This window comes from Micromonospora sp. NPDC048986, assembly GCF_040649335.1.
GTDB lineage: Bacteria > Actinomycetota > Actinomycetes > Mycobacteriales > Micromonosporaceae > Micromonospora > Micromonospora alfalfae.
Genome location: NZ_JBEZFJ010000017.1, coordinates 110,877 through 161,057, shown reverse-complemented (window position 1 = coordinate 161,057; position 50,181 = coordinate 110,877). Strand labels below are relative to the sequence as shown.

Annotated in this window: 44 protein-coding genes and 1 pseudogene; 24 read left to right on the top strand and 21 right to left on the bottom strand. The window is 71.6% G+C overall.

Going from position 1 to position 50,181, the window contains the following annotated elements; translation table 11 throughout:
- Positions 1-507: 507 nt before the first annotated feature.
- The gene (locus AB0B94_RS29110) at positions 508-1,290 is read left to right on the top strand and encodes a 3-hydroxybutyrate dehydrogenase (protein WP_124817383.1); all 783 of its coding nucleotides are present in this window, start codon (positions 508-510) and stop codon (positions 1,288-1,290) included.
- 14 nt (positions 1,291-1,304) lie between these two features.
- Positions 1,305-3,224, top strand: a complete 1,920-nt coding sequence (locus AB0B94_RS29105) for a helix-turn-helix domain-containing protein (protein ID WP_357287578.1) — start codon at positions 1,305-1,307, stop codon at positions 3,222-3,224.
- Positions 3,225-3,234: 10 nt separating this feature from the next.
- Here AB0B94_RS29105 and AB0B94_RS29100 read toward each other — a convergent pair whose 3' ends face one another.
- From AB0B94_RS29100 to AB0B94_RS29090, 3 genes are all read right to left on the bottom strand, one after another.
- Complete coding sequence (locus AB0B94_RS29100; RefSeq protein WP_357287574.1) at positions 3,235-3,843, bottom strand: TetR/AcrR family transcriptional regulator; 609 nt, start codon at positions 3,841-3,843, stop codon at positions 3,235-3,237.
- A gap of 11 nt (positions 3,844-3,854) precedes the next feature.
- Positions 3,855-5,423, bottom strand: a complete 1,569-nt coding sequence (locus AB0B94_RS29095; RefSeq protein WP_357287608.1) for an MFS transporter — start codon at positions 5,421-5,423, stop codon at positions 3,855-3,857.
- Positions 5,424-5,507: 84 nt separating this feature from the next.
- Entirely contained in the window at positions 5,508-6,179 is a 672-nt protein-coding gene (locus tag AB0B94_RS29090) for a transcriptional regulator (protein ID WP_357287571.1), read from the bottom strand.
- 339 nt (positions 6,180-6,518) lie between these two features.
- On the opposite strand from AB0B94_RS29090, the gene AB0B94_RS29085 reads away from it, so the two are divergent.
- A complete protein-coding gene (locus AB0B94_RS29085; RefSeq protein ID WP_357287568.1) occupies positions 6,519-7,376 on the top strand; it encodes an SPFH domain-containing protein in 858 nt (285 codons plus the stop codon).
- 143 nt (positions 7,377-7,519) lie between these two features.
- Here the strand turns inward: AB0B94_RS29085 and AB0B94_RS29080 are convergent, their stop codons facing one another.
- Both AB0B94_RS29080 and AB0B94_RS29075 read right to left on the bottom strand, forming a co-directional pair.
- Positions 7,520-8,896: a permease prefix domain 1-containing protein gene (locus AB0B94_RS29080; RefSeq protein ID WP_357287564.1), complete on the bottom strand. Its 1,377-nt coding sequence runs from the start codon at positions 8,894-8,896 to the stop codon at positions 7,520-7,522.
- Positions 8,893-9,258 (bottom strand): PadR family transcriptional regulator, encoded by a 366-nt coding sequence (locus tag AB0B94_RS29075; RefSeq protein ID WP_357287561.1) that lies wholly within the window; start codon positions 9,256-9,258, stop codon positions 8,893-8,895. The genes AB0B94_RS29080 and AB0B94_RS29075 overlap by 4 nt, the downstream gene beginning before the upstream one ends.
- 176 nt (positions 9,259-9,434) lie before the next feature.
- On the opposite strand from AB0B94_RS29075, the gene AB0B94_RS29070 reads away from it, so the two are divergent.
- A complete protein-coding gene (locus AB0B94_RS29070; RefSeq protein ID WP_091402229.1) occupies positions 9,435-9,698 on the top strand; it encodes a hypothetical protein in 264 nt (87 codons plus the stop codon).
- An 81-nt stretch (positions 9,699-9,779) separates the two neighbouring features.
- On the opposite strand, the gene AB0B94_RS29065 is transcribed toward AB0B94_RS29070, so the two are convergent.
- The 3 genes from AB0B94_RS29065 to AB0B94_RS29055 all read right to left on the bottom strand — a co-directional run bounded on the left by AB0B94_RS29065 (position 9,780) and on the right by AB0B94_RS29055 (position 13,168).
- Positions 9,780-10,973: an alcohol dehydrogenase catalytic domain-containing protein gene (locus AB0B94_RS29065; protein ID WP_357287557.1), complete on the bottom strand. Its 1,194-nt coding sequence runs from the start codon at positions 10,971-10,973 to the stop codon at positions 9,780-9,782.
- A complete protein-coding gene (locus AB0B94_RS29060) occupies positions 10,970-12,424 on the bottom strand; it encodes an aldehyde dehydrogenase family protein (protein WP_357287552.1) in 1,455 nt (484 codons plus the stop codon). Before AB0B94_RS29060 ends, AB0B94_RS29065 begins: the two co-directional genes overlap by 4 nt.
- Positions 12,425-12,511: 87 nt before the next feature.
- Entirely contained in the window at positions 12,512-13,168 is a 657-nt protein-coding gene (locus tag AB0B94_RS29055) for a TetR/AcrR family transcriptional regulator C-terminal domain-containing protein (protein WP_238670769.1), read from the bottom strand.
- 196 nt (positions 13,169-13,364) lie between these two features.
- On the opposite strand from AB0B94_RS29055, the gene AB0B94_RS29050 reads away from it, so the two are divergent.
- Both AB0B94_RS29050 and AB0B94_RS29045 read left to right on the top strand, forming a co-directional pair.
- Positions 13,365-14,537 carry an acyl-CoA dehydrogenase family protein gene (locus AB0B94_RS29050; RefSeq protein ID WP_145791617.1) on the top strand — a complete coding sequence of 391 codons (1,173 nt, stop codon included), beginning with the start codon at positions 13,365-13,367 and terminating at the stop codon, positions 14,535-14,537.
- Positions 14,538-14,623: 86 nt separating this feature from the next.
- Positions 14,624-15,142, top strand: a complete 519-nt coding sequence (locus AB0B94_RS29045; protein WP_357287546.1) for a peptidoglycan-binding domain-containing protein — start codon at positions 14,624-14,626, stop codon at positions 15,140-15,142.
- Positions 15,143-15,189: 47 nt separating this feature from the next.
- On the opposite strand, the gene AB0B94_RS29040 is transcribed toward AB0B94_RS29045, so the two are convergent.
- The 7 genes and pseudogenes from AB0B94_RS29040 to AB0B94_RS29010 all read right to left on the bottom strand — a co-directional run.
- Positions 15,190-16,227 carry an aminotransferase class V-fold PLP-dependent enzyme gene (locus AB0B94_RS29040; RefSeq protein WP_357287543.1) on the bottom strand — a complete coding sequence of 346 codons (1,038 nt, stop codon included), beginning with the start codon at positions 16,225-16,227 and terminating at the stop codon, positions 15,190-15,192.
- A gap of 61 nt (positions 16,228-16,288) precedes the next feature.
- Positions 16,289-16,825, bottom strand: coding sequence for a SigE family RNA polymerase sigma factor (locus AB0B94_RS29035; protein ID WP_357287540.1), 537 nt, complete (start codon positions 16,823-16,825; stop codon positions 16,289-16,291).
- Positions 16,825-17,436, bottom strand: a complete 612-nt coding sequence (locus AB0B94_RS29030) for a permease-like cell division protein FtsX (RefSeq protein WP_357287536.1) — start codon at positions 17,434-17,436, stop codon at positions 16,825-16,827. Before AB0B94_RS29030 ends, AB0B94_RS29035 begins: the two co-directional genes overlap by 1 nt.
- A gap of 87 nt (positions 17,437-17,523) precedes the next feature.
- Entirely contained in the window at positions 17,524-19,713 is a 2,190-nt protein-coding gene (locus tag AB0B94_RS29025) for an FUSC family protein (RefSeq protein ID WP_357287533.1), read from the bottom strand.
- An 87-nt stretch (positions 19,714-19,800) separates the two neighbouring features.
- A complete protein-coding gene (locus AB0B94_RS29020; protein ID WP_357287530.1) occupies positions 19,801-21,213 on the bottom strand; it encodes an FAD-dependent oxidoreductase in 1,413 nt (470 codons plus the stop codon).
- 72 nt (positions 21,214-21,285) lie between these two features.
- Positions 21,286-21,657: an RICIN domain-containing protein gene (locus tag AB0B94_RS29015; RefSeq protein ID WP_357287604.1), complete on the bottom strand. Its 372-nt coding sequence runs from the start codon at positions 21,655-21,657 to the stop codon at positions 21,286-21,288.
- A 171-nt stretch (positions 21,658-21,828) separates the two neighbouring features.
- Positions 21,829-23,436, bottom strand: a pseudogene (locus AB0B94_RS29010) (serine/threonine-protein kinase); the annotation flags it as partial.
- Between the two features lie 193 nt (positions 23,437-23,629).
- Between AB0B94_RS29010 and AB0B94_RS29005 the strand changes: the two are divergent.
- Genes AB0B94_RS29005 through AB0B94_RS28995 form a run of 3 tightly spaced genes read left to right on the top strand, consistent with a single transcriptional unit; the run spans position 23,630 to position 24,848 of the window.
- Entirely contained in the window at positions 23,630-24,226 is a 597-nt protein-coding gene (locus AB0B94_RS29005; RefSeq protein ID WP_357287610.1) for a hypothetical protein, read from the top strand.
- On the top strand, positions 24,118-24,366 hold the full coding sequence (locus tag AB0B94_RS29000) for a hypothetical protein (RefSeq protein ID WP_357287601.1): 249 nt from the start codon (positions 24,118-24,120) through the stop codon (positions 24,364-24,366). The genes AB0B94_RS29005 and AB0B94_RS29000 overlap by 109 nt, the downstream gene beginning before the upstream one ends.
- An 8-nt stretch (positions 24,367-24,374) precedes the next feature.
- On the top strand, positions 24,375-24,848 hold the full coding sequence (locus tag AB0B94_RS28995) for a hypothetical protein (RefSeq protein WP_357287598.1): 474 nt from the start codon (positions 24,375-24,377) through the stop codon (positions 24,846-24,848).
- Positions 24,849-24,873: 25 nt separating this feature from the next.
- Here the strand turns inward: AB0B94_RS28995 and AB0B94_RS28990 are convergent, their stop codons facing one another.
- The gene (locus AB0B94_RS28990) at positions 24,874-26,259 is read right to left on the bottom strand and encodes a cation:dicarboxylase symporter family transporter (protein ID WP_357287527.1); all 1,386 of its coding nucleotides are present in this window, start codon (positions 26,257-26,259) and stop codon (positions 24,874-24,876) included.
- Between the two features lie 97 nt (positions 26,260-26,356).
- Here AB0B94_RS28990 and AB0B94_RS28985 point away from each other — a divergent pair, with 97 nt between their 5' ends.
- From AB0B94_RS28985 to abc-f, 3 genes are all read left to right on the top strand, one after another.
- Entirely contained in the window at positions 26,357-27,943 is a 1,587-nt protein-coding gene (locus AB0B94_RS28985; protein ID WP_357287522.1) for a sensor histidine kinase, read from the top strand.
- Complete coding sequence (locus AB0B94_RS28980; protein WP_357287517.1) at positions 27,940-28,635, top strand: response regulator; 696 nt, start codon at positions 27,940-27,942, stop codon at positions 28,633-28,635. The genes AB0B94_RS28985 and AB0B94_RS28980 overlap by 4 nt, the downstream gene beginning before the upstream one ends.
- A gap of 331 nt (positions 28,636-28,966) precedes the next feature.
- Positions 28,967-30,604 carry a ribosomal protection-like ABC-F family protein gene (abc-f, locus tag AB0B94_RS28975; protein WP_357287514.1) on the top strand — a complete coding sequence of 546 codons (1,638 nt, stop codon included), beginning with the start codon at positions 28,967-28,969 and terminating at the stop codon, positions 30,602-30,604.
- A 44-nt stretch (positions 30,605-30,648) separates the two neighbouring features.
- On the opposite strand, the gene dnaE is transcribed toward abc-f, so the two are convergent.
- Positions 30,649-34,179, bottom strand: a complete 3,531-nt coding sequence (gene dnaE / locus AB0B94_RS28970) for a DNA polymerase III subunit alpha (RefSeq protein WP_357287509.1) — start codon at positions 34,177-34,179, stop codon at positions 30,649-30,651.
- A gap of 148 nt (positions 34,180-34,327) precedes the next feature.
- On the opposite strand from dnaE, the gene AB0B94_RS28965 reads away from it, so the two are divergent.
- The 3 genes from AB0B94_RS28965 to AB0B94_RS28955 all read left to right on the top strand — a co-directional run bounded on the left by AB0B94_RS28965 (position 34,328) and on the right by AB0B94_RS28955 (position 36,124).
- Positions 34,328-34,948: an L-threonylcarbamoyladenylate synthase gene (locus AB0B94_RS28965; protein ID WP_357287505.1), complete on the top strand. Its 621-nt coding sequence runs from the start codon at positions 34,328-34,330 to the stop codon at positions 34,946-34,948.
- A gap of 88 nt (positions 34,949-35,036) precedes the next feature.
- Positions 35,037-35,576 (top strand): RNA polymerase sigma factor, encoded by a 540-nt coding sequence (locus AB0B94_RS28960; RefSeq protein WP_357287498.1) that lies wholly within the window; start codon positions 35,037-35,039, stop codon positions 35,574-35,576.
- Entirely contained in the window at positions 35,573-36,124 is a 552-nt protein-coding gene (locus AB0B94_RS28955; RefSeq protein ID WP_357287494.1) for a hypothetical protein, read from the top strand. The genes AB0B94_RS28960 and AB0B94_RS28955 overlap by 4 nt, the downstream gene beginning before the upstream one ends.
- Here the strand turns inward: AB0B94_RS28955 and AB0B94_RS28950 are convergent, their stop codons facing one another.
- Both AB0B94_RS28950 and AB0B94_RS28945 read right to left on the bottom strand, forming a co-directional pair.
- The gene (locus AB0B94_RS28950) at positions 36,125-37,300 is read right to left on the bottom strand and encodes a low temperature requirement protein A (protein ID WP_357287491.1); all 1,176 of its coding nucleotides are present in this window, start codon (positions 37,298-37,300) and stop codon (positions 36,125-36,127) included.
- 151 nt (positions 37,301-37,451) lie between these two features.
- Entirely contained in the window at positions 37,452-38,816 is a 1,365-nt protein-coding gene (locus tag AB0B94_RS28945) for a serine/threonine-protein kinase (protein ID WP_357287487.1), read from the bottom strand.
- A 133-nt stretch (positions 38,817-38,949) separates the two neighbouring features.
- On the opposite strand from AB0B94_RS28945, the gene AB0B94_RS28940 reads away from it, so the two are divergent.
- From AB0B94_RS28940 to AB0B94_RS28905, 8 genes are all read left to right on the top strand, one after another.
- Positions 38,950-39,555 carry a hypothetical protein gene (locus AB0B94_RS28940; RefSeq protein ID WP_357287484.1) on the top strand — a complete coding sequence of 202 codons (606 nt, stop codon included), beginning with the start codon at positions 38,950-38,952 and terminating at the stop codon, positions 39,553-39,555.
- Positions 39,556-39,685: 130 nt separating this feature from the next.
- Complete coding sequence (locus tag AB0B94_RS28935; RefSeq protein ID WP_091401756.1) at positions 39,686-40,027, top strand: PadR family transcriptional regulator; 342 nt, start codon at positions 39,686-39,688, stop codon at positions 40,025-40,027.
- Positions 40,024-40,971, top strand: coding sequence for a permease prefix domain 1-containing protein (locus tag AB0B94_RS28930; protein ID WP_357287481.1), 948 nt, complete (start codon positions 40,024-40,026; stop codon positions 40,969-40,971). Before AB0B94_RS28935 ends, AB0B94_RS28930 begins: the two co-directional genes overlap by 4 nt.
- A 128-nt stretch (positions 40,972-41,099) precedes the next feature.
- The gene (locus AB0B94_RS28925; RefSeq protein WP_357287478.1) at positions 41,100-42,437 is read left to right on the top strand and encodes a sensor histidine kinase; all 1,338 of its coding nucleotides are present in this window, start codon (positions 41,100-41,102) and stop codon (positions 42,435-42,437) included.
- A complete protein-coding gene (locus tag AB0B94_RS28920) occupies positions 42,434-43,150 on the top strand; it encodes a response regulator transcription factor (RefSeq protein WP_357287475.1) in 717 nt (238 codons plus the stop codon). The genes AB0B94_RS28925 and AB0B94_RS28920 overlap by 4 nt, the downstream gene beginning before the upstream one ends.
- A 79-nt stretch (positions 43,151-43,229) precedes the next feature.
- Positions 43,230-44,123, top strand: coding sequence for an ATP-binding cassette domain-containing protein (locus tag AB0B94_RS28915; RefSeq protein ID WP_357287472.1), 894 nt, complete (start codon positions 43,230-43,232; stop codon positions 44,121-44,123).
- Positions 44,120-45,181 carry an ABC transporter permease gene (locus tag AB0B94_RS28910; protein ID WP_357287469.1) on the top strand — a complete coding sequence of 354 codons (1,062 nt, stop codon included), beginning with the start codon at positions 44,120-44,122 and terminating at the stop codon, positions 45,179-45,181. Before AB0B94_RS28915 ends, AB0B94_RS28910 begins: the two co-directional genes overlap by 4 nt.
- A gap of 177 nt (positions 45,182-45,358) precedes the next feature.
- The gene (locus tag AB0B94_RS28905) at positions 45,359-47,152 is read left to right on the top strand and encodes a carbohydrate binding domain-containing protein (RefSeq protein WP_357287465.1); all 1,794 of its coding nucleotides are present in this window, start codon (positions 45,359-45,361) and stop codon (positions 47,150-47,152) included.
- Positions 47,153-47,223: 71 nt separating this feature from the next.
- Here the strand turns inward: AB0B94_RS28905 and AB0B94_RS28900 are convergent, their stop codons facing one another.
- A complete protein-coding gene (locus AB0B94_RS28900; protein WP_357287462.1) occupies positions 47,224-48,252 on the bottom strand; it encodes a peptidoglycan-binding protein in 1,029 nt (342 codons plus the stop codon).
- A 252-nt stretch (positions 48,253-48,504) separates the two neighbouring features.
- Here AB0B94_RS28900 and AB0B94_RS28895 point away from each other — a divergent pair, with 252 nt between their 5' ends.
- Positions 48,505-49,497, top strand: a complete 993-nt coding sequence (locus AB0B94_RS28895; RefSeq protein WP_357287459.1) for a helix-turn-helix domain-containing protein — start codon at positions 48,505-48,507, stop codon at positions 49,495-49,497.
- 12 nt (positions 49,498-49,509) lie between these two features.
- On the opposite strand, the gene AB0B94_RS28890 is transcribed toward AB0B94_RS28895, so the two are convergent.
- Entirely contained in the window at positions 49,510-50,127 is a 618-nt protein-coding gene (locus AB0B94_RS28890; RefSeq protein ID WP_357287455.1) for a DUF402 domain-containing protein, read from the bottom strand.
- Positions 50,128-50,181 lie beyond the last annotated feature (54 nt).

The following is a 50,181-nucleotide window of genomic DNA, read 5'->3' as shown; positions in this document are numbered from 1 at the left end:
CCGGGCACCCCCCACCCCCCCCCCCCCCCCCACGCCCACGCCCCACGCCCCACGCCCACGCCCCACGCCCCACGCCCCACGCCCCACGCCCCACGCCCCACGCCCCACGCCCCACGCCCCGCGCCCCACGCCCGCGCCCCACGCCCCACGCCAAGATCGCGCTCGAACCAGGATGTAGTGGCCACGAGACACCGGGAAGCCACTACAACCAGGATGTTGCGCGATCTTGCCGCGCAAGGCACGGCGCGGCGCGCGGCGGGTGCGGGCGGGCGGGCGGGTGCCGGCGGCAGCCCGGGAACGGGAGCGGACGGCAACCCGGGAACGGGAGCGGACGGCAACCCGGGAGCGGGAGCGGACGGCAGCCCGGGGGCGGCGGCGGGGCGCGCGGGAGGACCCCCGGTGGGGTGGGAGCGGGCGCAGGGGCGGGTGGGGCCACACAGCTTTGGTACGGAGTATGTGTCGCTGGCCCATGTGCCGGGGAGCACACAGCTCGTAACTTCTTGCGCCATGACGGCAGAACCCGTGGTGGTCCCCCACGTCGTACAGGTCGACCTTTCCGGTCGGACCGCCCTGGTGACCGGGGGCGGCGGCGGCATCGGGCGGGCGTGTGCCCTGCGGCTGGGCGCGGCCGGCGCCAAGGTGCTCGTGGTGGACCGCAACCTGGAGGCAGCCAAGGCGGTGGCCGCCGAGGCCGGTGGGCGGGCCGAGGGCGTGGATCTGTCCGACGCCGCGGCGGTGGATTCGCTCGACGTGGACGTGGACATCGTGGTGAACAACGCCGGGCTCCAGCACGTCGCACCGTTGCAGGACTTTCCCGTTGAGCGTTTCGAGTACATCCAGCGGGTGATGGTGGAGGCGCCGTTCCTGCTGATCCGCCGGGCGTTGCCGCACATGTACGCCCGGGGTTGGGGGCGGATCGTCAACATCTCTTCGGTGCACGGGTTGCGTGCCTCGCCGTACAAGGCGGCGTACGTCTCGGCCAAGCACGCCCTGGAGGGGCTGTCAAAGGTGGTCGCGTTGGAGGGCGCCGCGCACGGTGTCACCGCCAACTGCATCAACCCGGCGTACGTGCGTACCGCGCTGGTGGAGAGCCAGATCGCCGACCAGGCGGCCAGTCACGGTATCGACGAGGCCGAGGTGATCGAGAAGATCATGCTGGCCCGGGCCGCGATCAAACGGCTGATCGAGCCGGAGGAGGTGGCCGAGCTGCTGGCGTACCTCTGCTCGCCGCCGGCGGCGTTCATCACCGGGGCGTCGATAGCCCTCGACGGGGGCTGGACGGCCAACTAGTGGGGCTGAGCACAATGTCGACCATGTCTTCGCCGGTGGAGTTCCTTGAGTTGCTCGCCCGAGAGGCAGCGGCGGTCGAGTTCGAGGGACCGCTGGTGGCCGCTCGGGCTGCCGGGCTGTCGCCGGACCGGCTGGCCGAGCTGGAGCAGGCCAAGTCGGTGGCGTTGCGGGTCCGCGCGCTGCTGGAGCGTCGCCGCCGCCGGGAGAGCGAGCTGTCCGGCCTGTACGACACGGTCAGCGACCTGGCCGGGCTGCGCGATCTGGACGACGTGTTGCGGGCGATCGTGCACCGGGCCCGTCATCTGCTCGGCGCTGACGTGGCGTACATGACGCTCAACGACGACGAACGTGGCGACACCTACATGCGGGTGACCGACGGGTCGGTCTCGGCCCGTTTCCAGCGGCTGCGTCTGCCGATGGGCGCTGGTCTCGGTGGCCTGGTGGCCCAGTCCGGCGCCCCGTACGTGACCGCCAACTACGGCGAGGACGCGCGCTTCCACCACACCGGCGAGATCGACGCCGGGGTGGGCGAGGAGGGTCTGGTGGCGATCCTGGGGGTGCCGCTGCGGCTCGGTTCGACCTCGATCGGGGTGCTCTACGCGGCCAACCGTTCGGCGCGACCGTTCGTCCGGGAGGAGGTGGCGCTGCTGGTGTCGCTGGCCGCGCACGCCGCGGTGGCGATCGACACCGCCCGGCTGCTGACCGAGACCCGTTCGGCGTTGGCCGAGTTGTCGGCGGCGAACACCACCATCCGGGCGCACAGCAGCTCGGTGGAGCGGGCCGCGGCGGCACACGACCGGATGACCGCGCTGGTGCTGCGCGGCGGCGGCGTGGAGGACGTGGCGGCTGCGGTGACCGAGGTGCTGGGCGGCGCGCTGCTGGCGCTGGACGCCGAGGGCCGCCTGCTGGCCCGGGTGGGTGAGATCGAGGAGCCGGACCGCGCGGACATCGTCGAGGCGGTGGCCGCGTCGCGGACCGAGGGGCGCAGCGTACGTCGGGGTCCCCTCTGGTACGCGGCGGTGGTGGCGGGCGCGGAGAACCTGGGCGCCCTGGTGCTGCGCCCGGACGACGAGTTGGTCGACGCCGACCAGCGCATCCTGGAGCGGGCGGCGTTGGTGACCGCGCTGCTGCTGCTGTTCCGCCGGACTGTCGCGGAGGCGGAGGGGCGGGTGCGTGGCGAGTTGCTGGACGACCTGATCGCCCGCCCGCTGCGCGACACCGACGCGCTGCGCAGTCGGGCCCGTCGGCTCGGGGTGGACCTGGACGCGCCGCACGTGCTGGTGGCGGTGGGCGACGACGCGATCGCGGCTACCGGCTCGGCTCGGCAGCGGGTGCTCTCCTGGGCCACCACGTACGCCTCGGCGCGCGGCGGGCTGGCCGCGGCGCGTGACGGCCGGGTGGTGCTGATGCTGCCGGGGTTGGACGCGGGCGGCAGCGCCCGCGCGGTGGCCCGGGACCTGTCCCGGGTGACCGGTCGGCCGGTGACCGCCGGGGCGAGCGGCCCGTCGAACACGCCGGGGGCGCTGGCCGGGACGTTCCAGGAGGCGGACCGGTGCCTGACGGCGCTGGGTGCGTTGGGCCGCGCCGGGCAGGGCGCGAGCACAGTGGAGTTGGGCTTCGTCGGGTTGTTGCTGGGCACTGTCGGTGACCGGGGTGAGAAGGACGTGACCGAGTTCCTCGGCGCGACAGTCGGGCCGGTGCTCGACTACGACGCCCGGCGAGGCACGGCTCTGGTGAAGACGCTGGAGGCGTACTTCGGGGTGGGCGGCAGCCTGGCCAGGGCCGCCGAGCAACTGCACGTGCACGTCAACACGGTGACGCAGCGGTTGGAGCGGGTCGGGCAGTTGCTCGGCGTCGACTGGCAGCGGCCCGAGCGGGCGCTGGAGGTGCAGCTCGCGCTGCGCCTGCACCGACTGCGCGCGCCGGCCGGCTGACCGATACCGGTCAGCGGGCCCGGATGCCCTCCAGCACGGCGTCGACGACCCGTTCGGGCAGGGACTGCTCGTCCAGGTCCGGGTTCCACTGGAGCACCCGCTGGATCAGCATCGGCCCGGTGAGCAGCGCCATTGTCACCTCGACGTCGATGTCGGCGCGCAGCACCCCTTCGTCGATGCCGCGCCGCAGCACCTCGCGCATCAGCTGCCGCCGGGGCGAGATGATGTTCTGGTAGAGCTGGAACTGGTCGGCGCTGCGGTTCACGGCGGGTGCCAGGCAGGGCATGATCTTGGCCGCTCGCGGGTCGACGTTCTTGCCGATCGCGCCGACCAGGAGCACCAGGTCGTCGCGGACGGAGTGGCCCGCCGGCTGGGCCAGGACGCCCTTGAGGCGGCGCAACGCGTCCAGCAGCAACGCGTCCTTGCCCGCCCAGCGGCGGTAGATGGTGGCCTTGCCGACCCCGGCGCGGGTGGCGATCGCCTCGATCGAGAGCGCCTCGATGGTGCTGCCCTCGGCGAGCAGGTCGAGGGTGGCCTCGATGATCGCCTCGTCGGCGCGGATGCTCCGCGGTCGACCGGGCGACCGCGGAGCATCAGCAGTGGACGTCATGTCCGTCATTCTCCCCGAACCTATGCCGTACCGGCCAGCTCGGGCTCGGCGACCGGCGCCGCCGGGGCGAGGCTGGTGTCCTCCTTGCCCGGCATCCAGCGCAGCACCACGATGATCCCGAGTGCGGCGATCACCGCGGAGAGCCCGGCCGCCCAGTGCATGGCGGTGACGAAGGCGTCGTTGGCCGCCGAGATCAGCCCTGGCGCCGCCGGGCCGAGCTGGCCCGCCGCCGCGTACGCACCGGAGATCGACTCGTTGGCCGCGTCCTGGGCCTGGGTGGGCAGACCGGTCAGCGCGTCACCGATGTCGCTGCGGTAGACAGCGGAGAGCACCGAGCCGAGGACTGCCACGCCGAGCGCGCCGGCCACCTGGCGGATGGTGTTGCTGACCGCGGAGCCCACGCCGGCCTTCTCCCGGGGCAGCGCCGACATGATCGACTCGGTGGCCGGCGGCATGATGTTGGCCATCCCGGCGCCCTGGATGAGGAAGACGAGCAGCACGATCCAGATCGGGGTGGCGGCGCCGATGAAGACGAACGCGCCGAGTGACACCACCGTCAGCGCCAACCCGACGGTGGCGACGGCCTTACCGCCGTAGCGACGGACCATCGCGGCGCTGCGCGGCGCGAAGACCAGTTGGGCGCCGGCGAAGGGCAGGAAGAGCAGACCGGTCTGCAACGGGCTGTAGTCGCGCACGAGTTGCAGGTAGAACGAGCCGAAGAACATCGAGCCCATCGCGGCGAAGAAGACCAGGCCGACGATGGCGACCGGCGCGGCGAATCGGGGCACCTTGAACAGTCGGACGTCCAGCGACGGGTGGTCGCTGCGCCGCTCGTGCTGGACGAACCAGGCCAGCACCGCGATGCCGACCAGGATCGAGCCCCAGGCCATCGGGCGGTCGAAGCCGTGCTCGCCGCCGTCGATGATGCCGTACGAGAGGGCGACCAGGCCGACCACGGAGAGCAGCACGCCGAGCACGTCGATCCGGCCGGGCCGCGGGTCGCGCGACTCGGGGACCAGCAGCGCCACCAGGATCACCCCGGCGACGACCACCGGCACGTTGATCAGGAAGACCGAGCCCCACCAGAAGTGCTCCAGCAGCGCGCCGCCGAGGATCGGGCCGATCGCCACGGCGAGACCGACAGCGCCGGCCCAGACTCCGATGGCCCGGCCACGCTCGCGCGGGTCGAAGACGTTGGAGATGATCGACAAGGTAACCGGCATGATGGCCGCGCCGCCGACCCCCATCAGGGCGCGGGCCGCGATGAGCTGTCCGGGGCTCTGGGCGTACGCGGAGAGCAGCGACGCCAGGCCGAACAGCACCAGACCGATCATCAGGAAGCGCTTGCGGCCGGCGCGGTCACCGAGCACCCCGAAGGTGAACAGCAGCCCGGCGAAGACGAGCGTGTAGGAGTTGATGGACCACTCCAGTTCGCCCTGGCTGGCGCCGAGACCGTGCACCGGGTCGGCCAGGGTGCGCAGGGCGACGTTGAGGATCGTGTTGTCGAGGACGACCACGAGGAGGCTGATCACCAGCACCCCCAGGATCGCCCACCGCCTCGGGTGTCCGGTGTTGTTGTGCAGCTCCATGCCTGGCTTTCCCCCCACGCTGATCACCCGCGACGAAATACGATACGGGTCAGACTCGTAACGCGGGTCAGCCTACGACGCGTATTAACGATACGGCACCGATCCGTATCGTATGTGGTGGGCATCACGCCCGGACGTGATCGCCAGGCAGGCGTCGACGGCCTCGGTCAACGTGCCGAGACGGACCGCCGGACCGCCGAGCGGCTCGATCCAGCCCGGCCCCGCGCCGTACACCCGAAGGAGCGGAAAGTCCCGGGCGAAGCGCACCAGGCGGTACGCGCGGCCGGTGAGCGGCGTCTGCGACCAGAGCACGACGGTGCGCGGGCGGGCCCGGTGCACCGCGCTGGCGAGCGCGGACCAGGGCAGCGCGGGGCCGAGGTTCAGACAGCCACGGCCCTGCTCGCGCAGCGCGGCGGCGAGCGCCAGCAGACCCAGGCTGTGCGCCTCCTTCTCCGCGCCGGCCAGCAGCACCCCGCCGGTGGGCAGTGAACGGCCCGGCTCCCGGCGGTACGCGTCCAACCCGACCCGGACGCCCTCGAAGAGGGAATGCTCGATGACGATCTCGGCGGCGGTGCGCCCGGACAGCCGGGCCAGCAGCGGACGGCAGACCTGCTCCCAGAGCGCCGGCACGCCCCACGCCTCGACCAGGTCCAGCACCAGCGTCGCGACGCCGTTGGCGTCCAGGTCCTCGGCCGCCAGCGACACCTGCTTGTGCGCGATCTCCACGGCCTCCGCCGGCATCGGATCGGTCAGCACCAGACGTACCCCCGGGTAGACGTTCTCTACTGGGGGGTTCGCTCGGAGGGCGCGTGGCGGATGCGCCGTCGGGTGAATTTTCAGCGGCGGCGGGCCGCCAGCCGGTGGGCCGGCACGGGACGCCGCCCCGGAACAGCACCACGACGACGATGCCACCGGTCACCGGGCCGATCATCGCGTGGACGAGGGCCTACGGCGGGCCACCGGATTCGAACCATGTCGATGGGGCCTAGTTTCGACCCGCTGTTGACGTGCGTGAACTCCACTCCCCCGCGCCGTCGACTTGACCGGACCCCCTAGGTTGATGATCCACACAGCCCATCGGAAGGTCCCCACCCCATGCCCGTCGGCTTCACCATGGCGATCGTCTTCGCCGTCGCCCTGGCGGTCAGCGCCGTCGTCGCACTCGTCGCTCCCGCACGGCCGCTCAAGCGGATGGCCGCCCTCGCGGCGCTCGGCTTTCTCGCCCTCACGCTGGTCGTCGGCATCGCCTCCAGCGCCCACTCGGTGCCCATCCGCTCGGTCGGCATCGTCACCAGCTTCGGCAAGCCCACCGGCGAGGTGACCGGCTCGGGCCTGAAGTGGGTGGCGCCCTGGCAGAAGGTCGGCGAGTGGGACGCGGGCCGCCAGAAGTACGACCACATCGGCGGCGACAACTGCGTACGCGTGCGCACCGGCACCCTCGCCGACGCCTGCGTCGAGGTGCTGGTCGAATGGCAGGTCAAGCCGGAGAACGCGCCGAAGCAGTTCATGGACTACAAGGGCGACTTCGGCAGCTTCCGGGGTCAGCGGGTCGGTGTGCAGCTCGACAGCGCGGTCAACGACGCCTTCGCCGCGTACAACCCGCTGGAGAAGATCGACGCCAAGACCGGCGACCTCAACGTCGACCTGAAGCCGTTCGCCGCGAACATCAAGACCAGCGCGGAGACCCGCCTCACCACCGACGTGGACATCCTCTCGGTGACCATCACCCGGGTGAACCACGACGACAAGACCGAGGGCAACATCAAGGCGTTCCAGGACAAGCTGGCGCAGACCCGCAACCTGGAGCAGGACCGCAAGAACGCCGAGATCTCCAAGCAGATCACCGAGACCAACGCGACAGTCGACAAGGTGACCCGTTGCCTGGAGATCGCGGAGAAGAACGGCGCGAACCCGGGACTCTGCATCAACCCGGGCATCGTCACCGGCAAGTGACAACCAGCCGGCCCACCCGCCACGGGTGGGCCGGCTCGCACGTCACGGCCCGCCTGGCCGGTGTGCGCCGACATCGGTGCGGCCGGGGCGGCACCGCCGAGCGGCGCACCGCCCGCCACCGCGCGACGGGTCGATCGCGCCGCCTAGGCGAAGCTGAACAGCGGCGGGAACACGAGGACCACGATCCAGGCCCACGCGGCGTACACCGGCAGGTAGCCGGTCTGCCACCGCTCCAGCGCCGCGAACGGGGCGCGCCGACGGATGAAGGACAGCAACAGCCACGCCGACCAGGCGAGGTTGACCAGCAGGATCACGTTCTCACCGAGCGCCGCCGCCCGGTTCGGCGTACCGCCGTACTCGTCGGTGATGCGCCCGGTGATCTCCAGCAGCACCAGCACGTCGATGGCCAACGCACTGACCACGAGCGCGAGTTGGAGTTTGTCGAACGGGCCGGGCGGGGCCAGCGGGTCACGGGCCGAGAGTGAGTAGAGCAGCAGCCCCAGCACCACGACCAGCAGGAGGTCGAAGAGGAGCAGCGCCTCCCGCTCGACGTCGATGCCGTGGCTGGTCCAGACGACAGCGACCAGGAAGGCGAGCAGGGCGGCGGTGAAGAGCGGGGTGAACAGCCTGGTGAGGACCGGCGCGATGTTCTCGACGACACTCTGCTTGGCCTCGACCAGCCACCCGGCCACCACCACCGCCGCCGCGGCGCCACCGGGCAGCAGCCACTGCGAGATGAACGCCTCCGGGACGATCCCGATGGCAGCGAAGGTGTTGAACAGGAACGCGGCGAGCACACCGCCGCCGAGGGCCATCAGCACCAGGTAGATGAACCACTCGCCGGTGAACCGGATGAAGTCCATGCGTCGACGGGAGGAGCGCCAGTCGTCGGCGACATAGGCCAGGCCGACCACCAACCACAGGGCGATGGGCAGGTGGATGCTGGTGACGACCACTGACTGCGAGTCGTCCGCCAGGGGGTAGGCGTTGGCGGCCACGGCGCCGAGGACGAAGAGCGCCGCCAGTGCCGCGATCACCGTCCGTCGGGCTCCCCGACGCCAGGCCAGGTACGCCGCCAGCCAGGGCAACGCGAACAGTGTGAAGTTCCGCGCGTAGAACGGGCCGTCGTCGGCGAAGCTCAGCCCGAACAACGCCGGCGCCTTCACGGACACCACGGCACCCGTCGCACAGCCGAGCATGACCCACAGGTCCCGGACCGATCGCGTGCCGCCGACCGGACTGCCGGAGTCGCCGGTCAGCACCAGCTGCTTCCACAACCGTTCGGAATGTTCCCGGGCGAACTCGCGGGAGAGGTCGTCGAGGCTGCCCATCCGTTTCACCGCCACCAGGAACGCCTCGTCCGGGCTCAGGCCGGCGCCGACGAGCTCGTCGACGGAACCACGAAGGTGGTCCTCCAGCTCGTCGGCGTCCACAGGTTGCAGCTCCCGGCGACGCAGCACGTACTGACGCCACTGCTCGAACTGTGCTTCCAATCCCTGCGGCCCCTCGTGCGCCGTCATGCCGGGCCCTCCAACGGACGCACCGTCAGCGGCGCGCGGTCGTGCCAGATCTCCTTGAGCGCGCCGACCACTGTGTCCCACTGGCGGCGCTGCTCGGCCAGCTCGGCCAGACCCCGGTCGGTGATGCGGTAGTACTTGCGCTTCCGCTCGCCGGCGACCGCCTGCCAGCTCGACTCCAGGTGACCGAGGCGCTCGAGCCGGTGCAGCAACGGGTAGAGCAGCCCTTCGGTCCAGTCCAGCTCACCCCCGGACAGCTCGTTGATCCGCCGGAGGATGGCGTAGCCGTAGCTCTCGCCCTCGGCCAGGATGCCGAGCACCATCGGCGTCGCCGAGGCGGCGACCAGATCCTTGGCGACCTTCACGTAACCTCCCGCCCCTAAACCTAGAAGTAAGATGCATAGTACTGCTAGGTATAGCTGCCGGCGCAACGGCCGGGAGCAAGACGCCGGCCGAATCGCCGTCACGGGCAACTGTGGTGCCGCGATCGGGCAATTCCGGGTTAGCCTTGGCGCATATGGCTACCTTTCGCAGCGCCTCAGTGCTCCTATCCTCAGACGGCACCAGGACCCCCGGCACCGCCGCGCTCTTCGCCGAGCCGGCCCGTAGGGGCGGAATTCCGCCCTGGGCAGGCGACTTCCGGCCCGCCAACAGCGCCGGCAACGGCCCCAAGAACGCGGTCGGAAAGACCTTCACCCTGGAGCTGCCCGACGGCAGCACCGGCAAGGTAGTGGTGCAGGGTCTCAAGAGCGGCAAGGGCGGCGTCGTGCTGGCGCTGATGGGCGAGGACGCCCCACCCTTCTGACCAGTCGCCCGGGTGCCCAGGGTTGGCCCTTCCCGGGTCGACCCCGGGCACCCGGCGCTGCGAGCCCGGCGGTGACCAGCGTCAGTCCAGGGTGACCACCCAGCGGGCGCCCTCGCCCCGGGCCAACCGGTCGAACGCCGCCGGCGCCTCATCCAACGGAACCGTCCCGCTGACCAGCACACCCAGATCCAATGTGCCGTCGGCCAACTCGGCGGCCAGCACCGGCACCTCCCGGTCCGGGTCGGACGAGCCGTACACCGAGGAGCGCAGGGTGCGCGCGGAGTGGAAGATGTCCAGCGCGCCGAGGCTGACCATGTCGTCCTTCGCACCCATGCCGACCACCGTCACCGCTCCCCCGCGCCTGGTCAGCCGCCAGGCGGCGCGGATGGTGGCGGCCCGACCGACGCACTCGAAGGCGTGGTCGACGCCCCGGCTCTCGGTGCGCGCCCGTACCTCCTTGGAGAGCCGGTCGTCGGAGAGCAGGAAGTCGGTTGCCCCGGCGGCGAGCGCCAGGTCCCGCTTCGCCTCGGCGACGTCGATGGCCAGGATCGTCGTCGCACCGGCCCGGCGGGCCGCGCTGAGCACGGCGAGCCCGACCCCACCGAGCCCGACGACAGCGACCGACTCGCCAGGTGTCACCCGGGCGGTGTTCCGGACCGCGCCGACGCCGGTGAGCACCGCGCAGCCGAGCAGTGCGGCCTGCTCGGGCGGCAGCCCGGCGGGGATCGGGATGACGGCACGCTCGGGCACCACCACCGCCTCGGCGAGCGCACCGAGGCCGAGGGTCAGGTGCAGCGGGACCCCGTCGTCGGTCTCACCGCGCGGCACTGTCGGTGCCGTGGTGTCCGCGCAGAGCCACGGCTCGCCGCGCCGGCACCACCAGCAGGCCCGGCAGGCCGGCGCCCAGTTGAGCACCACCGGTGTGCCGACGGTCAGCTGACTGCCCGGCCCGACCTCGGCCACCACGCCGGTCGCCTCGTGCCCGAGCACCAGCGGGAACCTCGCGGCGAGGGTGCCGTTGACCATGGACAGGTCGGAGTGGCAGACACCGGCCGCCCTGATCGTCACCCGCACCTCGCCGGGGCCGGGCGCGGGCAGGCGTACCCGCTCGACCCGCAGCTCGGCGCCGGAGCCGCGCGCGACCAGCGCGCGAACAATGACCGGCTCGGTGCCGCCGCCCGGCGCGGCCGGGGACGGCTCGGCGTGGCCCGCCGGCGTCACCGGGGACAACTCGGGGTGGCCCGGCGCGGCCGGGGACAGCTCGGGGTCGGTCATCGCTGGATCGCCTTCAGCTCGCAGAACTCGGCCAGCCCGTGTACGCCCAACTCCCGACCCAGGCCGGACTGCTTGTAGCCGCCGAACGGGGCGAGCGGGTTGAACGGGGCGCCGTTGATGTCGACCGCGCCGGTACGCAGTCGCCGGGCCACCGCGAGCGCCGCGTCGGTGTCGGCGGACCAGACCGCGCCGGCCAGCCCGTACTTCGAGTTGTTGGCGATGGCGACCGCCTCGTCGGTGTCCGCGAACGGGATGACGGCGAGCACCGGACCGAAGACCTCCTGCTGGGCGAGCGCGCTGTCGGGGTGCACGTCGGCGAAGACGGTCGGTGCGACGAAGTGCCCCCGGGTCGGCACCGGGGCCTCCGGCCCGCCGGCGACCAGCCGGGCGCCGTCGGCGAGGGCCCTGGCGATGTGGCCACGCACCCGCTCGGCCTGCGCGGCGGAGACCAGCGGGCCGAGCCGGGTGCCTGAGTCGAACGGGTCGCCGAGGCGGTAGCCGGCCACCGCCTCGGCGATCAGGTGCAGGGCTTCGTCGTACCGATCGTTGTGCACCAGCATCCGGGTCCAGGCGGTACAGGTCTGCCCGGAGTTGAGCAGGGCGTTGCCGACGCCCACCTTGACGGCGGTGGCCAGGTCGGCGTCGGGGAGGATCACGTTGGCGGACTTGCCGCCCAGCTCCAGCGCGACCCGGGCGATCCGGTCGGCGGCGAGCCGCATGATTCGCGCGCCGGTGGCGGTGGAGCCGGTGAAGGAGACCAGGTCGACGTCCGGGTGCCCGGCGAGGGCCTCACCGACCACCGGCCCGGTGCCGGGGACCAGGTTGAGCACGCCCGGCGGCAGGGCGGCTTCGGTGACCGCGTCGAAGAGCAGGTACGCGGTCAACGGGGTCAGCTCGCTGGGTTTGAGCACCACGGTGCAGCCGGCGGCCAGGGCGGGTGCCAGCTTCGCCATCACCTGGTGCAGTGGGTAGTTCCACGGGGTGATCGCGCCGACCACGCCGATCGGCTCGCGGACGACGAGGGAGTTGCCGATGCTCTCCTCGACCGGCGCGCGGGCGGCGAGCGCGACGTGATCGCGCAGCACTGTCAGCGGCAGCCCGACCTGCACCCGGGTGGCGAGTTTGAGCGGCGCGCCCAGCTCCACGGCGATGGTGCGGGCGAGGTCGTCGGCGCGAGCGGTGAGCGCCGCGTGCAGCCGGTCGAGGTGGGCGGAGCGCTCGGCCGGGGTCGCGGCCGACCAGCCGGGAAACGCGGTCCGGGCCGCGGCCACAGCGCGATCCACGTCGGCCGGGGTGCCGGCCGGCACCTGCCCGATCAGCTCCCCGGTGCTCGGGTTCTCCACGTCGATGAGACCGGTGTCGGCGGGAGGCGTCCACTCCCCGCCGACGTGCAGGTGGCGCCGCAGGCGCAGGGGGTCGGGCAGCAGCGACGGCGGGGCGGCGAGGTCCATGTCGTCCCTTCGAGGGTGGGCGATGGGCGATGGTGATGGCGACGGGGGTCGCGACGGGCGATCAAACTAGCGCTGGGAGTTTGGACGCTACCCGTTGGACCCGGCGGACTCCACCGTCTCGACGGTGTGGGTGTACTCGGCGGCCAGACCGTGCAGCAGCGCGTCCAGGCCGAGGGCGAAAGCGCCCTCGTCCACGCTCTGCTGGTGTTCGGCGAGCCGGTGGGCCTGGCGCAGGTGTGGGTAGTGCGCCGCGTACAGCTCCGGGTCCTCGACGAAACCCCTGGCGAACGAGCCGAGCGCCGAGCCGGCCACGAAGTAGCGCAGCGCCGCGCCGATGTGGGTGGCGCGGGCCGGCGGCCAACCGGCCCGGACCAGACCGCCGTAGACCGCGTCGGCCATGGCCAGGGCGGCCGGTCGACGACCCGGCCCCTGCGCCAGGTACGGCACGATGTTCGGGTGCGCGGTGAGCGCCCGCCGGTACGACCAGGCCCAGTCCCGCAGCGCGGCGAGCCAGTCCCGGCTGGCGAAGCCGCTGGTGTCGACAGCACCGGTGACGGTGTCGGCGACCGCGTCGAGGATCTCGTCCTTGGTGGCGAAGTGGTTGTAGAGCGAGGGACCCTGCACGCCGAGCGCGGCGGCGAGTCGGCGGGTGGAGAGCGCGCCGAGCCCGTCGGCGTCGATCAGCGCGAGCGCCGTCTCGACGATCCGGTCGCGGGTGAGCAGAGGCCGTCGAGGTCGGGGCACGTCGGAACTCCTCGGTCTGCGGTGTCCCTCCCCGTGGGAACCACCTGTTCACGCACCCTATCCGGGACCGTCCGCGGGCAGGCGTCACCACGTCGGCCGGAGAAGGGGTCTGGACGAATGAAAACTTACACCGCTAGTTTATGGGGGACCGCTGCGGCCCGTGGCGGCGCACCACCACGCCGACCGAGGGGGAACCGTGGACTTCGCACTGTCCGACGAGGAACGCGCCGTCCGGGACACCGTGCGCGCGTTCATCACCCGCGAGGTGATGCCCCTGGAAGCCGAGGTGCTCCGCCGGGAACGGGCGCACCAGCCGGGCCTCGACCACTCCGAGGTGCGCGAACTGCAACTCAAGGCGCGCAAGTTCGGCTTCTGGGGCCTGGCCACCCCGGAGGAGTACGGCGGGATGAACCTGCCAGCCGTACTCCAGTCGTTGATCTGGACCGAGCTGGGCCGCACCTTCGTGCCGTTCCGCTTCGGTGGCGAGGCGGACAACATCCTGTTCCACGCCACCGAGGAGCAGAAGCGGGAGTTCCTCATCCCGACCATCGAGGGTGAGCGACGCTCCTGCTTCGCGATCACCGAGCCGGGAGCCGGATCCGACGCCGCCAACATCAGGCTGTCCGCCCGCCGTGACGGCGACGACTGGATCCTCGACGGCGAGAAGACCTTCATCACCGGCGGTCACGACGCCGACTTCGCCATCGTGGTCGCCGTGACCGACCGGGACAAGGGCGCCCGCAACGGCGGCGCCACAGCGTTCCTGGTGGACCGGTCGATGGGCTGGCGCTCGGAGTTCATCCAGACGATGGGCGAGGGCGGGCCCGCGTCCCTCATCTTCGACGGCGTACGCGTGCCGCACCGCAACATCCTCGGTGAGATCGGGCAGGGCTTCACACTCGGCATGGAGTGGATCGGCAAGGGCCGCTACACCATCCCGTCGCACGCCATCGGCATCGCCGAGCGGGTGTTGCAGATGGCCATCGAGTACGCGAACACCCGGGAGACCTTCGGCACGAAGATCGGCACCAACCAGGCCATCCAGTGGATGATCGCCGACTCCGAGACGGAGCTGGAGGCGGCCCGCTGGCTGGTGCTGCGCTCGGCGTGGACCGTCGACGCGGGCCTGGACCCCCGGCACGCCTCGTCCATGGGCAAGCTCTACGGCGCGGGCATGGTCAACAGGGTGGTCGACCGGGTGCTCCAGATCCACGGCGGCATGGGCTACACCCGAGAGCTGCCCATCGAACGCTGGTACCGGCAGGTCCGGCTCTACCGGATCTTCGAGGGCACCGACGAGATGCAACGGCTGATCATCTCGCGGGACCTGCTGCGCGGCTACACGAAGATCGGTGGCCACCTGGCCTGACATCGTGTCCGCCCCGCGTGAACAAAGTAGGCCCGCCGGCCATCTACCCCCATGACAGCTGCCACTCAGCCAGAGGGGGATGTTCCATGCACCTACGAATCAGGGCCGTGGCGACGGCGATCGTCGTCGCCACGGTCGGCGCCGCCGTCCCGGCCGCGCCGGCATCGGCCAACGTCAGCCAGGGGTACGTGATGGGCTCAGGCACCTGGACTGACGACTGGAACGACGAGGGCCCGATCTCGGCGACGACCCGCTCGTACAACAACGTCGTCGCGATGTGGCAGTTGATCCTCTGGGCGGATGGTTACCTCGCCCGCTCGGGCGTCGACTGCCGGTTCGGGCCGGGGACGACCGCCGCCACGAAGAAGTGGCAGACCGCCCGGGGCCTCGTCGGCGACGGCGTCGTCGGCCCCCGGACGCTGGCCAGGGCGGCGACCCGACTCGCCGGGTACGAGGGCGAGGGCTGGTTCTACTACGACGGGGCCGGCACCAACATCCTTCACTTCGGTCGCCTCGCCGACGGCACGTGGGACATGAGCCTCGGGGTCGACCTGGAGTGGCGAACCCTCTCGTACACAGCGGCGAGCTTCAGCGTCTGCTCCTGATGCCGCCGATGACGGCCGGCCGCGCGCCGGCCGTCATCGGCGACGGGTCAGCCGGTCAACGCCGTCAGCGCGGCGTCCACGTCGGCCTCCGTGGAGTAGATGTGGAACGAGGCCCGGACCCGTCCGGCGCGCACCGCCGCCCGGATGCCGGCCGCCGCGAGGCGCTGCTCCGCGTCCGGCACGTCCACGCTGACGATGGCGCTCTCCCCCGGTGCCCGGCCCAGCCCGGTCAGGAACCGGTTGGCCAACGCCACGTTGTGCGCCCCGATCGCCGGCACGCCGATCTCGGCGACCACCTCCAGGGCGGGTGCCGCACCGACCCAGCTGAACCAGGCCGGTGAGATGTCGAACCGCCGGGCGTCGTCGGCCAACCGCAGCGGCGGACCGTAGTAGGAGGCGTGCGGGTCGCGGCCCGCGTACCAGCCGGCCGCGTCGGGGCGCAGCCGCTCGCGCAACCCGGGGGCCAGATAGGCGTACGCGGTCCCGCGCGGATTCATCAGCCACTTGTAGCCGCCCACCGCCACCGCGTCGGCCCGGCTGCCGTCGAACGGCAGCCAGCCGCACGCCTGGGTCGCGTCCACCGCCACCAGCGCGTCGTGGGCGCGGGCCGCGGCGATGATCTCGTCGTACGCCGCCACCGCCCCGTCGGCCGACTGCACCAGGCTGAACGCCACCAGGTCGGTGTCGGCGTCGATGGCGTCGACCAGCGACTCCAGCGGCACGGTGCGGACCGTGACGCCACGCTCCTGCTGAACCAGCCACGGGAAGAGATTCGAGGTGAACTCGACCTCGGGGACCACCACAGTGGCACCGGCGGGCAGCGCCGCCGCGACCGGCGCGAAGAGCTGGGACACCGCCGCGCCGACCGCCACGTCACCGACCGGCACCCCGATGAGGCCGGCGAAGGTGACACGAGCCCGGCTCGTCGACTCGCCCCAGCCCTCCCACGACGTACTACCAACCCGCCAGGCCGCGAGAGCCTCCTGCAACGCCGCCCACGCCGGCTCCGGCGGCAACCCGTAGCTGGCGGTGTTCAACCAGCCAGGCTCCGGCTGCCAGAGCTTCTGCGCCTGCTCGATCTCCATGGCGTCGACGCTAGGCCGAACGACGCGCGACGGGCACTGCCAATCGGCGATCGGCGGCCTGTCAGATGCTGACGAAGTCCTGACCGAGCAACGCCCGCAGCCTGGTCAACGCGCGGGCGTTCCGCATCTTGACCACCGACACGGAGACGTCGAGGGTGCTGGCGACCGCCTCGACACTCTGATCCTCCCAGTGCCGGAGCACCACGATGGCCTGATCGCGGATCGGTAAGGTAGCCAACGCCTGGAGCAGGACGACGTGCAGCTCTGTGGTGTCGTCGGGCAGTTGCGGCGACCCCTCGGGCAGCTCGGCGAGCACGACCTCGGCGGTGGCGCGCCGCTTGTTCTGATCGAAGACGGCGTTCATGAGGACCCGACGGCTGTACGCCTCGAGGCTCGCGGTGTGCCGGATCCGGCCCCAGTTCGCGTACATCTTCGCGAAGGTCGTCTGGGTCAGGTCCTGGGCGAGGTGCCAGTCACGACACATCAGGTAGGCGGTACGCCGCAGCCTCGGTGCGGTGGTCTCGACGAACGCGGTGAACTCCGCCTGCTGGGCGGTCTGCTCACGCCGTCGAGCCGCGCCCCAGCGGGCAGCCGCCATCAGTCGACCGCCGACGCGTTGGTGCCCGCCGGGCAGTCAATGCCGATGATCTCCTCGACACCAGGCAGACGTTCGAACCGTGCGGCCAGCTCCGCATACCTCGACCGCACGACGAGCGTTATCCGGAATGACTCCGGCAGTTGGCTGGCCACGATGTTGTCGACGAGTTCGGGAGCGTCCGCGTACAGCTTCTTGAACTTCCTCAGCGCCTCTTCGCGGCTCTCATACGCCACTGTCCCGACCGCCGGGTCCGCGTCCAGCGCGCTGTTGATCGCGCTGCGCTGCTGGTCGGTGATCTCGGGAGCGAGGTAGACCGCGGCGTCGGTCGCGGTCTCGTCAGCGGGGGCCTGGCACGCCCGGTTCACGAGCATGCCGAACGCCGCCGGCACCGTCGTCGGTGGCGGCGCCGACCGTTGCGGCGGTGTCGCCACGTTCACCGCCCCCACCGCCGCCACGGCGATCACGGCGGCAACACCTGTCGCCACCAGCCGTTGCCGCCGTCGACGCAGGCCGGTGCCGGCGGCCACCGCGTCACCGACCAGGTCGACCAGGGGTAGTGCCGGCTCGTCGGCGACGGCGCGGTCGAAGAGCACCCGTAGGTTCTGATCCATGTTTCCTCCCGTGGCCCCGGTGGGCTTCCACAGGTCAAGACTGGTTGGGGCACCGGATCGGTCACATCGACGCCGGCGGCACCGGCGTCACGGCTGCCGTCGGCGCCCGACCGACTCGTCGGCAGCGGGCACCGGGATCCGGGCGAGGCTGTCGGCGAGTCCGGCGAGCCACCTGTCGACCTCCACCAGGTGCCGGACCGACCGATGGTCCGCCTCGCCGAGGAGCGGGCGGATCCGGTCCAACTGGTCGACGCAGCTGGTCGGGACCGGCGCCCGCTGCGGTGTCCGGCCGTGGGCGACCTCGTCGGCGAGGGCGTCGTACGCCGACCGCAGACGCCCGGTGGAGTCCCGCAGCAGCGCCGCCGCCCCGGGCCAACCGGCGAGGCAGCCGGGCGGGTTGCGGCGCAGCAGCGACTCCGCTCCGGGCACGACATGGTGCCCGGCGCTCAGCACGGCGTCCCAGTTCACCTGTTGACGGTGCGGATCGTGCCGCTCGGAGTGGTACTGGCAGTACGACGAGTCGATCAGGACCATCCGGCGACGTACCCGGCTGAGGGCTCCCGCTGGTGGCGGAGCATCACCGAGTATCGACTGGACAGTCTGTTCGACGGCGTCCGCGCTGGCCGCCAGGTAGCGGGTGGCATTGTGCCGCAGGTCGTGGCCCGCGCCGCGCGGCCAGATCGCCACCCCGGCGAGCACGCCGATCACCGCGCCGAGCAGCACGTCGACGAGGCGGGCCTCGGCGAGCCGCCACCCTTCCGGGCTGAGTTGGGCGAAGACGACTGTCAGCAGCAGTGTGAACAGCGCCTGCTGCCACACCGGACCGAGCAGCCGGCCGACACCGAAGGCCAGCAGCAGGGTGACAGGCAGGACGACGGCGTACACGATCGGCTCGTCGACGACGAGCATCACCCCGCCGCTGACGATCGCGCCGACGATGGTGCCCAGCACGGCCGGCCGCAGCGCCGTGCGGGTGTCGGCGGCGGACGTGCGCAGAACCGTGAGGGTGGCCAGCAGCACCCAGAAGCCGTGGGTCAACTGCAACACCCCGGCGGCCACCCGGGCGATGGCGAGCGCCACGGCCAGCCGAAGCGAGCTGTGCAGGTGGGCCGAGCGCGGTGCCAGGTGGGAGCGGAACTGCCACCAGTACAGCGTCCACGGACTGCGCCGGGCGTAGGCGAACAGCTCCGAGGAGGCGTCGCCGCCGCCGAGGCGCGCACCGGTCGCCACCCGGGAACCGACGACGAAGACCCGCACCTGGTCCGCGAGGGCCAGCGCTGTCGCGTCCCGGCACAACCGGGGTACGTCCGGCGCGTCGCTGACCTGGCCGGATCCCACCGGGTACGCCGCCTCGGCTCGTCCGACCGCCACGTCCAGGTCGGCCGGGGTCACCGCCGGGGCACCCGGCGACAGGCTCCGGCCGGCCGCGCGGGTGGTGTTCGCGCAGGAGCGCAGCAGACGCGCCGCCGCCAGGTCCGGGATCGGCTCCGGCGGGGCGTCCGCCGCCAACCGGTCCGCCTCGGCGAGCACCTCCCGTAACGCGGCCGCGCAGATCCGCAACGCCCGGTCCTGAGCGCCCGCCGCGGTGGGCGCCCACGCCGGCGGGCTGCGGTTCAGCTCGATCGACGCCACCACGTCGTACGCCCGCTCGCGCCGCGCGTCCCGATCACCCCCAGCGGTGTGCGGGGCGGTCAACCGCTCGGCGGCGACGTCGAGGAAGGCGGCGACGCCGTGCGCCGCCTCGGCCAGGCGCTGCCGGTAGGAGACCGGCACCGGGTCGGGCCAGAGGAACACCTCGGCCGCGGCGAGCAGCACGACGGCGAGGGTCACCCCACCGAGTCGCTCCGGTAGGGTGCCCGGCTGGTACGGCGGGAACGACGCCAGGATGTAGAAGAGCTGGAACGCGCTGGCCAACCCCACCAGGCGCGGGTTGCCGACCCCGGCGAACGCCACCACGAACCCGACGACCAGCATGCCGCCGGTCGCCGCCCAGGTGCTCCAGGCCAACAGCGAGCCCACCGCGATCAGCGCCCACACCACCGGCAGCGACAGCACGAGGATCCGCGCCCGTTGCGGCGCCGGACCGGGTAGCTGAGCGAACGACCCGGCGGCGATGGTGCCGAACAACGCGTACGTGGCGAGCGTCGGGCTGCCCGCGCCGTACTGGCAGCCGTAGAAGACGACTGACGCGACGAGTGTCAGCCGGGCCGCGCGTCGCAGGATGGCGTCACCCGGGTCACGGCGGCGAAGCCGGCCAAGGAGGCTGGTTCCGAGCACTACCGCTCCCCCGGTTCGTCGCAGCACCCCTCCCCGGCCCACCATTCTCCACCGTGCCCCGCGGTGAGCGGCGGGTTTGCCGACGAATCACCGCCGGGAGCCGCCGAGCAGGCCGAGCCGGATGGCCCGGAACAGGGTGCCGGGGCGGCTCAGGGCGGCCGGGTGGTCGAGCATTGTGGTGACCCGACCCAGTCGGGCGTTGAGCACCGGGTCGGTCAGCGACGCCCGGAAGAGCAGGTTTCCGAACCACTTGGTGACCCTGTAGCCGGGCGGGTACGGCCCGTCGACGTGCGGCAGCTCGATGTCGGCGGTGGTGGAGATCTGCCAGGCGGCGTCGACCACCACGCGCACCTGGTCGAAGTACGCGTGCGCGGGCTCGTCGTGCGGCTTCGGACCGGAGCGCAGGTACTTCGACAGGCAGGAGGCGTGCAGTGCCGCGGAGGTCATGCCCTGGCCGTACACCGGGTTGAAGGAAGCGACGGCGTCGCCGGCGGCGACCAACCCGGCGGGCAGGCGGTCGAGCTTGTGGAAGTCACGGCGTCGGCTGTCGGCCTGGTGGTACGTGACCACCCCGCCGAGCATCTCCCCGTGTTCGGCGATGTCGCCGAACATCTGCGGATAGTGCTCCCGGCAACGGGCGGTGAAGTCGGCGACGTCGCGGCTGGGCCGGTCCCCGTCGTAGCCGGCCACCAGCATGATCCAGCGGTCCCCCTCGACCGAGTTGATCCCACCGATCCGGGCGGTACGCCCCTTGCCCGCCATGGTGTGGAACACCGCCACCCAGGCGTCGCTGACCTTCTCGTCGCGCGTGAAGAGCGCCGTGGCGTAGTTCAGCTTGATCGGCATGCGGTGCAGCGGCGGGCGCGGCCACCCGTGTTCGGCCAGCCAGTCGCTCAACCGGCTGGACCGCCCCATCGCGTCGACCACCAGGTCCGCCGCCTCGACGACGGGTTCGGTGCCACCCTCGGGCACGTACCGGGCGCCATTGACCCGCCGCTGGTCGAAGAGCAGACCCTCCGCCCGGCCGTACACCATGCGGATGTTGTCGATGGCGAGGGTGCGTCGGCGGACCAGCGCCTCCAGGAACGGACGCGTGGTGATCAGCGCCGGCCCGGTGCCGGTCGCCGCGGGCGGCAGACCCAACATGCCGTTCACGAACACCTTCGCCGTGCCCGGGTCACGCGGTGGCGGCGGGGCGCCGAGCGCCAGCGCCTCGACGGCGATGCCGGGAAACCAGCGCTCCAACTGGACCTGACCGGCGGGCAGCAGCGCGTGCACCTGGCTGCCCTGGGGCACGCCCGGCCGTGGACCGGCTTCGACATCGGACGGATCCCGTTCGACGATCAGCACTTCCTCGGCGTGGTCGCTCAACACCCGAGCCGCCAGCAACCCGGCCATGCTGCCACCGAGCACCACCGCCCGTCGCATGACCACGTCGGTCTCGGCGGGCGGTTCGGCCGTCGCTATCTCGGCGAAGAGCCGGGACGGAGAGGGGGGCATGCGATCACTCCTCGAACGGTCGGGAACCTCGGCATCCACGACCGTAACCACCTCAGCTCCTGCCGTCAGCGCTCAGTTGGCACGCCACTTCTGGTTGGCGTTGCCGCTGCACTGCCAGATTTGTAGCCGGGCACCGTTGTCGGGGTTCGAGTCGAGCACGTCGACGCACCTGTCCGCCCTGGTGTTCACCAGGTCGTACGCCTTGTTGAGGGTGAACCTCTGCGACGCCGCGCCGGAACACTCGGCGAGTTGGACGGCAGCGCCGTCCGCTGTGGAGTGGCCTGCGACATCCAGGCACTTGCCCATCGAACGGACAGTGCCGTCCGCCGGGAAGGTCCACAGCTGCTTCGCGGTCCGTCGACAGTCCCAGATCTGCAGCCGCGCACCGGCGACGGCGTTGCCGTCCGGGATGTCGATGCAACGGTCACTGGCGAAACTGGAGATCTGCTTCCCGGCGGGCGTACTGCCCTGCGTGGGGGACGGCGGTGGCGGGGCAGCCGGTTGTTGCGTCGGATCACCCGGGCCGGTCGTCGTGCCGCTGCCCGTCCCGGGCGACGGCGGCCCAACGCTCGCCGACGGTGGCGGTCCGGCGGGTCGCGACGGCGGGACACCGGCGACCGGCAGGCCCTGGAAACCATCGGTGATCAGCGCCAGGACGGCCGCGCTCGCGGACCATTCGGCGGCGGAGGTGGTCCAGTCGATCGAGTACGCGTGCCCGTTGTGGCCGACGAAGGCACGGCTCAACGTGTGCATCGCTGTGCCGTCCTCGTCGGTGTACGCCCACTCCCATTCGGCGGCCCGCAGCTGGTAACGCAGCGCGCCGAGCCGCACCTGCCGGTAGTCGGCGTACCGCCCGCGTTGCGCCCCCTCCCGCTCCCGCAACTCGGCGACCAGGTCCGCTGGGATGGACCGGAGCTCGTCGACGACGAGCACGCGGCTGCCGTCCGGCTCGCGGAACGCGGCGCGCTCACCGTCGCGCCGCGCCTGCCAGCCGTCGGGCACCGGTACGAGGAAGCGGGGATCGTCACGGTAGTAGCGCCAACCGGCGGGCGGCGGTGGCAGCACCCTGGACACCGGCGTCTCGGCGATCGGCGACGGGTTCACTGCCGGTGCCGCCACTTTGCCGTCACCCGCGCCACCGAAAAGCCCGCCGTTCAGCAGGGACGCGGTGACCAGCAGGACGACCAGCAGCGCGGCGGCCCCGACCGACCCGATCAGCCGGGCCCGACGCTTACGCCCCGACCCGGACCCCAGTGCGACGGTGACGGCCGGCGCGGCGGGGGGACCGGGCTCGGCGGTGACGAACTCGGGCACGATCGTCGGACGGGGCCCATCGTCGGCGGTGGCGGTGACCCGGGTCAACGGCCCGCCACCGGTGGTGCTCACCTCGGCGGCTGGCACGTCCGGGGCGGTGGCCTCCCGCAGGAGACGATCCGCCTCGTCGGCGCTGATCCGCTGATCCGGCTCACGGCGCAGCAGTCCTGCCAGCAGCGGGGTCAGCCGACCTGCTCGTTGTGCCGGCGGTGGCGGCTCGGTGGCGAGGGCTGCCAGCGTGGCGATCGGCGACGAGCGGTGGTACGGGGTGCGTCCCTCGACCGCCGCGTAGAGGGTGGCGCCGAGCGACCACAGGTCGGCCGCCGGTCCCACGTCGCCGTCGGTGGCCCGCTCGGGCGCGAGGAAGGCCGGCGAGCCGAGCACCATCCCGGTCTGGGTCATCCGTGGGTCGCCGGGGAGGGTGGCCAGACCGAAGTCGGTCAGCACCACCCGGCCGTCGTCGCCGAGCAGCACGTTGGCCGGCTTGACGTCCCGGTGCAGCACGCCAGCGCGGTGCGCGGCGCGCAGCGCGCCCAGGATGCCGAGTCCGATCCGCGCGGCGCGGTCCGCCGGCATCGACCCTTCGGCTTCGAGCACCTGTTGCAGGGACCGGGACGGCACGAGTTCCATCACGATCCAGGGGTCGCCGCCCGCGTGCAGCACGTCGAAGACGCGCACCACATTGGGGTGGCCCAGGCGGGCGACGGCCCGCGCCTCGCGCATTGACCGTTCGCGCATCTCGCGGCGTTCGTCGTCACGCAGGCCGGGCGGCGCCACCAACTCCTTGATGGCGACGTCGCGCTGGAGCATCTCGTCGCGGGCCTGCCACACGCGGCCCATCCCGCCCTGGCCGAGCGGACGGACCAGCCGATAGCGGTCGGCAATCAATTGTCGAGAGGCGTCTGGCACGGAAGGAAGGTACCCGTCGAGGTTTACGTGCCCAATTCCTGTGAGGGCTGAAAAAGCGGTAGTCGGATATGTCACAAGCAAGATCGACTGCTGACCGATCGTTCATTGAGACATAACTGCACCATCGGCACGAGCACTGTCGCCCACCGCAACGTTACCGACGCGTATATCGGTAACCTGCTATTAATATCGAATGAATTCGAATTCCGCCGAACGCCGGAGCGGCCGGGCCACAGCCGGGTGGGGCATCCTGTGCCTGACGGTGCTCCTGGCCGCCTGCACACCGCCGGGTGACCCGCGCCAGCACGCCACGCCGCCGGCCAACCCCGCGGCGCCGACGACCGGCACGAGCATCGGTGGGCCGCCGTGCACACCATCTGTCGACACGCTGCCAGCGCCGCCGGCGGGCTACCGGTTGGTGGGCGAAGACGTGGCGGTGCCCGACGCCCCCGTGATGTCGGCGGAAGACTCCGGGCAGACCGATCCGGCGGCACGACTGTTCGCCAAATGGGGGCTCATCGTCCGCGCCGGCACAGTCGTCGACCTGCGGGTGGCGCCGGGCTGGCAGGACAGGGCCCGGCTCGGCTGGGGCGGCACCGGCACGCCCGCGGCGGCCGTCACGGTGCACGCCTGCCCACCCGAGGGTGGGCAGGCTCAGTGGATGGCCTTCGTCGGCGGCACCTGGGTCACCCAGGCCGCCTGCGTACCGCTCATCGTGACGTCGAACGGCCAGAACGACAGCGTCGACCTCGGCATCGGCGTCCCCTGCGACAAGACCACCGCGTCCTAGCCCTGTGGTACGTCGGCAGAGCCCTCTGCGAATCCATCACGTCGCACACGTGGCGATTCACCATCGCGGCCGACCCATTTCCCGCACCCGGAGCGACTCCGACAGCGCCGCGGAATTCACCAAGCGACTGTTGGGCCTGACCCGAGACATGTCGGCCGCTTCGTCGGCGGCCCCAGCGGTTGCTGGGCAACAGATCGCGAAAGGAATGCGGACACTGCCGGCCGGCTTCCTCGATGAACGCCGCGCCGCGTACCTGACCGGCCGTCTCGGGGCCCAACGAGCCTGGTACGCCCAACGATCGCTGTCGAATCGGGCGCCGGCGACCCGATGGTCGGTAAGCATGCTCGTGGTGGAGATACCCGGAGTGGCCCGGGCGGCGTCGAGGGCCGGGGCTGACCGACCTCGACCTGCTCGAAGTGGCCGCCGCAGCGGTCGCGGCCGGCGCGGCCTGGACGCAGACACGGCACCACGGTGCGGTGGCCACCGCCCCCTGCTCAACTCGATCTTCAGGACGTCGCTGTGTCCGGGCGGCTCGGATGCCCCGACTTTTCAGGAAACGGAGTGGATCAGCGCCGGAGGGGGTCGCGGTGTTGCGCCGCCGCGACCCCGGTCCACGCCGTGACTCAGGCCCCGGCTCCGGCCAGGGCTCAGGCCGGGGCTCCGGCCGGCGTGGCCTTCCTCTCGTCGGGGCCTGACGCCGCCTCGTCGTCGTCGTGCTCGTCGACCATCGTGGCCTCGTCGAACGGGTCATTGCCGCTCAGCACACCGGCCGCCCGCTCCCTGTCGAACTCGCCGGTCCAGGTTCCCACCAGTACGGTCGCCACCGCGTTGCCGGCGAAGTTGGTCAGCGCCCGCGCCTCCGACATGAACCGGTCGATGCCGACGATCAGTCCGACCCCGTCGACGAGGTCCGGCCGGTGCGACTGGAGGCCGCCGGCCAGTGTGGCCAGCCCGGCACCGGTGACCCCGGCGGCACCCTTCGACGCGATGATCATGAACAGCAGCAGCGAGATCTGTTCGCCGACGGCCAGCGGCTTGCCCAACGCGTCGGCGATGAACAGCGACGCCATGGTCAGGTAGATCGCCGTACCGTCCAGGTTGAACGAGTAGCCGGTCGGCACCGTGATGCCGACGACCGGCTTGCTCACACCGAAGTGCTCCATCTTGGCGATCAGCCGCGGCAGCGCCGACTCCGACGACGAGGTCGACAGGATCAGCAGGAACTCACGGCCCAGGTAACGCAGCAACGAGAAGATCGAGATCCGGGCCACGAACCACAGCAGCGCGCCCAGGAACACCAGCACGAAGATCAGACAGGTGGCGTAGAAGCCCACCATGATCTGGGCGAGGCTCTTGAGGGCGTCCACGCCGGTCGCGCCGACCACTGCGGCCATCGCGCCGAACGCACCGATCGGTGCCAGCCACATGATCATGGCAAGAACCTTGAAGACGACCCGCTGGATGACGGTGATGGCGCTGAGTACCGGCTCACCCCGCCGACCCATGGCCTGCACGGCGAAGCCGACCAGCAGGGCGACCAGCAGCGTCTGGAGCACCTTGCCCTCGGTGAGCGAGGAGAGCAGCGTCGTCGGGATGATCCCGAGCAGGAAGTCAGCGGTACCGGCGGCCTCGTCACCGGCGGCGGCCTTGCCGGAGCCGGCGAGGTCCGGGCCGAGGTTCAGGCCGGAGCCGGGGTGGATGACGTTGCCGACGACCAGGCCGATGGCGAGCGCGACTGTCGACATGGTCAGGAAGTAGCCGAGGGCCAGGCCGCCGACCTTGCCGACCTTCGCGGCCTGCCGGACGGAGCCGACGCCGAGCACGATGGTGCAGAAGATGACCGGGCTGATCATCATCTTGATCAGGTTGACGAAGCCGGTGCCGATCGGCTTGAGTTCCTTGCCGAAATCGGGGGCGACCAGGCCGACCACGATGCCGGCGACGACGGCCACGATGACGGCCAGATACAGGTAACGGGTACGGTCCCGGCGGACCGCCGGTGCCGGGGTGGTGGCGGATGCGGTGGTGTCCATGTCGACAATGTGAAGCGCGTCTCACCCGTTGACAGCCTTGCGGTCATTCTGTTCACCGCGGTGGCGCGAACGGTGGCGCGACGAGGAGGTGGTGCAGGTGGCCCGACGCCAGTGGAGCATCGCGGGGCAACTCTTCGCACTCCAGGCGATGGTGGTGACGCTGCTCGTGCTGGCCGGGGCGGCGGGCGCCGTCTGGCTGGCCCGCAGCGACTCCCGCCAGGCCGCACAGGACGAGGTGCTCGCCGTGGCGCAGACAGTGGCCGGCTCCCCCGACGTCCGCGCGGCCCTCACCACCGTCGATCCCGCGCGGGTCCTCCAGCCGTACGCCGAGTCGACCCGGCAGGCAACGGGCACCGACTTCGTGGTGGTGATGGCCCCCGACCGCACCCGTTTCTCGCACCCGACGCGGGACCGGATCGGCGAGCCGTTCGTCGGTGAGATCGGGCCCGCTCTGGCGGGCCGCGCGTTCACCACCACAAACGTCGGGACGCTCGGCGAGTCGGTACGCGCTGTCGTTCCGGTCTACGACGAGCGGCGACGCCTCGTCGGTCTGGTCTCGGTGGGCATCACCACCCGTGAGATCGACAAGAAGCTGCTCGGCCAGTTGCCTGTGCTGTTCGGTGTGGTCACGCCGGCTCTGGCGCTCGCCGCGACCGGTTCCTGGCTGCTCAGCCGCCGGCTCCGTCGCCAGACGCACGGCCTGGGGCCGGCCCAGATGACCCGGATGTACGAGTACTACGACGCCGTTCTGCACTCGGTACGGGAGGGTCTCGTCGTGCTGACCACCGATCGTCGGGTGGCGCTCGTGAACGACGAGGGCCGCCGGCTGTTGGGGCTCGACGCGGACGCGCCGGTGATCGACCAGCCGGTGGCCGGGATCGACCTGCCGCCCGTGGCGGCCGAGCTGCTCGGCTCCGGCCGCGACGCCCGCGACGAGCCGATCGTCGCCGGTGACCGGGTGCTCGTCGCCAACCAGCGGACCACCCGCTTCGAAGGTGCGGTGCTCGGCACCGTGCTGACCCTGCGCGACCAGACCGAGCTGCGCACCCTGGCCAGCGAGCTGGATTCGGTGCGCGCGTTGACCGAGGCGTTGCAGGCGCAGACCCACGAGTCGGCCAACCGGCTGCACACGGTGCTGACCCTGGTGGAGCTGGGCCGCGCCGACGAGGCCGTCCGGCTCGGCACCCGGGACCTGGCCCTCGCCCAACAGCTGACCGACCGGGTGGTCGGCGCGGTGACCGAGCCGGCGTTGGCCGCGCTGCTGCTCGGCAAGTCCGCGCAGGCCGGCGAGCGCGGGGTGGATCTGGTCATCGAGCCGGACTGCCGCCTCGACGACAGTCCACTGCCGACCGGTGACCTGCTCACAGTGGTCGGCAATCTGGTCGACAACGCCCTGGAGGCGGTGGCCGGTACGCCGGCGCCGCGCCGGGTGCGGGTCTTCGTCGGCGCGACCGACGACGAGCTGGTGATCCGGGTCGCCGACAACGGCCCCGGGCTGGCCCCGGAGCGGGTCGCCGACGCGTTCCGACGCGGTTGGTCCACCAAGAGCACCGGCCGGGGCCTCGGCCTGGCGCTGGTCGGGCAGGTGGTCCGCCGACACGGCGGCAGCGCCGAGGTGGCTCGCTCGGACGACGGCGGCAGCCTGTTCACCGTCCGGTTGCCGGGCCGGATCGAGGGGGCATGACCGCCATCCGGGTGCTGGTCGTCGAGGACGAGCCGCTGCTGGCCGAGGCGCACAGCGCGTACACCGAACGGGTTCGGGGTTTCGTGGTGGTCGGGGTGGCGCACACCGCGCGGGCGGCGATGGCGGCCCTGCGCGCGGGCGGCGGCGGCGACGTGGACCTCGTACTCCTTGATTTTCGGCTGCCCGACCTGCACGGCCTGGACGTCTGCCGGGCGCTGCGCGCGGCCGGCAGCAGCGTCGACGTGCTCGCGGTGACCTCCGCACGGGACCTGGCGGTGGTGCGCACCGCGGTGTCCCTCGGGGTGACGCACTACCTGCTCAAACCGTTCACGTTCGCCGCGTTCCGCGACAAGCTGGAGCGCTACGCCGACTACCGCGCCCAGGCGCTCGCCGACGGCGAGGTCGCCGCCCAGCACGAGGTGGACCAGATGTTCGCCACTCTGCGCGGCGCCGCCGGGCACAGCCTGCCCAAGGGGCTCGACGCGCAGACCCTCGACCGGGTACGCGCCGCGCTCACCGACGGCACCCGCGCGGGGGTCGGGCTGTCCGCGACCGAGGTGAGCGCGCTGACCGGCATCTCCCGGGTGACCGCCCGCCGCTACCTGGAGTACCTGGTCACTGTCGACCGGGCCGCCCGCACCCCCCGCTACGGCACCCCCGGCCGCCCCGAGGTCGAGTACCGCCCCCGCTGAACGCCCAAACCCGTCGATCATGCAGTTGTGCTGCCTGACGAAAGGTACGTCGCGGCGCTTATCGCCCACCACAACTCCATGATCGACAGCATGGGGCGGAACCTGGTGGCGGGGCGAAGATCCGTTGTTAGACTTGGCGCGTTGGGTTAGCGGTACGACCAGGGAGACCAGACATGGCGGGTGACGACGACATCTCCGGGTGAGACCGGACGTGTTCGGCCACCGGTTCGGCGCGCCTCCCGCGCAGCCGCCGTGGCCATTTGTCGTTCACCGGTTCCCGTTGTCGTCGGGCGGCTGAGGCGCGCCCACCCCACCCTTTGAGGTCACTCGCATGTCTGATGCGTTCATCGTCTGCTCGAACCTGTCCTTCTCCTGGCCGGACGACACCCCGGTCTTCTCGGAGCTGTCCTTCACCGTCCCGGGCGGACGCACCGGCCTGGTCGCGCCCAACGGCGCCGGCAAGAGCACACTGCTGCGGCTGATCGCCGGGGAGCTGCGGCCCAGCGGCGGCGGCGTCACCGTCGACGGTGTGCTCGGCTACCTCCCGCAGACACTGCCGCTGGTCGGCGACCTGAGCGTGGCGCAGGTGCTGGGCGTCGCCGAGCGGATCGCCGCGCTGCACGCCATCGAAGCCGGCGACGCCAGCGAAGAGCACTTCTCCACCATCGGCGATGACTGGGACATCGAGGAGCGCACCCGCTCGGAGCTGGACCGGCTCGGCCTGGGTGAGCTGTCGCTCGACCGCCGGCTGCACACCCTCAGCGGCGGCCAGGTGGTCTCCCTCGGCCTGGCGGCGCAACTGCTGCGCCGCCCGGACGTGCTGCTGCTCGACGAGCCGACGAACAACCTGGACCTGGAGGCCCGGCACAAGCTCTACGACGTCCTCACCGAGTGGTCCGGGTGCCTGCTGCTGGTCAGCCACGACCGGGAACTGCTGGACCGGATGGACCGCATCGCCGAGCTGGACCAGGGCGAGATCCGCTGGTATGGGGGCAACTTCACCGCGTACACCGAGGCGGTGCACGCGGCGCGGGAGGTGGCCGAGAGCAACCTGCGCAACGCCGAGCAGGAGGTCAAACGGGAGAAGCGGGAGATGCAGCAGGCCCGGGAACGGGCCGACCGGCGGGCCAGCAACGCCTCCAAGAATCTGAAGAACGCCGGCCTGGCCCGGATCGTCGCCGGTGGGCTCAAGCGCAGCGCGCAGGAGTCGGCGGGCAGGGCGCAGGAGACGCACTCCTCCCGGCTCGGTCAGGCCAAGGCCCGACTCGACGAGGCCGGCCGGGCGGTACGCGACGAGGACCGCATCGTCGTGGAGCTGCCCGACACCACAGTCCCGGGCGGGCGCACCGTCTTCTCCGGCCAGGGCATGCGGGCCCACTTCGACGACCGGGAGCTGTTCGGCGGCGACGGCGCCGACCTGGTGATCCGGGGGCCGGAGCGGATCGCCCTGACCGGGGCGAACGGCGTCGGCAAGTCGACGCTGCTGCGCCTGGTCAACGGTGACCTGCAACCGTCCGGCGGTGAGCTGAAGCGCGGCGACGGGCGGATCGCGTACCTGTCACAGCGGCTGGACCTGCTGGACCTCGACCGCACCGTGGCGGAGAACTTCGCCGCGTACGCGCCGAGCCTGCCGGACGCCAAGCGGATGAACCTGCTCGCCCGGTTCCTGTTCCGGGGTGCCCGGGTGAACCTGCCGGTCGGGGTGCTCTCCGGCGGTGAACGGCTGCGCGCCACCCTCGCCTGTGTGCTCTGCGCCGAGCCGGCGCCGCAACTGCTGCTGCTCGACGAGCCGACGAACAACCTGGACCTGGTCAGCGTGGGTCAGTTGGAGAGCGCGCTGTCGGCGTACCAGGGGGCGTTCGTGGTGGTCAGCCACGACGAACGGTTCCTCGCCGAGATCGGCGTGCAGCGTTGGTTGCGGTTGGCCGACGGCAAGCTGCGCGAGATCAGCGCCCCCGAGCGGGTCTGAGCCCGGCGGTCCGGCCGGCGCAGGCCGGCCGGACCGATGCGGTCTCAGCTCACGTTGGCCGGGCCGAGGACGCTCTTCAGGTCACCCATCAGCGCGGTCGTGGCCGCCACCCGGAACGGACCCAGCCGCAGGGTGGTGGTGCGCCCGCCGTTCTGGAGTTTGACGTGTACCTCGGTGTCACCGGGGTGCAGCACGAGGGTTTCCTTGAGCTTCTCCACCAGCGGTGGTGTGCAGCGGTGCACAGGGATGGTGAGGGTGACCGGCTTGTTCGTGGCGCTGGTGCTGACGTCCGGCATCGACATGTCCATCGCCATGATCCGTGGGGTGTCGTCGCGGCGGTCCACCCGCCCCTTGACCACCACGATGGCGTCCTCGGCGATGTACTGCCCGATCACCTCGTAGGTGTTGGGGAAGAACAGCGTCTCCACCCCACCGGCCAGGTCCTCCAGGGTGGCCGACGCCCAGGCACGGCCCTGCTTGGTGACCCGGCGCTGCACTCCGGAGAGGATGCCGGCGAGGGTGATGACCGCCCCGTCGGGCACCCCGCCCTCCTCGGCCAGGGAGGCGATAGTGGTGTCGGCCGCCGCGTTGAGGATGTGCTCCAGACCGAACAGCGGGTGGTCGGAGACGTACAGGCCGAGCATCTCCCGCTCGAAGGCCAGCTTGTCGCGCTTGTCCCACTCGCTGTCGCCGATGGTCGGCATCACTGTGGTGCTGCCGGTGTCGGCGTCACCGAAGCCGGCGCCGAACAGGTCATACTGGCCGACCGCCTCCTTGCGCTTGACATCCGCGTACGCGTCGATGGCGTCGGCGTGCACCGCGAGCAGGCCCTTGCGCGGGTGGTCGAGGGAGTCGAAGGCACCCGCCTTGATCAGCGATTCGATCGTCTTCTTGTTGCAGACAACAGCATCCACCTTGGACAGGAAGTCGTAGAAGTCGGCGTACTCGCCCTTCTCCTCCCGGCAGCGCATGATCGAGGCGACCACGTTCGCCCCGACGTTGCGGACGGCGGCGAGGCCGAAGCGGATGTCCTTGCCGACCGGGGTGAACGGCCCGGCCGAGGTGTTCACGTCCGGCGGCAGCACCTGGATGCGCATCCGGCGACACTCGGCCAGGTAGAGCGCCATCTTGTCCTTGTCGTCGCCGACACTGGTCAGCAACCCGGCCATGTACTCGGCCGGATAGTGCGCCTTCAGGTACGCGGTCCAGTAGGAGACCAGGCCGTACGCGGCGGAGTGCGCCTTGTTGAAGGCGTACCCGGCGAACGGCACCAGGACGTCCCACACCGCCTGGATCGCCTCGTCGGAGTAGCCGCGCTCACGGCAGCCGTCCCGGAACGGGATGAACTCCTTGTCGAGGATCTCCTTCTTCTTCTTACCCATGGCCCGGCGCAGCAGGTCCGCCTGACCGAGGGTGTACCCGGCGAGGATCTGCGCGGCCCGCTGCACCTGCTCCTGGTAGACGATCAGGCCGTGGGTGGGCGCCAGGATCTCCCGCAGTGGCTCCTCCAGCTCCGGGTGGATCGGCGTGATCTCCTGGAGGCCGTTCTTGCGCAGCGCGTAGTTGGTGTGCGAGTCGACGCCCATCGGGCCGGGTCGGTACAGGGCCAGGACGGCGGAGATGTCCTCGAAGTTGTCCGGCTTCATCAACCGCAGCAGCGACCGCATCGGCCCGCCGTCGAGCTGGAACACGCCCAGGGTGTCACCGCGGGCCAGCAGCTCGTACGCGGCCTTGTCGTCCAGCGGCAGGCCCAGCAGGTCGAGCTTCCGGCCGTGGTTCAGCTCGATGTTCTTGACCGCGTCGTCGATGATCGTCAGGTTGCGCAGGCCGAGGAAGTCCATCTTCAGCAGCCCGAGCGACTCGCACGTCGGGTAGTCGAACTGCGTGATGATCGCGCCGTCGGCGTCGCGGCGCATCAGCGGGATGTGCTCGATGATCGGCTCGGCGGACATGATGACGCCGGCGGCGTGCACACCGGTCTGACGGATCAGCCCCTCGATGCCCTTGGCCGTGTCGATCACCTTGCGGACGTCCGGGTCGGAGTCGTACAGGCCGCGGATCTCGCCCGCCTCAGCGTAGCGGGGGTGCTTGTTGTCGAAGATGCCGGTGAGCGGGATGTCCTTGCCCATCACCGCCGGTGGCATGGCCTTGGTGATCCGGTCGCCGACCGCGTACGGGAAGCCGAGGACCCGGGCGGAGTCCTTGATCGCGGCCTTCGCCTTGATCGTGCCGAAGGTGGCGATCTGGGCGACCTTGTCGTCGCCCCACTTGTCGGTGACGTACTTGATCACCTCACCGCGCCGACGCTCGTCGAAGTCGATGTCGACGTCCGGCATCGAGACCCGCTCGGGGTTGAGGAACCGCTCGAAGATGAGGCCGTGCTGGATCGGGTCCAGGTCGGTGATGCCCAGCGCGTACGCCACCAGCGACCCGGCGGCCGAACCACGACCCGGACCCACAGCGATGCCCTGGTTCTTCGCCCACTGGATGAAGTCGGCGACCACCAGGAAGTAGGACGGGAAGCCCATCTGGTTGATGACGCCCAGCTCGTACTCGGCCTGGACGACGTGCCCCTCCGGGATGCCGTTCGGGTAGCGGCGGGCCAGGCCGGCGAAGGTCTCCTTGCGGAACCAGGACTCCTCGGTCTCCCCCTCGGGCACCGGGAAGCGCGGCATCAGGTTGTGGAACTCGAACATGCCCTTCGGGTCGACCTTCTCGGCCACCAGCAGTGTGTTGCGGCAGCCCTCCTGCCACAGCTCGGACGAGTCCACAGCGCGCATCTGGTCGGCGCTCTTGATGAAGTAGCCGCCGCCCTCGAACCGGAACCGGTTCGGGTCGTCGATGTTGCTGCCAGTCTGCACGCAGAGCAGCACGTCGTGGGCGGTGGCCTGCGCCTCGTGGGTGTAGTGCGAGTCGTTGGTGACCACCGGCGGGATGTCCAGTTTGCGGGCGATCTCGGTCAGCCCCTCGCGGACCCGGCTCTCGATGGAGAGGCCGTGATCCATGATCTCCAGGAAGTAGTTGTCCTTGCCGAAGATGTCCTGGTAGCTGGCGGCGACCTTGAGGGCCTCGTCGAACTGGCCCAGCCGCAGCCGGGTCTGCACCGCGCCGGACGGGCAGCCGGTGGTCGCCATGATCCCCTCGGCGTGCTCGGCGATCAGCTCCATGTCCATCCGGGGCCACTTGACGTAGTGCCCCTCCATCGAGGCGCGCGAGTTGAGGGTGAACAGGTTCTTCAGGCCCTGCGCGTTCTTCGCCCACATGGTCTTGTGGGTGATCGCGCCGTTACCCGAGATGTCGTCGCTCTTCTGCTCCGGGCGACCCCACTTCACCCGCGCCTTGTGATAGCGCGACTCCGGCGCCACGTACGCCTCGACGCCCAGGATCGGGGTGATCCCGGCGGCCATCGCCTGGTTGTAGAAGTCGTTCGCGCCGTGCATGTTGCCGTGGTCGGTGATCGCCACGGCGGACATGCCGAGCCGGTTGGCCTCGGCGAACAGGTCCTTGAGGCGGGCCGCTCCGTCGAGCATCGAGTACTCGGTGTGCACGTGCAGATGCGCGAACGAATCGGCCATGCCTGGCGCCCCCCGGCGGTGTGGATCTTGTTGGTCGGAGCCGACCGGGACCTACCCTACCGAGGTGATCTCGGCGGCTCCACCGTCCGCGCCGACGGTCGTGGCCCTCGTCTCCTGACCCTCCCCGCGTGCGCCTAGGCTCAGCAGCATGGCGAGGTACTACGACGTGCATCCGGAGAACCCGCAGCCCCGGATCATCGGCCAGGTCGCCGAGCTGATCCGTGGTGGTGGGCTGGTCGCCTACCCGACGGACTCCTGCTACGCGCTCGGCATCCAACTGGGCAACCAGGATGGGCTGGACCGGATCCGCCAGATCCGCCACCTCGACGACCGGCACCACTTCACGCTGGTCTGCCGGGACTTCGCGCAGCTCGGCCAGTTCGTCCAGATCAGCAACTCGGTCTTCCGGCTGGTGAAGGCGTCCACCCCGGGCAGCTACACGTTCATCCTGCCGGCCACCCGTGAGGTGCCCCGCCGGATGCTGCACCCGAAGAAACGGACCGTCGGCGTGCGGGTGCCCCGGCACACCGTCACCCAGGCGCTGCTGGCCGAACTGGCCGAGCCACTGGTGTCCAGCACCCTGGTTCTGCCCGGCGACGAGGAGCCGATGACCCAGGGCTGGGAGATCAAGGAACGGCTCGACCACCAGCTCGACGCGGTGCTCGACGCCGGTGACTGCGGTAAGGAGCCGACGACCGTGATCGACCTGTCCGGGCCCGAGCCGGAGATCCTGCGCCGGGGAGCCGGGGACGTGGCCCGCTTCGAGTGACGCGTCGGATGCCGGACCGTACCGGGGCGCGGCGGCCACACCGGTCGTACGCTCAGGGATCGGCACCGGCGAGCATTGGACATCCGGCATGCCCGACGCGGACGAGATCGACGCCCTGGCCCGGTCCGCGGCGCACGGTGACCCGGCCGCGCTGACCGCCCTGCTGGTCGCGGTACGCCCGGAGGTGCTGCGGCTGTGCGCACGGTTCCTGCCCAACCGGGAGGACGCCGAGGAGGCCTGCCAGGACACCCTGCTGGCGCTGGCCAACGGAATCACCCGCTTCGAGGGCCGCTCCTCGTTCCGCACCTGGCTGCACCGGCTGGCCGCCAACCGGGCCCGCTCCACGTACCGCACGCTGCGCCGCCGCTGCCGGTTGGAGGCCGGCGGCGTACCGGTGCCCGACCAGGCCGACCCCCGACGGACCAGCGTGGTCGCCGGCACCCGCCTCGACCTGCTCGACGCCTTCGACGCGGTCCGCCCCGACCTCGCCGAGGTGATCGCCCTGCGCGACGTCCTCGGGCTGAGCTACCCCGAGATCGCGGCGCTGCTCGACGTGCCGGTGGGCACCGTGAAGTCCCGGCTGCACCTGGCCCGGCGGCAGGTCCGGCAACGACTCGGCACCGGATGAGCCCCGCCGCGCGAGGCCGCTCGATCCGTCGGCTCCTCGCCGGTGGCGTCGGCCTCGTGGCCGCCGTGTCGGTAGCGGCCTGCGGCGCCGACCCGGTCGCGCCGCTGCCCGTACAGCCACCAGTGGAGTCCCGACCGTCGCCGACCCCCTCGGCGATCCCGGCGCCCACCGCATCGCCGTCCCGACCGCCGCCGAGCAGTGGACGTCCGATCGCGGCACCGCCCGCACCAACCACTGCCCGGGGTACGCCGCACCGCCCGGCCACCACGTCGACAGCGCCGACCACGAGCTGCCAGGGCGCCGTGCGCTACGACCTGCCGCTGGCCGAGACCGAGCTTGAGCTGCTGCGGTCGCTCTGTTTCGCCACCGGCGCGGTGCTGCGGATCCAGGGCATCGGCCCCGGCCTGGTCACCGTCGACCGCCCGGAGCTGGTCTCGCAGCACTACGAGGCCGGCGTGGTGGACATCCGGTTCGTCCGCCCCGGCACCGTCGACGTCAGGATCCCGAAGGAGGCTCGGGAACACACGATCACGGTGGTGGTCCGCTAGTCAGAGTGTCGCCGGCGACGGGGCGCGACGGTGCCGCGCCCGGAGGAACTCGACGGCCGCGACCCCCAGCAGCACCAGAGCGGCGGCGAGGCCCAGCGCCAGCCCAGGCAGGTGCACCGAGAGCGGCGCCAGGGCGATCGTCGCGACGACACCGACGACGTGAGACAACGGCACCCGCCCGTACACCTCGTGTTCCAGGACCGCCCGACCGATGAGGAAGAGCCCGGCTCCACCCAGCACGAGCGCGGCCATGGGTGCGGTGGGTCGCTCCCACGGCTGGGCGATGATCCGTTCCACGCCGGCGGCCGTGCCCACCACTGCGGCCACCATCAACCAGTGGGCGTACGGGTTGGTCTGCACCAGCCGGGTCCGGTGGGGTGAGGCCTCGATGGCGGCGCGGAGCGTCGCGCCCGCTCCCTGGGCGTAGCTCCACCAGAGCACCGCCGCTGTCAGGAACGCGGTGGCGAAGGCGGCGATCCGATCGGGGGTGAAGGGCTGATGGCTCAGGCTGAGGACGCTGACCAGAACGAGTTCCCCCAAGGTGAGGATGTAGATCTGTTGGTACCGCTCGGCGAGGTGCTCCGGCGCGACCCGGTACTGCGGCAGGGGCGCCCGGCCGGGGATGGGGAAACGGAACCCGAACGCGACGTAGTCCACACCCAGCGCGACGAGCCACACGGCGAGTCGCCACTCGGGGTCGGCCACCAGGCCGCCGACCACCCACAGGGTGCCTGACCCGAGGTTCCAGACCAGCGCGCGAAGGGAGCGTTCCTGCCCCTCCCGACCCCGCAGGGATCGGATGAGCACCAGCCCTCGGCCCAGGTTTATCGCCGCCCAGGTGCCACCGAAGATCAGTCCGTGCTCGTGGAACGCCGTCGGCAGCGCGGCGGACATCAGCATGATGCCGAACATGATGCCGAGGATCAGCTGGGGAATCGGTCGCTTTCGTGGGCTGTACGTGTCGGTGATCAATGTGGTGGTCACCCAGACCGCCCACAGTGTCGACAGGGCGAGCAGCGCCTGGGCGATGCCGGTCCAGGTCTGCTCGGCCGCCATCGCCTGCGACGTCAGGGTCAGGCTGGCGATGAAGGCGAGATCGAAGAACAGCTCCAGCAGGTCGGCGCGCTGCGGTCCGGTCGCCGTACGGGTCAGCTGTCGAGGCGCACCGTCCGTCATCGGTACCCGCTCGATCCGTCGCCGCCGAAGACGGACCGCCCGCCCGCACAGCCAGCGGGGACCGCAGCCCGACAACACTTCTGCGCCACGCTGCCAGCCTTCCATCCGAGGCGCGGCACCGGGCACGTTCGTCCGCACCGCGGCGGCCCCGCTACCGCACCCGCACGCCGTCGAGCAATGCGTCCACGAAGTCGGGCCCGCCGTCCACCGGCGGCACGACCTGCACGTACACCAGAGCGCCGTGGCCCGGATGCCGCCCCGCCGACTCGACGATCCGCGGCCGGCCCCGGTCGCAGCGGTACGCCACCACCGTCCACTCGACGCCCGCCCGGCGGGTGGTGCGCGCCGGCGCGGACGCGCAGTCCCCGTGTGTGCGCTCGGCCAGGAACCCGGCAGGCGTGGTGCGCGCCGCCGTGCTGGCCGAGACGCCGACGAATGCGCCGGGCACCCCGGGGTCGGCGGCCCAGCGGCGGGGTTGCGGCGACATCACCAGCGCCGGTTCCGCTTCGCCGTCGGCGTCGTACTGACCGGCCCAGGTCGCCCCGGTGGCCGACCAGCCGTCCGGCAACGTCACTGTGAGCGGTCCGGCGGTGTAGGTGTTTCGTTGGGCCCCGGTGTGGCCCGGCTCGGGGCCCACCACTGCGACGGCCGCGACGGCCGCTCCGGCCAACAGCATCCGGTACGGGTGACGGGCCACCGGAGCGGATGACGGCGGCTGCCGGACGGCGGTGGCCCGGTCGAGCGCGGCGTGCAGCGCGGCGGCGTCCGGATAGCGCTCGGCCGGCCGGTGGGCGGTGGCCCGGACGAGCACCGCGGCCACCCGCGCCGGCACGCCGTCGCGCAGTCGCAGGGCGCCGACCGAGCTGGGCGGGTCGGACCCGGGCTCGGCGGCGAGCAGCCGGATCCCGAGCCGACCGAGTCCGTACACGTCAGCGCGGGTGTCGATAACCGCGCCAGGGTCGTCCTGCTCCGGTGCCATGTAGCCGGGGGTACCGGCCCGGGCGGTGAGGCCGGAGGCGGCGGCGAGCGCCTTGGCGAGACCGAGGTCGGCGATGAGCACCCGCTCGGCGCCGGAGGCCGCCCCGGTGGCCTGGAACAGAATGTTGCCCGGGGTGAGGTCGCGGTGCACGACGCCGTGCCGGTGCAGCACGCTCACGCCCGCGCAGACCTCACCGAGCAGGCGCAACGCCGCCGGCACGGAGATCTCACCAAGAGCCAGCCGGTCGCGCAGGCTGCCGCCGTCCGCCCAGGCCAGCACGGCGTACGGCCGCCCGTCGGGCAACTCACCGACGGCGTGCACCCGAACCAACCGCTCGTGCTCCAGCCGGCGCAGCAGCCGGGCCTCGTCGCGGAAGCGTTCCCGCACCCGTAGGTCGTGGCTCCAGTTCTCGGCCAGCACCTTGATCGCCACGTGCGCGTCGAGCGCCCGGTCGTAGCCCAGCCAGACGGTCGCGAACGAACCGACGCCGAGCAGTCGCTCGACGGCGTAGGGCCCGATCCGTTGCGGAGCCGTCACCGCGTCACCCCCGGCCAGCACGGGCGGTCGGCGTCTCTCTGAACAGTAGACCGGGCCGGTCGGAAAGCCGACGAACCGTTGGGCCGGGCGCGGTGACTAACAGGGCAGATACCCATCACCGAAGGAGCGCACCATGAACCGACCCTCGATCCTCCTCACCACCGCCGCGCTGGCGCTCGGCACGCTCGTCCCGCTGGTCGACGCCGGTGCGGCCTGGGCAACCCCGGTGCTCGGTGGCGGCGCGCCAGCGTCGGCGCACGCCCCGATCGCCGCCGCCACGCTCGCCGGGCACAGCCACCCGCAGGTGCTCGGCGTCGGCGGCGTCGGCGTGTACCGCATCGGCGCGAGCCTGGCGTCGCTCACCGCCAACGGGCACATCGACTGGACCGCGCCGAGCTGCGGCGGGGTGGTACACGCCGGCGCGACCGGTTCCTGGGCTGGCGTGCTCATCCTGGCCTTCCGTGACGGTCGGCTGGTGGAGGTCGGTACGGCCACCGCGCCGCCGCAGTCCCCCGCTGGCGCCTCTGTCGGCATGTCCTTCGACGAGCTGGAGGCGATCTACGGCCGGCGGGGTTCGCTGATCCGCAACGACGCGGGGGACGCCGAGGCGTACCTGGTCCGGGTCGGGTCGCGGGTGGAGCTGTTCACCGGGCACCCGATCCGGCCGGGGGTGGGCTACTTCCAGGTCGGGCTGGCCAGCTTCGTCGAGCGGAACTTCCGGCAGGGCGCATCCTGCTGATCTGGCCCAGGTGCGGGGCGTCCGGTGTCCACCGGGCGCCCCGCAGTCCGTATCACCCCGGACGGAGGGTGGACGGACACGATGATGTCGGGATGGACAACACTGTGTGCCACACAGTATGGTGTGACGCATGGTTAGCGAGGATGTTCTACGGACGCACCTGCAGGAGTTGCGTCGAGGCACCGTCGTGGTGGCCAGCCTGGTCGCGCTACGCCGACCGGACTACGGCTACGCACTGCTGCAACGACTCAGCGACCACGGCTTCCCGGTCGACGCCAACACCCTCTACCCGCTGCTGCGCCGCCTGGAGGACCAGGGGCTGCTGACCAGCGAGTGGAACACCGAAGAGAGCCGACCGCGCAAGTTCTACCGGACCAGCGACGAGGGCGAGTCGATGCTGAACCGCCTCCTCGACGACCTCGCCGCCGTGCAGACCTCCATCACCGGGCTGATCCAAGGAGTGGACCGATGAACACCCTGACCGACCGCTACCTCGCCGCCACCCTGCGATCGGTGCCCACCCAGCGCCGCGACGAGATCGCCAGCGAGCTGCGGGCCTCCATCGACGACATGATCGAGGGTCGGACCGACGGCGGGCAGGACGCCAGCAGCGCCGAGCGGGAGGTGCTCACCGAGCTGGGCAACCCCGACGTGCTGGCCGCCCGGTACGCCGACCGCCGGCTGCAACTCATCGGCCCTACCTACTACCTGCTCTGGCTGCGACTGCTGAAGCTGCTGCTCAGCTTCATCCCAGCGCTCGTCGGCACGATCGTCACGGTGGTCGAGGCGGCCGAAGGAAAGGGCTTCGGCGCCATCGGGCCGGGCATCGTCGCGGCCATGCAGGTGGCCGTGCAGATCACCTTCTGGCTCACCCTGACCTTCGCCATCATCGAACGCACCCAGACGGCCGTGGACCTGCCGGAGTGGACTGTCGACCAACTGCCCGACGCACCGGTGCGACGAGGCATCCCCCTCGCCGACACCATCGCATCGGTGATCATGCTGGTGCTGACCATCGCGTACCTGCCGCTTCAGCGCTACCACTCCTGGGTGCGCGGCACCGACGGCGAGAACATCCCGATCCTCGACCCGGCTCTGTGGTCGTTCTGGCTGCCGGCGCTGATCGGGGTGCTGGCGCTCAGCGTGATCTTCGAGGTCGTCAAGTACCGGATGGACCGCTGGACCTGGGCTCTGTTCGGCACGAAGGCGGTGCTCAACCTGGCGTTCGCGGTGCCGCTGGCGTGGCTGGCGCTCTCCGACCGCCTACTCAACCCGGCCCTGGCCGAACGCCTGAGCTGGGTGGCGGAGGCAGAAAACCGGGACGCCCTCGGCCTGGCCATCGCTGTGGGCGCGGCAGCGGTCATGATCTGGGACCTGATCGACACCGCGATCAAGACCCGCCGGCAGACGGCGTGAGCGCCACCTGACCCGACACTCCACCCGACGGCCCGGCGCGCACCCCGCGCCGGGCCGTCGCCCGTCGTGCTGAGCACGGCGGCCCGCCCGGTTCGAGGGCCCGGGAGGCGGCGTGGCATCGTTCCCGGATGACAGTGGCAGCGCGACCCGAATGGCGTCGTCCGGGTCCAACGGCGGAGCAGCGCCGAAACGACCTCTGGATCGGCCTGGGGATGACCGGCCTGGCGCTGGTCAGTCTGACCCTGGCCCGCAGCACCGGCGCGTTCCTGCTGGGCCCACCGCCGTCCGGGGCGGAGCAACTGTTCTGGACCGTCGCGGTGACCCTGCCGCTGATCTGGCGGCGACGCCGCCCGGCCGCCACCCTGCTGGTCGTCTCGGTGGTGTTCATCGCCGCGCAGGCACGCTCGGCACCGGAGATCCAGTTCTCCTCCTGGGCCCTGTTCTGCGCGCTCTACACCGTGGGGGCGTGGGGGCAGGACCGTCAGCTCTCCCGCCGGCTGCGGATCGGCGTGATCGCCACGATGTTCGCCTGGCTGGGGATCTACTACACCGTGATGATCGACCACATTCCGGCGGATTCCTTCTCCGAGGCCGTCGGGCCGGTGCCACCGGCGCTCGCCGCCATGGTCACCGGCGTCCTGCTCAACGTGCTGGTCTTCGCTTTCGCGTACTTCTTCGGCGAGACCGCGTGGGTGGCCGCACGCCGCGAGCACGAACTGCGCGCCCAGGCCGAGGACCTGCGTCGGTCGCAGGCCGAGGCCCGGGAACGGGCGGTGCTCGGCGAACGGGTCCGGATCGCCCGCGAGCTGCACGACGTGGTCGCCCACCACGTTTCGGTGATGGGCGTGCAGGCATCCGCCTGCCGCCGGGTGTTCGACCGCGACCCGGGTAAGGCCCGCACCGCGCTGACCGCCATCGAGCAGAGCGCCCGCACCGCCGTCGACGAGCTGCGTCGGATGCTCGGCGTGCTGCGGACCTCCGCCGGAACCGACGCGGCGACGCCGCCGGCCGGCGGCGTCGAACGGATCGACGAACTCATCGAGCGGGCTCGGGCCGCCGGACTGACGGCCACCCTCGGCGTGTACGGCGACCCTGTCGCGTTGCCCGAATCGGTCTCCCAGACGGCCTACCGGGTGACGCAGGAGGCGGTGACCAACACCCTGAAGCACGCCGAGGCGGCCCTGCTCGACGTGCGGGTCCGGTACCTGGCCCGGGAGGTGGAGGTCGACGTGACCGACGACGGGCGGGGCGGCGGGCGGGCCGACACCGTCGGATTGGGCCTGATCGGCATGCGCGAACGGGTCACCGCCCACGACGGCGACCTGGAGGTCGGGCCACGGGCCGGCGGCGGCTGGCGGGTACGTGCCCGCTTCCCCCTGGCGGCGTCGGCGGACCGACCGGTAGGCCCACAGCGGGAGCCGAGCGACAGACAGCAGGCGGCAGCCGGCGCGGAGCCGTCGGCATGAGCGCGGCAGCCCAGCACGCACCCGGCACCGGTCCGGCGGTCCGGGTGCTGCTCGCCGACGACCAGCACCTCGTCCGTACCGGCTTCCGGGTCATCCTGGAGGTGGAGGACGACATCGAGGTGGTCGGTGAGGCCGCCGACGGCGAACGGGCCGTCACCATGACCCGGGCCACCCGCCCCGACGTCGTACTCATGGATGTGGAGATGCCCGGGATGGACGGCCTGGAGGCCACCCGGCAGATCGTCGCCGACGGCCCCGGGGCGCCCGCGGTGCTGATCCTCACCACCTTCGACCGCGACGACTACCTGTTCGCCGCGCTACGGGCCGGGGCCAGCGGCTTCCTGCTCAAGAACGGCACGCCGGAGGAGCTGATCGAGGCGATCAGGGTGCTGGCCAGGGGCGACGGCCTGCTGGCCCCGGAGATCACCCGACGGGTGATCTCCTCCTTCGCCCGACCCGGCGACCCGTCGGGCACCGCCCACCGGGGTCCGGCCGCCGAGACCGCGTTGGCCGAGCTGACCCCGCGCGAACGGGAGGTGCTGATGCTGCTCGCCGCCGGGTCGAGCAACGCGGAGATCGCCTCCGCCATCCACCTGGGCGAGGCGACTGTGAAGACGCACGTGAGTCGGGTGCTGGCCAAACTCGGCCTGCGCGACCGGGTGCAGGCCGTGGTGTTCGCGTACGAGAACGGTGTGGTCCGCCCCGGCGGGTGATGGCGTCCGCCGCGAGGTGGACCGCCCGCTCACCCGCCGGGCGGACGGCGCGACGGCGTCATCGATCTAGCGTGAGTGGGTGACCAGAACGCTTCGCCTCGACGGCGTCGACCGCAGCTTCGGCGACCGTCAGGTGCTCAGGAACGTGTCCTTCGAAGTGTCCGCCGGCCGGATGACCGGTTTCGTGGGCGCCAACGGCGCCGGCAAGACCACCACCATGCGGATCATCCTGGGTGTGCTCGCCCCCGACGCCGGCGAGGTGAGCTGGGGTGGCGCCCCGCTGACCCGGCAGGACCGTCGGCGCTTCGGCTACATGCCTGAGGAGCGGGGCCTCTACCCCAAGATGACCACCCGCGAGCAGGTGGCCTACCTGGGCCGGCTGCACGGGCTGGACGCCGCCGCGGCACGGCGGTCCACCGACGCGCTGCTGGATCGGGTCGGGCTCGGCGAGCGCGGCGACGACCTGCTGGAGACGCTGTCGCTGGGCAACCAGCAGCGCGCCCAGATCGCCGCCGCGCTGGTGCACGACCCCGAGGTGCTGGTGCTCGACGAGCCGTTCTCCGGCCTCGACCCGCTGGCCGTGGAGACCGTCGTGGCAGTGCTGCGGGAACGGGCTTCGGCCGGCGCGCCGGTGCTGTTCTCCAGTCACCAGCTCGACGTCGTGGAGCGCCTCTGCGACGACCTGGTGATCATCGGGGACGGGGTGATCCGGGCCGCCGGCAGCCGGCAGCAACTGCGCGACTCGTACACGGTGCCCCGCTTCGAGCTGGTGGTGGAGCACGACGCCGGCTGGGTACGCGACCACCCCGGGGTGACAGTGGTCGAGTTGGACGGCGCGCGGGTGCTCTTCGACCTGCCGGCCGGCACCGACGAACAGCCAGTGCTGCGGGCCGCCCTGGCGCGCGGCCCGGTCCGCGCCTTCCGCCCGGTCAGCCCCTCGCTCACCGAGATCTTCCGAGAGGTCACCCAGTGAACGTCACCCAGGCCACCCGGCTGGTCGCCGAACGCGAGATCCGGGTCAAGCTACGCGACCGCACCTTCCTGTTCGGCACGCTGTTCTTCCTGTTGATCGCCGCGGCCGGCACCATCCTGCCGCCGCTGTTCGCCGGCGGACCGTCCACAGTGGCGGTGACCGAGAGCCTGGCCGCGCCGCTGCGCGCCGCCGGGCTGGAAGTCCGGGTCGTCTCCGATGACCGGGCCGCCGAACAGGCCGTCCGCGACGACGACGCGGACGCCGCGGTGGTCACCGGACCGGCCGTCCTGGCCATGGACGAAGCCCCCGACGACGTGGTGAGGGCCCTGAGCACCCAGCCGACCGTCCGCCTGCTCGACCCGGACGCGGTCGATCCGGTGGTGGCGTTCCTGGTGCCGTTCGTCTTCGCGTTCGTCTTCTTCATCACCTCGCAGACCTTCGGTGTGCAGATCGCGCAGAGCGTCATCGAGGAGAAGCAGACCCGGATCGTGGAGATCCTGGTCGCCGCCGTGCCGGTCCGGGCCCTGCTGGCCGGGAAGGTGGTGGCCGGGGCCATCCTGGCGTTCGCGCAGATCGCCCTGATCGCGCTGGTGGCGGTGCTCGGGCTGCAGATCGGCGACAGCGGAGGTCTGCTCAGCCTGCTCGCCCCGGCGATCGGCTGGTTCGTGCCGTTCTTCCTGATCGGGTTCGTGCTGCTCGCCGCCATGTGGGCCGCGGCCGGCGCGCTGGCCAACAGGCAGGAGGACATCGCCGCGGTGTCGACGCCGGTGCAGCTCGCCGTCATGCTGCCGTTCTTCGCGGTGATCTTCCTGAACGACAACGCCACAGCGATGCGGGTGCTGTCCTACCTGCCGTTCTCGTCGCCCACGGCCATGCCGCTGCGGCTTTTCACCGGCGACGCGGCCGGCTGGGAGCCGATCGTCTCACTGGTCCTCCTGGTGCTCGCCGCCGGCGCGTTCCTCCTCGCCGGGGCCCGGGTGTACGAGGGGTCGCTCCTGCGCACCAACGGCCGGACCTCGCTGCGTACCGCCTGGCGGGAGCGGGAGACGATCGGCTGAGCCAGCGGTCCGCCCGCACGGGCGTCGGTGTCCTGACCGGACGCCGGCGCCCGCTGCCGTACGGCACCGTTCCGGGCGCTGTTCGGTGGCCCTGAACAGCGCGAACACTCCTACGTTGAGCCGATCCTCACGGCAACGACCTGGTCGTCGCCGGTTTCCGGACCGGAAAGGCTCTCGATGTCCCCACCGATCAACGCACGGCAACTCCGCCGTCTGCTCAGCGCCGTGCTCGCTGTCGCCCTCGCCGGCACCCTCACCGCCCTCGTCCGCCCCGCGCCGGCCACCGCCGCCCCGGGCGACCTCATCCTCAACGGCACGTTCGACAACGGCAGCACCCAGCCCTGGTGGACCCGGCTCGCCTCGACCAGCACCACCGTCAACGCCGGGCAACTGCGCGTCCGCACCAGCGCCACAGTGGGCAAACCCGTCTGGGAGGACCTCGTCGGTCACTTCGAGTTCGGGGTGACGGCAGCGCAGCCGTACCGGTTGCAGTTCGACGCCGCGGCCGACGTCAACCGTTCCCTGCGCGTCTCGGTCTCCCGGGCGGACACGCCCTTCACCTCCGCCGTCGACCAGAGCGTCACGCTGACATCCTCGATGAGCCGGTACACCTTCGACTTCGTGTCCCCGTTCGGCGACCCGAAGGCGGTGCTGCTGTTCCACTTCGGTGGCCAGGCCGCCACGACGGTCCGGTTGGACAACGTGTCGCTCACCCCGCTGGCGGTGAACCCGGCCACCGACCCGATCCTGTACTGGAACGGTGTCCTGCTGGCCACCTACAAGGCGCTGGACCTGCCACCCACCTCCTCGTCCCGCGAAGCCGCCATCCTGCACGCGTCGATGCACGACGCCGCCGTCTCGGTCACCGGGGTCGGCAACCCCTACCGGGTACGAGTGCCGGTCAGCTACCCGGGCACCATGGACAACGTCGTCGCGCCGTCACTGCACGCGGCCATCGACCGCGCCGCGTACGACGTGCTGACCGCCCTGTACGGCGGTCAGGGCCAGTCCTACTCACAGGCCCTCGCCACCGCCGTCGCGCTCCGGCCGTCAGGGGTGAACGCCGCCGAGGTCGCCCGTGGTGACACCGTCGGTGCGGCGGCGGCCGCCGCCAACCTCCAGGCGCGCGCCAACGACGGCTTCGACAACCCCACGGCGTACCCGGTGCAGGAGAACGTGCCCGGCGCGTGGCGGCCGACAAACGGCAAGGCGGCGGTCGGCCCGAACTGGGGACTGGTCACCCCGTTCGCGCTCACCTCTGGCCGGCAGTTCCGGCCCGGCCTGCCAGCCGGCGCCACCGGGTACGCCGACCTGCTCAGCAAGCAGGAGTACCGCACCCAGGTGCAGGAGATCCGCGACTACGGCGGTCAGACGTCGTCGCTGCGGACCCCCGAGCAGACGCAGATCGCGTTCTTCTGGGCCAACGACCTCGGCGGCACGTACAAGCCGCCGGGTCAACTCTTCTCGCACACCCGGATCGTGTCGGAGCAGCGTCAGCTCGGCATCCTGGCCAACGCCCGGCTCTTCGGGCTGGTCGCCCTCGCCCTCGCCGACGCCGCCATCGCCGCCTGGGACGCCAAGTACCAGACGCCCGTCGACCTGTGGCGTCCGGTGACGGCGATCGAGGCGACGGAGGGCCCCGGCTGGCAGCCGCTGTCGAAGACCCGCGAGGGGGTGCCGTACACGCCGCCCTTCCCGGCCTACATCTCCGGGCACGCCACCTTCGCGGGGGCCTGGTCCGCCGTGATGAAGAGGTTCTTCGGCACCGATGCGATCGCCTTCGACGCCACCACTGACGATCCGCACGCGGTGGGCGTGGTGCGGCACATGACCGGCTTCGACGATGCCGCCGAGGAGAACGCCCTGAGCCGGATCTACCTCGGCGTGCACTATCGGTTCGACGCGGACGCCGGGCTCGCCACCGGCCGTTCCGTTGGCGCGTACGTCTTCGCCAACCGCCTGCGACAGTGAATCGTCAGTCGGGATGACGGGGGGCTCCCCGTCCGGTCCGTGGACCGGGCGGGGAGCGTCACGCGTCACCGCTACGCGGCGCAGTCCCAGTGGCCGAAGTCGCCGGTACGAGACCAGACCTCCCGGGCCGTCCTGATGTTCCACGCCGCGTCCAGCGCCGTCTGACGGTCGACGCCGAACCGGGACACCTCCACGTCGCTGAACTGGAACAACCCCCAGCGCCGCGATCCGTCCTCGACGACCTCCACCCGGTACGGGTCCAAGCCCGACAGGCAGCGCGCCAACTGCACCACACCGGCCGGGTCCTCCGGGAACGTCCGGCGCAGATGTTTGCCGATCCGGTCCTCCGACCAGCTCGCGGGAACCTTGCGATCGCCCGCCAACTCGTCGAACAACCGCTCGTCCGCTGTGCCACTGACCGGCAGGCCGCCAAACGCCTGGAACACCATCACCCGGCTGGTGGTGTCCGGGCCGAACCAGCCGTCGACCGGCACTGTGAGTCCGCCGGCCACCAGGTGCCGCTGGAGGTTCAGCACGCAGGGGCCGTACATGCCCTGGCGCAGCACCTCCGGGCAGCCGACGGCCGGGGCGCCGTCCATCGCCGCGGGGACGAGGGGTCGCAGCGTCACTGTCGCCCCGACCGTCAGGACGCCGAGCAGCGCCAGCAGCGCCAGCCGAAGCCAGCGGCGGGCCGGCCAGGGCGCCTCGGGTCGCGGCGGAACCGAGCCGACGCTCGGGCGGATGTCCGCCGCGGCGGTAGTGCAGGGGCCGGCGGGGGTCCGTTCGGCGTCACTCTCCCCTCGATAGCGCTCGCCGAGACGAGCCTCCAGGTCCCGCCGTGTCGCCAGCCACCTGTCGACCTGGACCGCCGGGGTGCCGCAGGCGGCCAGCAGCGCTACCACTGTGCGTTCCCGGGGCAGCGTCGTCCGCCCCAGCATCGTCGCGAGGGTGCTCGGCGGCAGCCAGTGTCCGGCCGCCGAGGCCCGTCGGGCGAGTTCCCGGTAGGTCAGACCGGAACGCCGCCGCACCTCCCTGAGCAACGCCACGTACTCCCCCGCCGTGGCCGCCTGCGGCACCGGATCCCGGACAGCGTCATCCATCGAATCTCCCCGTGTCATTCGCGTGGTCGAGCCCGAACCCGTGCCGGCGCGAGCCGTCGGCCGTACCCCGGTCAGCGGCGCGGCCATCGAGGAAAGACGCTAGGTATCCCGGTCGGCCAGGACAATGCCCGGCGCGCCGCGCTGGGCTGTCCGGGCAGCTCAGGGCAGCATGTCCGGATCCTGTCCGACCATGTCGGACAGTCGTCGGGACCCGACTTGCCCCCGCGTCCACAGTGTCTGGACAATCGGGCGATGACCACGGGGGAGCTACGCCCGGACGACGCGTCCGACCCGGCCGAATTCGTCGAGATGCTGCGCCAGCTCAAGGACCGGTCGGGGCTCACCTACCGGCAACTGGAGCAGCGTGCCGCGTCGACAGGCGACGTGCTGGCCCGCAGCACCGCCGCGGACATCCTGCGCCGGTCCACACTGCCGCGCCCCGAGGTGGTGGCCGCGTTCGTGCGGGCGTGCGGCGCGGGAGATCAGGTCGAGACGTGGCTAGCGGCCCGGCACCGCCTCGCGGCAGGTCAGTTGGCCCCGCCGCCCCCGGCAGCGGACCCACCACCGCTCGACGCGGTCACGACAGTGGCTCCGGAGCACTCCGTCCCGGCCCGCCCGCGCTGGTTCGCGCGGCCCGCGCCGCTGGCGCTGCTCGTCGTCGCGCTGCTGGCCACGCTCGGCGTGGGCTTCTGGATCGAGCGACGCGACGACGAGCAGGCAAAGGCCGCGCGCACCACCGATCCGACCCCGTCGGCGGGGAACGGTGCCCGTGCGCCGAGTGGGGGGCTCAGTCAGATCCGCCCCGTCCGCAGCCCGCACCTGTGCCTCACCGAGGGCCGCGATCGCACCGGCCAGTACACCAAGGAGATAGCGGTCCAGCGGCCCTGCACGGAGGCCACCCCACCGGACACCTCGCTGGAACCGGTGGCCGACGGAATGTTCTTCATCCACTGGGTCCACCCGGTGCTCGGGAAGGGTTGCCTCACCATCCGCGACGAGGACCCGGGCCGGAACCTGCTCGAACCCTGGAACGAGAAGGATTGCAGCGCGAACAGGCCCAAGCAGGTGTTCCACTTCGAACCGACCGGCGCGACGCCCGACGCGTACCGCATCCGGCCCGACCGCAGCGAGTTGTGCGTCGGCCTGCGCGACGACGACAGCGTCGGGGCGGACGCGGCGCTGGTCGAGCCGTGCACCGGTGGGCTGGACCAGGTGTTCCTGGTCAACGCGCTGGCCGGGAACTGACATCGGCGCCGCTCAGCGCGCGGGTGGCACCTGATCCCAGCCGGCGGGCAGCGCGGGCGCCGTCCAGTCGGGGTCGGGCTGCCAGGTGGCCCACGACGGGTCCCACCAGCGCTCACCGCCATCGAGCAGGGCGGCGATCCGGTCACCCTCGGCCTGGATGGCGTCCGCCATGCCCGGGTAGCGCCCCTCGACGAGGCGCTGGGCGAACATCTCCACGTCCTTCCAGACGTAGCGGTCGGCGTCCGCGGCCCACCACAGGTCCAGCTCGTGGTCCAGGGTGTCCACCCCGATCGGGGTACGCCGCACCGGGTCCTGGAGGTTGAAGTACCAGCCGGCGAAGTCGCGCCCCGGCCCGGTCCAGAACACGTCGATCGAGTGCGCCTCACCGGGGCGTTGCAGCATCAGCTTGCCGTGCCCGGACCAGGAGCGGTGCCCGTTGACTTCCCACGGGTGCCGCCCGCAGGGGAAGACGCCCGTGTCCGGGAAGCCGAACTCGGCCCCCGGTGGGAGGTAGAGGGCGAGCAGGTCGGGCGAATCCTCGACGCAGATCGTCGGGCAGCCGAACCAGACCTCACCCCGCAGCACCTCACGCCGCACCACGGTGTCCCCAGCCGCAAACCGCTCCGCCACCCAGCCCCTCCTCACTCACCGCCACAGCCCCGCCCCCCGGCCGCGATCGTGCAC

Bases quoted from the DNA above. Each gene is read 5' to 3' on its own strand.
- AB0B94_RS29105 (WP_357287578.1), top strand. From the start codon at position 1,305: ATGTCGACCATGTCTTCGCCGGTGGAGTTCCTTGAGTTGCTCGCCCGA.
- AB0B94_RS29065 (WP_357287557.1), bottom strand. From the start codon at position 10,973: ATGACCGACCCCGAGCTGTCCCCGGCCGCGCCGGGCCACCCCGAGTTG.
- AB0B94_RS29085 (WP_357287568.1), top strand. From the start codon at position 6,519: ATGCCCGTCGGCTTCACCATGGCGATCGTCTTCGCCGTCGCCCTGGCG.
- AB0B94_RS28995 (WP_357287598.1), top strand. From the start codon at position 24,375: ATGTCGGCCGCTTCGTCGGCGGCCCCAGCGGTTGCTGGGCAACAGATC.
- AB0B94_RS29005 (WP_357287610.1), top strand. From the start codon at position 23,630: ATGAATTCGAATTCCGCCGAACGCCGGAGCGGCCGGGCCACAGCCGGG.
- AB0B94_RS29020 (WP_357287530.1), bottom strand. From the start codon at position 21,213: ATGCCCCCCTCTCCGTCCCGGCTCTTCGCCGAGATAGCGACGGCCGAA.
- AB0B94_RS29060 (WP_357287552.1), bottom strand. From the start codon at position 12,424: ATGGACCTCGCCGCCCCGCCGTCGCTGCTGCCCGACCCCCTGCGCCTG.
- AB0B94_RS28955 (WP_357287494.1), top strand. From the start codon at position 35,573: ATGAGCCCCGCCGCGCGAGGCCGCTCGATCCGTCGGCTCCTCGCCGGT.
- AB0B94_RS28965 (WP_357287505.1), top strand. From the start codon at position 34,328: ATGGCGAGGTACTACGACGTGCATCCGGAGAACCCGCAGCCCCGGATC.
- AB0B94_RS29095 (WP_357287608.1), bottom strand. From the start codon at position 5,423: ATGGAGCTGCACAACAACACCGGACACCCGAGGCGGTGGGCGATCCTG.
- AB0B94_RS29100 (WP_357287574.1), bottom strand. From the start codon at position 3,843: ATGACGGACATGACGTCCACTGCTGATGCTCCGCGGTCGCCCGGTCGA.
- AB0B94_RS28950 (WP_357287491.1), bottom strand. From the start codon at position 37,300: ATGACGGACGGTGCGCCTCGACAGCTGACCCGTACGGCGACCGGACCG.
- AB0B94_RS28960 (WP_357287498.1), top strand. From the start codon at position 35,037: ATGCCCGACGCGGACGAGATCGACGCCCTGGCCCGGTCCGCGGCGCAC.
- AB0B94_RS28925 (WP_357287478.1), top strand. From the start codon at position 41,100: ATGACAGTGGCAGCGCGACCCGAATGGCGTCGTCCGGGTCCAACGGCG.
- AB0B94_RS28980 (WP_357287517.1), top strand. From the start codon at position 27,940: ATGACCGCCATCCGGGTGCTGGTCGTCGAGGACGAGCCGCTGCTGGCC.
- AB0B94_RS29030 (WP_357287536.1), bottom strand. From the start codon at position 17,436: ATGGATCAGAACCTACGGGTGCTCTTCGACCGCGCCGTCGCCGACGAG.
- abc-f (WP_357287514.1), top strand. From the start codon at position 28,967: ATGTCTGATGCGTTCATCGTCTGCTCGAACCTGTCCTTCTCCTGGCCG.
- AB0B94_RS28900 (WP_357287462.1), bottom strand. From the start codon at position 48,252: ATGGATGACGCTGTCCGGGATCCGGTGCCGCAGGCGGCCACGGCGGGG.
- AB0B94_RS28935 (WP_091401756.1), top strand. From the start codon at position 39,686: ATGGTTAGCGAGGATGTTCTACGGACGCACCTGCAGGAGTTGCGTCGA.
- AB0B94_RS29110 (WP_124817383.1), top strand. From the start codon at position 508: ATGACGGCAGAACCCGTGGTGGTCCCCCACGTCGTACAGGTCGACCTT.
- AB0B94_RS28990 (WP_357287527.1), bottom strand. From the start codon at position 26,259: ATGGACACCACCGCATCCGCCACCACCCCGGCACCGGCGGTCCGCCGG.
- dnaE (WP_357287509.1), bottom strand. From the start codon at position 34,179: ATGGCCGATTCGTTCGCGCATCTGCACGTGCACACCGAGTACTCGATG.
- AB0B94_RS28905 (WP_357287465.1), top strand. From the start codon at position 45,359: ATGTCCCCACCGATCAACGCACGGCAACTCCGCCGTCTGCTCAGCGCC.
- AB0B94_RS29035 (WP_357287540.1), bottom strand. From the start codon at position 16,825: ATGGCGGCTGCCCGCTGGGGCGCGGCTCGACGGCGTGAGCAGACCGCC.
- AB0B94_RS29045 (WP_357287546.1), top strand. From the start codon at position 14,624: ATGCACCTACGAATCAGGGCCGTGGCGACGGCGATCGTCGTCGCCACG.
- AB0B94_RS28895 (WP_357287459.1), top strand. From the start codon at position 48,505: ATGACCACGGGGGAGCTACGCCCGGACGACGCGTCCGACCCGGCCGAA.
- AB0B94_RS29080 (WP_357287564.1), bottom strand. From the start codon at position 8,896: ATGACGGCGCACGAGGGGCCGCAGGGATTGGAAGCACAGTTCGAGCAG.
- AB0B94_RS29040 (WP_357287543.1), bottom strand. From the start codon at position 16,227: ATGGAGATCGAGCAGGCGCAGAAGCTCTGGCAGCCGGAGCCTGGCTGG.
- AB0B94_RS28930 (WP_357287481.1), top strand. From the start codon at position 40,024: ATGAACACCCTGACCGACCGCTACCTCGCCGCCACCCTGCGATCGGTG.
- AB0B94_RS28920 (WP_357287475.1), top strand. From the start codon at position 42,434: ATGAGCGCGGCAGCCCAGCACGCACCCGGCACCGGTCCGGCGGTCCGG.
- AB0B94_RS28940 (WP_357287484.1), top strand. From the start codon at position 38,950: ATGAACCGACCCTCGATCCTCCTCACCACCGCCGCGCTGGCGCTCGGC.